General features: G+C 67.0%; 42 protein-coding genes and 2 tRNA genes. 27 read left to right on the top strand and 17 right to left on the bottom strand.

What is annotated here, in order from left to right:
• Positions 1-308 precede the first annotated feature (308 nt).
• Together DFQ59_RS11120 and DFQ59_RS11115 are read right to left on the bottom strand one after the other, a co-directional pair.
• Positions 309-1,961: an ABC transporter permease gene (locus tag DFQ59_RS11120; protein ID WP_114279767.1), complete on the bottom strand. Its 1,653-nt coding sequence runs from the start codon at positions 1,959-1,961 to the stop codon at positions 309-311.
• A gap of 4 nt (positions 1,962-1,965) precedes the next feature.
• Complete coding sequence (locus DFQ59_RS11115) at positions 1,966-2,964, bottom strand: extracellular solute-binding protein (RefSeq protein ID WP_114279766.1); 999 nt, start codon at positions 2,962-2,964, stop codon at positions 1,966-1,968.
• 238 nt (positions 2,965-3,202) lie between these two features.
• Here DFQ59_RS11115 and DFQ59_RS11110 point away from each other — a divergent pair, with 238 nt between their 5' ends.
• The 5 genes from DFQ59_RS11110 (at position 3,203) to DFQ59_RS11090 (ending at position 6,654) form a co-directional block, all read left to right on the top strand.
• Positions 3,203-3,394, top strand: a complete 192-nt coding sequence (locus DFQ59_RS11110) for a hypothetical protein (RefSeq protein ID WP_114279765.1) — start codon at positions 3,203-3,205, stop codon at positions 3,392-3,394.
• Between the two features lie 291 nt (positions 3,395-3,685).
• The gene (locus DFQ59_RS11105; RefSeq protein WP_245937256.1) at positions 3,686-4,207 is read left to right on the top strand and encodes an Hsp20/alpha crystallin family protein; all 522 of its coding nucleotides are present in this window, start codon (positions 3,686-3,688) and stop codon (positions 4,205-4,207) included.
• A gap of 151 nt (positions 4,208-4,358) precedes the next feature.
• Positions 4,359-5,408: a class I fructose-bisphosphate aldolase gene (locus tag DFQ59_RS11100; RefSeq protein ID WP_114279764.1), complete on the top strand. Its 1,050-nt coding sequence runs from the start codon at positions 4,359-4,361 to the stop codon at positions 5,406-5,408.
• Positions 5,409-5,493: 85 nt separating this feature from the next.
• Positions 5,494-5,937, top strand: coding sequence for a YkgJ family cysteine cluster protein (locus DFQ59_RS11095; RefSeq protein WP_114279763.1), 444 nt, complete (start codon positions 5,494-5,496; stop codon positions 5,935-5,937).
• Between the two features lie 126 nt (positions 5,938-6,063).
• Entirely contained in the window at positions 6,064-6,654 is a 591-nt protein-coding gene (locus DFQ59_RS11090) for a CoA pyrophosphatase (protein WP_114279762.1), read from the top strand.
• A 273-nt stretch (positions 6,655-6,927) separates the two neighbouring features.
• On the opposite strand, the gene DFQ59_RS11085 is transcribed toward DFQ59_RS11090, so the two are convergent.
• Positions 6,928-8,061 carry a GNAT family N-acetyltransferase gene (locus tag DFQ59_RS11085; RefSeq protein WP_114279761.1) on the bottom strand — a complete coding sequence of 378 codons (1,134 nt, stop codon included), beginning with the start codon at positions 8,059-8,061 and terminating at the stop codon, positions 6,928-6,930.
• Between the two features lie 405 nt (positions 8,062-8,466).
• Between DFQ59_RS11085 and DFQ59_RS11075 the strand changes: the two genes are divergently transcribed.
• Positions 8,467-8,820, top strand: coding sequence for a hypothetical protein (locus tag DFQ59_RS11075; RefSeq protein ID WP_114279759.1), 354 nt, complete (start codon positions 8,467-8,469; stop codon positions 8,818-8,820).
• 53 nt (positions 8,821-8,873) lie between these two features.
• On the opposite strand, the gene DFQ59_RS11070 is transcribed toward DFQ59_RS11075, so the two are convergent.
• Both DFQ59_RS11070 and DFQ59_RS19865 read right to left on the bottom strand, forming a co-directional pair.
• Positions 8,874-9,893, bottom strand: coding sequence for a ribonuclease Z (locus DFQ59_RS11070; protein WP_114279758.1), 1,020 nt, complete (start codon positions 9,891-9,893; stop codon positions 8,874-8,876).
• Positions 9,890-10,231: a hypothetical protein gene (locus tag DFQ59_RS19865; RefSeq protein WP_170142133.1), complete on the bottom strand. Its 342-nt coding sequence runs from the start codon at positions 10,229-10,231 to the stop codon at positions 9,890-9,892. Before DFQ59_RS19865 ends, DFQ59_RS11070 begins: the two co-directional genes overlap by 4 nt.
• Positions 10,232-10,403: 172 nt before the next feature.
• On the opposite strand from DFQ59_RS19865, the gene DFQ59_RS19860 reads away from it, so the two are divergent.
• The gene (locus DFQ59_RS19860) at positions 10,404-10,934 is read left to right on the top strand and encodes a hypothetical protein (RefSeq protein ID WP_170142132.1); all 531 of its coding nucleotides are present in this window, start codon (positions 10,404-10,406) and stop codon (positions 10,932-10,934) included.
• Positions 10,935-11,525: 591 nt separating this feature from the next.
• Here the strand turns inward: DFQ59_RS19860 and mobB are convergent.
• Both mobB and mobA read right to left on the bottom strand, forming a co-directional pair.
• The gene (mobB, locus tag DFQ59_RS11060; RefSeq protein WP_114279756.1) at positions 11,526-12,062 is read right to left on the bottom strand and encodes a molybdopterin-guanine dinucleotide biosynthesis protein B; all 537 of its coding nucleotides are present in this window, start codon (positions 12,060-12,062) and stop codon (positions 11,526-11,528) included.
• Positions 12,059-12,670 carry a molybdenum cofactor guanylyltransferase MobA gene (gene mobA, locus DFQ59_RS11055; protein ID WP_114279755.1) on the bottom strand — a complete coding sequence of 204 codons (612 nt, stop codon included), beginning with the start codon at positions 12,668-12,670 and terminating at the stop codon, positions 12,059-12,061. Before mobA ends, mobB begins: the two co-directional genes overlap by 4 nt.
• Before the next feature lie 154 nt (positions 12,671-12,824).
• On the opposite strand from mobA, the gene DFQ59_RS11050 reads away from it, so the two are divergent.
• The 8 genes from DFQ59_RS11050 (at position 12,825) to DFQ59_RS11015 (ending at position 21,362) form a co-directional block, all read left to right on the top strand.
• On the top strand, positions 12,825-14,261 hold the full coding sequence (locus DFQ59_RS11050) for a glutamate-cysteine ligase family protein (RefSeq protein WP_114279754.1): 1,437 nt from the start codon (positions 12,825-12,827) through the stop codon (positions 14,259-14,261).
• Positions 14,255-15,274, top strand: coding sequence for a M14 family metallopeptidase (locus DFQ59_RS11045; RefSeq protein ID WP_114279753.1), 1,020 nt, complete (start codon positions 14,255-14,257; stop codon positions 15,272-15,274). The genes DFQ59_RS11050 and DFQ59_RS11045 overlap by 7 nt, the downstream gene beginning before the upstream one ends.
• Before the next feature lie 316 nt (positions 15,275-15,590).
• The gene (gene gltX, locus DFQ59_RS11040; protein ID WP_114279752.1) at positions 15,591-17,012 is read left to right on the top strand and encodes a glutamate--tRNA ligase; all 1,422 of its coding nucleotides are present in this window, start codon (positions 15,591-15,593) and stop codon (positions 17,010-17,012) included.
• Between the two features lie 183 nt (positions 17,013-17,195).
• On the top strand, positions 17,196-18,881 hold the full coding sequence (locus DFQ59_RS11035) for a glutamine--tRNA ligase/YqeY domain fusion protein (RefSeq protein WP_114279751.1): 1,686 nt from the start codon (positions 17,196-17,198) through the stop codon (positions 18,879-18,881).
• Between the two features lie 263 nt (positions 18,882-19,144).
• Positions 19,145-19,369, top strand: coding sequence for a GNAT family N-acetyltransferase (locus DFQ59_RS11030; RefSeq protein ID WP_147275231.1), 225 nt, complete (start codon positions 19,145-19,147; stop codon positions 19,367-19,369).
• A gap of 5 nt (positions 19,370-19,374) precedes the next feature.
• A complete protein-coding gene (locus DFQ59_RS11025) occupies positions 19,375-19,707 on the top strand; it encodes a glucosamine--fructose-6-phosphate aminotransferase (RefSeq protein WP_114279749.1) in 333 nt (110 codons plus the stop codon).
• Positions 19,704-20,333, top strand: coding sequence for a hypothetical protein (locus DFQ59_RS11020; protein WP_114279748.1), 630 nt, complete (start codon positions 19,704-19,706; stop codon positions 20,331-20,333). The genes DFQ59_RS11025 and DFQ59_RS11020 overlap by 4 nt, the downstream gene beginning before the upstream one ends.
• A 63-nt stretch (positions 20,334-20,396) precedes the next feature.
• Positions 20,397-21,362 (top strand): extracellular catalytic domain type 1 short-chain-length polyhydroxyalkanoate depolymerase, encoded by a 966-nt coding sequence (locus tag DFQ59_RS11015; protein WP_114279747.1) that lies wholly within the window; start codon positions 20,397-20,399, stop codon positions 21,360-21,362.
• Between the two features lie 92 nt (positions 21,363-21,454).
• Here the strand turns inward: DFQ59_RS11015 and DFQ59_RS11010 are convergent, their stop codons facing one another.
• On the bottom strand, positions 21,455-22,489 hold the full coding sequence (locus DFQ59_RS11010) for a class 1 fructose-bisphosphatase (protein WP_114279746.1): 1,035 nt from the start codon (positions 22,487-22,489) through the stop codon (positions 21,455-21,457).
• Between the two features lie 188 nt (positions 22,490-22,677).
• Here DFQ59_RS11010 and DFQ59_RS11005 point away from each other — a divergent pair, with 188 nt between their 5' ends.
• The 3 genes from DFQ59_RS11005 (at position 22,678) to DFQ59_RS10995 (ending at position 23,487) form a co-directional block, all read left to right on the top strand.
• Positions 22,678-23,094 (top strand): GNAT family N-acetyltransferase, encoded by a 417-nt coding sequence (locus DFQ59_RS11005; protein ID WP_114279745.1) that lies wholly within the window; start codon positions 22,678-22,680, stop codon positions 23,092-23,094.
• A 190-nt stretch (positions 23,095-23,284) separates the two neighbouring features.
• Positions 23,285-23,360: transfer RNA gene (locus DFQ59_RS11000), tRNA-Ala, on the top strand.
• A 51-nt stretch (positions 23,361-23,411) separates the two neighbouring features.
• Positions 23,412-23,487: transfer RNA gene (locus tag DFQ59_RS10995), tRNA-Glu, on the top strand.
• A gap of 199 nt (positions 23,488-23,686) precedes the next feature.
• Here DFQ59_RS10995 and DFQ59_RS10990 read toward each other — a convergent pair.
• Together DFQ59_RS10990 and DFQ59_RS10985 are read right to left on the bottom strand one after the other, a co-directional pair.
• Positions 23,687-24,163 (bottom strand): GNAT family N-acetyltransferase, encoded by a 477-nt coding sequence (locus DFQ59_RS10990; RefSeq protein WP_114279744.1) that lies wholly within the window; start codon positions 24,161-24,163, stop codon positions 23,687-23,689.
• A gap of 91 nt (positions 24,164-24,254) precedes the next feature.
• Positions 24,255-24,905 carry a peroxiredoxin gene (locus DFQ59_RS10985; RefSeq protein WP_114279743.1) on the bottom strand — a complete coding sequence of 217 codons (651 nt, stop codon included), beginning with the start codon at positions 24,903-24,905 and terminating at the stop codon, positions 24,255-24,257.
• Positions 24,906-25,988: 1,083 nt separating this feature from the next.
• Between DFQ59_RS10985 and DFQ59_RS10980 the strand changes: the two genes are divergently transcribed.
• Positions 25,989-27,344, top strand: a complete 1,356-nt coding sequence (locus DFQ59_RS10980) for an FAD-dependent oxidoreductase (RefSeq protein WP_114279742.1) — start codon at positions 25,989-25,991, stop codon at positions 27,342-27,344.
• A gap of 81 nt (positions 27,345-27,425) precedes the next feature.
• Here the strand turns inward: DFQ59_RS10980 and dsrE2 are convergent, their stop codons facing one another.
• The 3 genes from dsrE2 to DFQ59_RS10965 all read right to left on the bottom strand — a co-directional run bounded on the left by dsrE2 (position 27,426) and on the right by DFQ59_RS10965 (position 28,985).
• Entirely contained in the window at positions 27,426-27,953 is a 528-nt protein-coding gene (dsrE2, locus tag DFQ59_RS10975) for a sulfur carrier protein DsrE2 (protein WP_114279787.1), read from the bottom strand.
• A gap of 139 nt (positions 27,954-28,092) precedes the next feature.
• Complete coding sequence (locus DFQ59_RS10970) at positions 28,093-28,323, bottom strand: sulfurtransferase TusA family protein (RefSeq protein WP_114279741.1); 231 nt, start codon at positions 28,321-28,323, stop codon at positions 28,093-28,095.
• A 56-nt stretch (positions 28,324-28,379) separates the two neighbouring features.
• Complete coding sequence (locus DFQ59_RS10965; RefSeq protein WP_114279740.1) at positions 28,380-28,985, bottom strand: TetR/AcrR family transcriptional regulator; 606 nt, start codon at positions 28,983-28,985, stop codon at positions 28,380-28,382.
• Positions 28,986-29,104: 119 nt separating this feature from the next.
• On the opposite strand from DFQ59_RS10965, the gene mtgA reads away from it, so the two are divergent.
• From mtgA to DFQ59_RS10940, 5 genes are all read left to right on the top strand, one after another.
• On the top strand, positions 29,105-29,800 hold the full coding sequence (gene mtgA, locus DFQ59_RS10960) for a monofunctional biosynthetic peptidoglycan transglycosylase (RefSeq protein WP_114279739.1): 696 nt from the start codon (positions 29,105-29,107) through the stop codon (positions 29,798-29,800).
• Positions 29,801-29,954: 154 nt separating this feature from the next.
• Positions 29,955-30,353, top strand: a complete 399-nt coding sequence (locus DFQ59_RS10955) for a TraR/DksA family transcriptional regulator (protein WP_114279738.1) — start codon at positions 29,955-29,957, stop codon at positions 30,351-30,353.
• A 211-nt stretch (positions 30,354-30,564) separates the two neighbouring features.
• On the top strand, positions 30,565-31,134 hold the full coding sequence (locus tag DFQ59_RS10950) for an HPF/RaiA family ribosome-associated protein (protein WP_114279737.1): 570 nt from the start codon (positions 30,565-30,567) through the stop codon (positions 31,132-31,134).
• Positions 31,135-31,140: 6 nt separating this feature from the next.
• The gene (locus DFQ59_RS10945; RefSeq protein ID WP_114279736.1) at positions 31,141-31,578 is read left to right on the top strand and encodes an NUDIX domain-containing protein; all 438 of its coding nucleotides are present in this window, start codon (positions 31,141-31,143) and stop codon (positions 31,576-31,578) included.
• Entirely contained in the window at positions 31,571-32,461 is an 891-nt protein-coding gene (locus DFQ59_RS10940) for an eIF2B alpha/beta/delta subunit family protein (protein ID WP_114279735.1), read from the top strand. Before DFQ59_RS10945 ends, DFQ59_RS10940 begins: the two co-directional genes overlap by 8 nt.
• Here DFQ59_RS10940 and DFQ59_RS10935 read toward each other — a convergent pair.
• From DFQ59_RS10935 to DFQ59_RS10925, 4 genes are all read right to left on the bottom strand, one after another.
• On the bottom strand, positions 32,455-36,150 hold the full coding sequence (locus DFQ59_RS10935) for a PAS domain S-box protein (RefSeq protein ID WP_114279734.1): 3,696 nt from the start codon (positions 36,148-36,150) through the stop codon (positions 32,455-32,457). The genes DFQ59_RS10940 and DFQ59_RS10935 overlap by 7 nt on opposite strands.
• Positions 36,151-36,363: 213 nt before the next feature.
• The gene (locus DFQ59_RS10930) at positions 36,364-37,593 is read right to left on the bottom strand and encodes an NnrS family protein (RefSeq protein ID WP_170142131.1); all 1,230 of its coding nucleotides are present in this window, start codon (positions 37,591-37,593) and stop codon (positions 36,364-36,366) included.
• The gene (locus tag DFQ59_RS19555; RefSeq protein WP_147275230.1) at positions 37,590-38,087 is read right to left on the bottom strand and encodes a hypothetical protein; all 498 of its coding nucleotides are present in this window, start codon (positions 38,085-38,087) and stop codon (positions 37,590-37,592) included. The genes DFQ59_RS10930 and DFQ59_RS19555 overlap by 4 nt, the downstream gene beginning before the upstream one ends.
• 8 nt (positions 38,088-38,095) lie before the next feature.
• Positions 38,096-38,797, bottom strand: a complete 702-nt coding sequence (locus tag DFQ59_RS10925; RefSeq protein ID WP_114279732.1) for a c-type cytochrome — start codon at positions 38,795-38,797, stop codon at positions 38,096-38,098.
• 505 nt (positions 38,798-39,302) lie between these two features.
• Between DFQ59_RS10925 and nosZ the strand changes: the two genes are divergently transcribed.
• The 3 genes from nosZ to DFQ59_RS10910 all read left to right on the top strand — a co-directional run.
• Complete coding sequence (nosZ, locus tag DFQ59_RS10920) at positions 39,303-41,612, top strand: Sec-dependent nitrous-oxide reductase (protein ID WP_114279731.1); 2,310 nt, start codon at positions 39,303-39,305, stop codon at positions 41,610-41,612.
• A 119-nt stretch (positions 41,613-41,731) separates the two neighbouring features.
• Positions 41,732-42,055, top strand: a complete 324-nt coding sequence (locus DFQ59_RS10915; RefSeq protein ID WP_114279786.1) for a c-type cytochrome — start codon at positions 41,732-41,734, stop codon at positions 42,053-42,055.
• 259 nt (positions 42,056-42,314) lie between these two features.
• On the top strand, positions 42,315-42,790 hold a 476-nt coding region (locus DFQ59_RS10910; protein ID WP_147275235.1), incomplete at its 3' end, for a c-type cytochrome.

The following is a 42,790-nucleotide window of genomic DNA, read 5'->3' as shown; positions in this document are numbered from 1 at the left end:
GAACAACCGCCCCCGCAAATGCCTTGGAATGAAAACGCCGAACCAGGTATTTTTCGGGATCAACCCACCGGTTGCACTAGTGAGTTGAATCCGCGGGAATTACAGGATGAAAAACGAAACCTGTTCTCCGCAGGTTACACGGATCGCACCGATGGTTGAGCCCGAAAGACAGGCTGCTGTGAGTTTTTGTGATGCAGGGTGTGGCCATATGTAAAGCTCCCATTGCCAGTCGCCCATCATGCAGTTGAAAAATCCTGAACCACTCTCAATCCTGTCCATCCTGTTAATCCTGTCTATTCAATTCGATATCAATTTCCCGCCGAGCGGCGCACCAGCAGGACCACCGGCAGCAGGCCGGCGAGGACCAGGGTGACGGCGGGCAGGGCGGCGCGCTCCCACAGGCCCTCGGAGGTCAGCTCGTAGATGCGCACGGCGAGGGTGTCCCAGCCGAAGGGACGCAGGAGCAGGGTGGCGGGCATCTCCTTCATCACCTCAACGGCCACCAGCAGGGCCGCGGTGAGCAGCCCGGGGCGCAGCAGGGGCAGGTGGATCCGGCGCAGCACCTCCAGCGGCCCGGCGCCGAGGCAGCGCGCCGCCTCCGGCAGGCTGGGGCGCAGCCGCTCCAGGGCGCTGCCCACCGGCCCGTAGGCCACGGCCATGAACCGGACCAGGTAGGCCAGCAGCAGTCCGGCAAGGGAGCCGGCCAGGAGGGGGCCGTGGGCCTCGCCGGTGACCAGGCGGGAGAGGGTATTGAGGCCGTTGTCCAGCGCGGTGAAGGCGAGCATCACCCCCACCGCCAGCACCGAGCCGGGCAGGGCGTAGCCGAGGGTCGCCAGCCCGGCGGCGCCGCGGGTGAGCGGATCACCGTCGACCCGGCGGGCATGGGCCAGCACCAGGGCCGCGGAAACCGTCACCAGCGCCGCGCTGCCGCCGAGTCCCAGCGTGTGCCAGAGGAGGTTCAGGTAGCGGCGGTCGAGATCGCCCATGGCGTCGACGGCCCAGATCAGCAACTGGACCATGGGTACGACGAAGGCCAGTCCGAACACCAGTGCCGCCGCGGTCACGGCCAGGGTGGCGCGCCCGCCCCGCAGCCGGACGCGGGGCGCGGGCGCCCCGCGTCCGCCCTCGTGGTAGCGGGCGCCGCCGCGCAGGCGTCGCTCGGCATAGAGGGCCAGCGCCACGAACAGCAGCAGGAAGGTGGCGAGCTGGGCGGCCGCCTGCAGGTTGAACAGGCCGAACCAGGCCTTGTAGATGGCGGTGGTGAAGGTGTCGAAGTTGAACACCGCCACGGTGCCGAAGTCGGCCAGGGTCTCCATCAGGGCCAATGCCAGGCCGGCGACGATGGCGGGGCGGGCCGTGGGCAGGGCGACCCGGAAGAAGGTGGCCCAGGGGCCGAGCCCGAGCAGGCGCGCGGCCTCCAGGGTGCCGCGCCCCAGCCCCAGGAAGGCGGCGCGGGTGAGCATGTAGACGTAGGGATAGAAGGCGAGAGTCATCACCGCGATGACTCCGCCGGCGGAGCGCACCTCGGGCAGCCGCAGATCCTGGCCCAGCATCCCCCGCAGCCCGGTCTGCACCGGGCCGCTGAAATCGAGCAGCCCGAGGACCACGAAGGCGAGCACGTAGGCGGGCACCGCCAGCGGCAGCATCAGGGCCCAGTCGAAGAAGCGGCGCCCGGGAAACTCGCAGCGGGCGGTCAGCCAGGCGAGCCCCACTCCCAGCACCAGCACGCCCGCGCCCACCCCGGCGATGAGCGCCAGGGTGTTGTTCACCAGGCCGCCCAGCACCGTGCGGGCCAGGTGGCGCCAGATCTCGGTCTCCGGTGTCAGCCAGGCGGCGAACACCACCAGCAGCGGCACCGCGGTCACGCCGGCCAGGCCCAGGGCGGCCAGGCGCCAGGCCGGGACACGGCGCAGCCCGCGCCGGGCAGCGCGGGCTGCGTTCACGGCGGTTGCGGCGGTCATGGAATCAGCGGTAACCGGCCCGGTCCATGAGCATCACCGCCTGCGCCTGCAGGCGGCCGGCCTCGGCCACGTTGGCCGGATCGGCCCTGAATCCGCCCCAGGCGGCCACCGCCGGGTCGGGCGCCACCTCCGGGTTGACCGGGTACTCCATGTTCAGGCTGGTGAACAGTCCCTGGGCCTCGGCGGAGGCGAGCCACTCCAGCAGTTTTCCCGCCGCCTCGCGGTGCTTGGCATGGCGGGTGATGCCGGCGCCGGAGACGTTCACGTGCACGCCGCTCTCGGCCTGGTTGGGCCAGAACAGGGCCAGCTGGATGCCGGGCTCCTTCTTCTGCAGCCGGCCGAAGTAGTAGGTGTTGACGATGCCCACGTCGCACTGGCCGGCGGCGATGGCCTCCATCACCTGGGTGTCGTTGGAAAAGGGCGCGGTGGCCAGGTTCGCCACCCAGCCACGCACGACGGCCTCGGTGCGCTCCTCCCCCAGGCGGGCGATCATCATGGCCACCAGGGACTGGTTGTAGACCTTCTTCGAGGTACGCAGGCACAGCCGTCCCTTCCAGGCCGGATCGGCCAGCGCCTCGTAGGTGGAAAGACTGGCGGGATCCACCCGCTCGGTGCTGTAGACGAGGGTGCGGGCCCGGACCGAGAGACCGTACCAGCGATTCTCCGGGTCGCGCAGGTGGGCGGGCACATGGGTCTCCAGCGTCCCGGAGGCGTAGGGCGCCAGCACCCCGCGCTCGGCTGCCTGCCAGAGATTGCCGGCATCCACCGTGATCAGCATGTCGGCCGGGGTATTCTCGCCCTCGGCCTGCAGCCGGGCCAGGAGCGGCCCCTCCTTGTCGGTGATGTACCGGATCTCGACTCCGGTCTTCCCGGTGTAGGCATCGAACAGAGGCTTGATCAGTTCTTCGGTGCGGGCGGAGTAGACGATCACCTCGTCGGCGGCGGATGCAGGCAGCGCGGACAGGGCCAGGCAGGCCAGCAGCAGGGTGCGGACGGTTTTCACTAAGGCTTCCTCCAGCAGTGTTGTAACTGACAATGCAAACGATAACGATTCTCGTTAATTATGGCAACAGTTAAATTCGGTGCCCATCCGCTTGCCGGGTGTTGGAGAGACGGGCCGGGGTTTGCTATACAAAACCGATTGCGTCCGGGAGGGGCGCGGTATCACAAACAACAACAGCACAAACAACAACAGCCGCCGGCCGGACCGGCGCACAACCAGAGCATGAGGAGGGGGCGGAATGGACGCGCGCGAGGGGGTCCTGGAGCTTCCCGGATCGGGCCTTGAACCGACACCGGCGGAACTGCGCCGGGAAATCGACGAACTGGAACGACGCATACAGTCCGGCAACGCCGTCAGCGACGACTATACTCGCCTCGAGCACCGGCGCCTGCTGCTCGATGCCCTGCGCGAGCTGAGCGGTGATCCCTGACCCGGACCGCATTCTTCAATTCCCTTCCCGATCTTCCTCCTGCCACAACCCGGGCGACGTTCGGCGGCCGCAGTCGCTACGTCGATTGTGGGTGCGGGCCTGTTTCGCGGCACGGGCGAGGTGAAGCCAAGGGCGGCCGTCGCGGCCTCCCGTTGCAGGCTGATGACGGTTGTCTATGCTTCATTTGTGCAGAGGACAACAATCGTCATTACCGCCCTGTGCTCCTCTGACAGGATCTGCACGGAGACACCCAGAGGGGGTGGAGGGGGCGGTTCACGGGGGGACTGTGACATGGCCGAAAAACGCAAGGAGAAGGAGTTGAAAGTATCGAAGGCGCCGGAACAGGAACTCCAGCTGGCCGGCCGGCGCGGTGGCCTGATGGAGCCTTTCGACGAGTTCGATCGCCTGTTCGACAGCTTCTTCCGCCGCGGACTGATGCGGTCGTCGCTGTTCGACTGGCCCGAGATGCCGCGCCTGGCGACGCTGGAGGAGCGGATGCCTCGGGTCGACATCGTCGACCGCGACAAGGAACTGGTGGTGCATGCCGAGTTGCCCGGGGTCACGAAGGACGGCCTGGAAGTCACCCTTGGCGAGGATACCCTCACCATCCGCGGCAGCCGGAAGCACGAGCAGAAGGAGTCGGGCGAGAACTACTACCGCAGCGAGATACATCGCGGCGGGTTCTGCCGCACACTGCGCCTGCCCGCCGCGGTGGATGGCGACAAGGCCAAGGCGAAATTCACCGACGGCGTGCTGGAGCTTACCCTGCCGAAGGTGGAGAGTGCCCGGCGGCGGACGGTGAAGGTCGAGTAGGCGTCCGGAAGCCGCTGGTCGGCCACGGAGGTTTCAGGGAAGACAGGGAGCGGCGTCGCGTCAGCCCGGGGCTGTGCGGGGATTCCCGCTGCCGCTGCGGCCGGCGGTTCGCCCGGTCAGGATGGATGTTACCCACGCGCGGAGAGTACCCATGACGGATATTGTTGGTTTGCTCGGTAACGAGGCTGAAAACCTGCTCAAGCACCGCTGTTCAGGCATACCCGCGGAGCAGATTCATGCCCCGGGACCCGACTACGTGGAACGGGTGGTTTCCGCCAAGGCCCTCAAGCCAACGGTGCTCCGCAATCTGCAGTTGCTGTTCAACACCGGCCGCCTGGCGGGAACCGGCTACCTCTCCATCCTGCCGGTCGACCAGGGCGTGGAGCACTCCGGCGGCGCCTCCTTTGCGCCCAATCCGGCCTTTTTCGACCCGGAAACCATCTGCCGGCTGGCCATCGAGGGTGGCTGCAATGCCGTGGCCTCGACCCTGGGGGTGCTGCACTCGGTGGCACGCGGTTACGCCCACCGCATCCCGTTCCTGGTGAAGATCAACCACAACGAGCTGCTCACTCATCCCGCCATGCACGACCAGACCCTGTTCGCCAGCGTGCAGCAGGCCTTCGACCTGGGCGCCGTGGCGGTGGGCGCCACCATCTACTTCGGCTCGCAGGAGTCGCGGCGGCAGATCCAGGAGGTGAGCGAGGCCTTCGAACTGGCCCACGACCTGGGGATGGTGACTGTCCTCTGGGCCTACCTGCGCAATCCCAACTTCAAGCTGGGCGGGGTGGACTACCACACCGCGGCCGATCTCACCGGCCAGGCCAACCACCTGGCCTCCACCATCGGGGCGGACATCGTCAAGCAGAAGCAGGCCGACTGCAACGGCGGCTATACCCACCTGCAGTTCGGCAAGACCCACCCCTGGGTGTACGAGAAACTCACCTCCGAGCATCCCGTCGACCTGGTCCGCTACCAGGTGGCCAACTGCTACATGGGCCGGGTGGGGATGATCAACTCTGGCGGCGCCTCCGGCAAGGACGACCTGCACCAGGCCGTGCGGACCGCGGTCATCAACAAGCGTGCCGGCGGCATGGGGCTCATCTCCGGGCGCAAGGCCTTCCAGAAGCCGATGGACGAGGGGGTGAAGCTCCTCAATGCCATCCAGGACGTCTATCTCGACGGTTCCATCACCCTGGCCTGAGTGCCGGCGCGGGGCGATACCCGCGGCGGTGCGCAGTGGGTATCCTGTCGCTCTCTCCCTAGCGGCACGTATCCGGTAGCGCCCCATGGCGAAACGAACCAGTTCCCTCTACACCCAGCCGTTCCATCGGCGCGAAACGCTGCGTTTCGAGTGCACCGGCTGCGGTGCCTGCTGCACCGGCACCGAGGAGAGCCATGTCTTCCTGGAACCGGGTGAGGCCGAAGCCATCCGCCACCATCTCGGTCTCTCCACGGCCTGGTTCCGGCGCCGCTACCTCGCGCGGACCGGTGAGGAGGAAACGGTTCTGGCCTGGGGTGCCGAGCCGGGGCGCTGCGTGTTTCTCGGCGCCGACGGGCGCTGCCGCATCTACCCGGTCCGCCCCCTGCAGTGCCGGACCTATCCCTTCTGGCCCGAAGTGGTGGCCACCCGCAAGGCCTGGGAGCAGGAGGCACGGCGCTGCGAGGGCATCGGGCGCGGGGCGCCGGTACCGCTCGCCCGCATCGAGGCCGAACTCGAGCGTCAGCGCTGAAACGCCCCTGGCAGCCTCAAGTCCGACAGGTTGCTAGTAATCCCTTTCCGCCAGGCCGTCCTGGAACCCGCATCAGGTTATGATGTCAGGATAGGCATTCCGTTGAGGTGGCGAGCGGTCACGAACATGCGTCTGCAGATCATCCAGCTACTACAGCAGGCCGCCGAACCCGGCATCGAGGGTGATGTGCCGTTGCGCGAGAGGCCCCCGGCCAGCGCCCCGCTGGTCCAGGCCGCGGTGCTCGTGCCGCTGGTGGATCATCCCGCCGGAATGACCGTGCTGCTCACCCAGCGCACCCGGCATCTGCGCGATCATGCCGGGCAGGTGAGTTTCCCCGGCGGGCGGGTGGAGGCCCACGATGCCGACCCCGTGGCGACGGCACTGCGCGAAACCTGGGAGGAGGTGGGGCTCGCCCCGACCCAGGTGGAAGTGGTGGGTGAGCTCGAACCCTATGCCACCATCACCGGCTTCCTCGTCCATCCCGTGGTGGGCATCGTCACCCCCGGCTTCATACCGGCACCGGATCCCTTCGAAGTGGAGGCGGTCTTCGAGGTGCCGCTCCACCATGTCCTGAAACCCGGCAACTACCGCAGGGAACAGCGTCGCCACCGTGGCGAGCTGCGCGAGTACTTCGTACTCGACTACCCCGACTTTCACATCTGGGGCGCCACCGCCGCCATCCTCGTCAACCTGCGCCGCCGCCTGGCGGGGGCATGAAGAGCATGCTTACCGCAGATTGACGTTGATTCGCGCTGATTGTTTGCAAGACGGCGATCAGTGTGTTGCCGGGATGGGGGGTTCGAAAGGAAGCGCACATCCGGGGGCGGCAGATCCCCGACGGTGCCGACGCCACCCAGGGACCGGGTTCACTGCATTTGCGGTTCGCGACAGGTCGACCTCATACGACGCTCCACGCCAGGCGTAACGACAAAGGTTCGTCCAGTGGCGGAGAATCAACGTCAATTCACGCCAATCTGCGGTTCAAGAGATTCAGATGATGTTTTTATAGGGCGCGGAGGCGTTCATCTCGGCCATGTAGGCCTCGACGTAGGCCTGTTCCTGGCGGGTGTGGCGCTCGATGGCGGCGCGGAAGGCGGGATCGCGGATCCAGTGGGCGGACCAGGTCGCGGTGGGGACGAAGCCGCGGCTGACCTTGTACTCGCCCTGGGCGCCCGGTTCGAAACTCCGCAGCCCCGCGCGGATGCAGTACTCGATGCCCTGGTAGTAGCAGACCTCGAAGTGGAGGCTGTGGTAGTCGCCGGTGGTGCCCCAGTGGCGGCCGTAGAGGGTATCGCCGCTCATGAAGTTGAGCGCGCCGGCGACGGTGCGTCCCTCGTGCCGGGCGAAAACCAGCAGGGCCTGCTCGCCCATCCGCTCGGCCACCTCGAGGAAGAAACCGAGGTTGAGGGTCGGAACGCCGTACTTGTCGTCGAAGGTGCGGCGGTAGAAGGCGTCCATCTGCGCCCACTGGGACTCGTCGGCCCGGTCGCCGCGCACCACCTCGATCTCCACCCGCTGATCCCGGACCCGCCGCCGTTCCCGGTTCACCTTCTTGCGCTTGGCCGCGCTGAAGGTGTCGAGGAAATCCTCGAAGTCGCGGTAGCCGGGATTGTTCCAGTGGAACTGGCAGCCGAGCCGCGGGATGAGTCCCGCGCCGGTGAACAGCGCCATCGCCTCGGGGCGGGGGAAGAGCCAGTGCGCACCGGAGATCCCGTGCCGTTCGCAGGCTTCGATGATTCCGTGCACCAGGGCCTCGGCCACGGAACGATCGGCGCCTGCGGCCAGCAGCAGCCGGGGCCCGGTGGCGGGGGTGTAGGGCACGGCGTTCACCAGCTTGGGGTAGTAGTCCAGGCCGTGGCGCCGGTAGGCGTCGGCCCAGGCATGGTCGAACACCAGTTCGCCATAGGAGTTGGACTTCAGGTAGAAGGGTGCGGCGGCCAGTGCCTCGCCGTCGCGGTAGAGCACCGCGTGATGGGGGCGCCAGCCGAACTCCGGGCCGGCGCAGCCGTGTCGCTCCAGCGCCGCGAGAAACTCGTGGCGGGTGAAGGGGTGGTCGATCCCGGCCAGGGCGTTCCAGGTCGTGGCGGGGATCTCCTCCAGGCTGTCGAGAAAGCGCAGCTCCATGACCTAGTGTACTACTTCACTCTTGGAGGCACATTCAGCGAGTCGCCGGCCGGTCAGATGCAAGGCGCGCTTGCGCAGGAATGGCAGGCCCCCTTTCAAGCAAGCGCAACGCCGCAGATGGCCGGCCGGCGGCTCGCCCGCAGGGAGCCCCCCGAAAGCACCATGACGGCGTTGCAGCGCTTGACAAGGGAACAACCATTGCCTGCGCACTGCGCCTTGTCCTGGCACTTTCGGGGGGCTCTGAAAGTACCTCCAAGAGTGAAGCAGTACACTAAATTGTAGCGGCTCGGTGCCCGTGGATAGAGGGAGACTTCGTGGGGTTTTGCCAGGGCCCGGGCCGGTGGCAGCCGGTGGCCCGGCTGTGTTTCAATCCACGCAGAGTGAACCTGCCTGGAGAGACTGAGGATGGACGCACCCCGCATCGGCACGGCAATTCCCAAGCGACGCTACCAGCTCGGCGAGTACGGGCTGGTGGTGCTCGGCGAGGTGGCCAGCCTCGACGGCCACGACTACACCTGGATCATGGCCCTGACCCGGGATGGCGAGGCGCAGCCGGACCTGTTCGTCACCAGCGAGGCGAACCCGCCGGGCGAGCGGGAACAGGGTTCCCACCGCCTGCGGGTAATCGCCGCCAGCGGCGAGAAGGTGCTCGGCAACAGCGATGGACTGAGCGATATCGACAACTTCGTCACCGTGGCCATAGGCATCACCAAGCAGCTGTTCAAGCTCGAGGACGAGCAGGAGATGCAGCTGCTCTGAGTACGGCGCCGGTATCCTCTTGCCATCGCCGCGCGCCACGGGCGGAGATGTCCTTACCCCTCGGCCGCCCCCAGGAACGCCGCGTAGAGCTCCGCCTCCAGGGCCTCCGGGCGCGCCTCGTACTTGGGTGAGAAGTGGAAGGGAATGATCCGTTTCACGCCCGCCTCACGGGCCAGCCGTCCGGCATCGGCGGCGGTGAGGTGAAACTTGCGTGCGGCGTGATCCCGATCCTCCTCCAGGAACGTGCACTCGATGCACAGCCAGTCGGCGCTGCGGGCGAGCGCCACGATACGCCCGGCATTGGCGTCGGTGGCCGCGCAGTCGGCCACGTAGACCAGCGTCTGTCCGGGAGCCTCGCGCAGCAGGGTGTCATGCAGCCAGCCGAGCGTGTGGCGGACCTCGCGCGGTACCCCGGCCTCGTGCCAGCGAATGGTGATGGGCGTCTCCGGCGGCGCGCCGGCGCGTACCGCCGCTTTCAGATCGCGCAGCCAGCCGCCGGTGGGCAGCCCCAGCGCCTGTAGCCGGTCCTTCCAGACATTGAGGTGACTGGTCTCGGCGAGCCTGAAGGCGAGGCTCGGCGTGCCGTGATCCAGCAGCGTGCAGCTCACCTCGATGGCGTCCTCCGCCAGCAGCATGCCGCCGCTCAGCTCCAACTCGGCGTCCGCCGCCCGGCGAAAGCCGCTGCGGCAGGCGAATCGCGCCCGTCTGGCCGTGGTTGAATCCAGTATCTCGGTGACCTCGAAAGCCAGTTCCCCGGTGTAGTTGCCCACCAGGTTCCAGGTGTAGCCGCCGAGGTGGTGCTCCACCTGGGCAATGAAGCCCCGCGGTCCGTAGAGACGGACGTTCCGCTCGCGTCCGAGCAGGATTCGCAGCAGGTGATCGAAGCCGATGAAATGATCCATGTGGGTGTGGGAAACGAACACGTCGCTGACGCGCAGCAACTGGCGCGGAGCGAGCGCACGGATGTCGCCGAGATCGAAGAGCAGGGCGCGGTGCTCGAACAGCAGCTCCACGTAGAGACCCGGATCACCGAAAGGATCGTTGACCAGCCGTGGATGGATGAGCGGCTTCATGGCTGTGCCGGGGATGGCGCAAGAGTGCGCGCGAAGGGCTGGCGACCTCGTCGCAGGGCCTTGTACTGACGCACCATGATCACGGTCTTGAACAGGGTCGGCCCATCGATGACGGCCACCGGGAGCCCTATATGCAGGGTGCGGAGACCGTCATGGGAGTCACCCACCTCCAGGTAAGCGGGTTCCGGGGCACCGGGATCGGGGGTGCCGAGCGCCTCGATCCACGCCGACCAGCGCACGCGCCTGCCCTCGAACGTTCCGCTGAACAGTGCCCGTGCCGACGGTGCCGGCAACGGGTCGAGCAGTTCGCATTCATCGGGCAGCATCGGGTTGCGCATGGACGCGGTCGGTAATGGAGTTCGGGATTCATGGTAGCACCAACCTCGCCGGTGAAGGTGTCTATGTAGGGCGCAGATGCCGGGAAAACAGGGGGTTTTTCGCTCAGCCTGGATCTTTGTGCTTAACTCATTACAGATTTGCACAGGGTTCCCGCGAACGAGGAGTGTCGGAATGGCGAAGAGAGAACGTACGAATACAGTGACCTCGGCAGCTGCCGGGGCTGCGAGTCGGAATCCCGCGCCGAAGAAGGCGGCACCGAAGAAGACAGCACCGAAGAAGGCAGCACCGAAGAAGGCAGCACCGAAGAAGACGGCTCCGAAGAAGACGGCTCCGAAGAAGACGGCTCCGAAGAAGACCGCGACCGGGGAACGGCTCCGCGCCTCCCTGCAGCGCGCCGCGGCGCGTGAGCGGGCCGCGAAGGAGCGGATGAAGGAGATCCGACGCGCGGCCACCGAGAAGGAGCGGGCGCTCAGGCAGAAGATTCGCGACCTGACCACGGAGTTCCGCAACCAGCTCAAGTCCGCGGAGCAGGCTGCCTATCAGAAAGCCCGCGAGGCGCTGGAGCGGGAGACGGCCCGCAAGAACGCCTCCCGGCAGAGGATGCTGGCCCAGGCCGAGGCGGCCTTCGAACGTCAATACGCGCGCAAGCAGAAGAAGCCGGCGACGACCCGATCAACCCGCCGACGCAGGGCGAAGACCTGACCCCCGGGTGAGTCGCCGATCAAGGCCCGGCCGGAGGCGGGACCGGCAAGCGCCGTTCCGGCCGGGGCGGCGCCGGGACTGTCCATGAATCCGTGTTTTCCACTCCCGCGATCCCCGTTCCCCGGTCCGGATGCCGCCGTAGCCCCGCTTTTTCCCCTGTCTGCCCAGACACCTCGGCGTTGCGGTTCCGTATCCGCACGAATCACCATCCGCTGGTTGACATGTGGCAGCTTTTTGCACATCCCGCCCCGAACCGTCATGGAACGGTCACGCATCGGAATCCGGCCCCCGGGGTTTGATGATAATGCGAGTGTAACTTGTTGATTTCTGTCTGAACCATTCGGTCGGTCAAATTTTGACCAATTTGTTGCGGCCGACCGGCTGACGGGCAGTTGCGTCATGTTTCCGCAAGGCATCCACAAAGTTATCCACAGGATTTGTGGACAACAGCGATGTGTGTGGTGAAAGGCGTTGCCGGCAGTGGCCTGCCGCGCATCCGGGGGTGCTGCCGGCGTACCCGGAAAGTGTGCGACCCCGACATTCCGGCGCCGGCGCAAACGGCAGCCGGGCAGCGGGCGAGCCGCGATCCGGTCAGCGGTTCCATTCCCTGACGTAGCGAATGATGAGCTCTGCCACCGCCTCCGGTTCGTTGATGGAGAGGCTGGGGATGGAGGGGGGCGGATCGATCACCCCGTCGTGGGCGATGGCGATGATGGAGTCGTCGTCGGGGTAGAGCAGTGGCTTGCCCAGCACGGGGCGGTGCAGTTCGATCTTGGGGAAGCGCAGGTGGCGGAATCCTTCCACCAGCACCAGGTCGAGCCGGCCGAGATCCAGTTGCCCGATGAGCGCATCGAGCGCCGGGTCGCTGCCGCACTCGGGAGTCTCCCGGATGAGCGCCCAGCGGTGGCGCGAGGCCACCAGCACCTGGCCGGCGCCCGCCTGGCGCAACTCGTAGCTGTCCTTGCCCGGATGGTCGATGTCGAAGTGGTGATGGGCGTGCTTCACCAGACCCACCCGCAGTCCCGCCGCGCGCAGGCGGGGCAGCACGGCGCACAGCAGCGTGGTCTTGCCCGTGCCGCTCCAGGCGGCGAAGCCCAGCAGCGGCACGGGGGCGTCGAGATCACTCATGTGGTAGCCGTTTCCTCGGTCGTGTGGTGAGCCGCCAGGCGATCGTCGTCGGCGGGTGCATTGAGATTCCCGAAGGCGGCCGGGCAGTCGGAGAAATCGGCCTGCGCGGGCTGCTGCGAATCCAGCCAGCGGTAGACGGCCCGTCCGCCGCCGGCGAGAAAGGCGTCAAGGTCGACCAGCAACTCCCGCCGAAGCAGGAGGAACAGTGGCTGCAGGCGCGCACCGTCGTGGGCGACGGCAAGGGGGCGGTGCTGTGCCGCGCAGGCCGCCAGGAGGCGCTCCGCCAGGTCGGTGGGCAGGTGTGGCGTGTCGCAGGGGGTGACCAGCAGCCACCGGGTCCCCGCCATGGCGCCCGCGCTGGCGATGCCTGCCAGCGGGCCGGGGAAATCGGGCGTGGCATCGGCGACGACCGGGTAGCCCAGGCCGGCATAGCGCTCACGGTTGCGGTTGGCGCTGATGACGATGGTCTCCACCTGGGGCCGCAGGCGGTCCACCACGTGCGCCACCAGTGGGCGCTCCGCCAGCGCCACCAGCCCCTTGTCGCGGCCGCCCATGCGGGTGCCGCGCCCGCCGGCGAGGATGATGCCCGTGATGTCGCATGTAGCCATGGTGTTGATTTTACATTGCCCTGCAGGGTGTAGAGAGGCAACATTCTAACCAGAGCGGACCGCTGTAGCGACGTTGCCGACGGTCACCCGGTGAAGCGCCGATGGCGGGTGACCACGGCGGCATTACAACAATACAACACGAAGCGGGGCGGGCATGGGCCAGGAGATCAGTACGAGCCGGTTCCGGCGCCAGGATTTCGAGCAGTTCGGGACCCGGCTCGCCGAGGAGACCGCACTGCTCGAGACATGGTTCCGGGAGGCGCGTTTCGACACCACCGGTTGCGTGGCGGGATTCGAGCTGGAGGCGTGGCTGGTGAGCGCCGACGGACGGCCCGCGGCCATGAATGCCGAGTACCTCGATGCGCTCGGCAGCCCGCTGGTGGTTCCCGAACTCTCCGTCTACAACGTCGAAATCAATACCCGTCAGCGGCCGCTGGAGGGCGCGGCGCTGGGGCGGATGCGCGATTCCCTCGACGCCATCTGGGCCCGGTGCAACGAGGTCGCGTCCCGCTTCGGCTCCAGGCTGGCCATGATTGGCACCCTGCCCAGCCTGCGCGAGGAGGATCTCGGGCTCCACAGCATGTCACCCCTGCAGCGCTACCGCGCCCTCAACGAGCAGGTGCTGCGGCTGCGCCAGGGACGGCCCCTGGAGCTGGAGGTGCGCGGCGCGGAACTGCTCCGCATCCGCCAGCCCGATGTGATGCTGGAAGCGGCCACCACCTCTTTCCAGCTCCATCTGCAGACCCCGGAAGCGTCCGCCGCGCGCCTGTTCAACGCCTCGGTGGTGGCCGCCGCGCCCACCGTGGCGGTGGCCGCCAACTCGCCGTTCCTGTTCGGCCGCAAACTGTGGCAGGAAACCCGCGTACCGGTATTCGAGCAGGCGGTGGCGGTGGGCGGGGAGGAGGCCGGCGGCGGTCCCAACCCGCGGGTCACCTTCGGCAGCGGCTATGTGCGCGAGAGCCTGTTCGAGTTGTTCGCCGAGAACCGGGACTGCTACCCTGTGCTCCTGCCCATGTGCGAGTCCGAGCCGCCCGAGCGGCTCTACCACCTGCGGCTCCACAATGGCACCATCTGGCGCTGGATCCGGCCGCTCATCGGCTTCGACGGGGACGGCACGCCGCACCTGCGCATCGAGCACCGGGTCATCCCCGCCGGTCCGAGCGTTCCGGACGCCATCGCCAACGCCGCCTTCTACTACGGCCTGGCGCAGGCGCTCGCCGCCGCGCCCGAACCGCCCGAGGCGCGCATCGATTTCCAGACGGCGCGGGAGAACTTCTACGCCGCCGCCCGCTACGGTCTGGCCGCCCAGGTGCGCTGGCTCGACGGGCGCGAGGTGCCGCTGCGCGCCCTGGTGCTGGAAACGCTTCTGCCGCTCGCCCGCAAGGGCCTGCAGCGGCTCGACATCGACCCCGGTGACACGGACGAGTGCCTGGATATCATCGAGGCCCGCACCCGCACCGGGCGCACGGGCGCCCAGTGGCAGCTCGACTATGTCGCCCGCCATGGACGCGACATGGAGGCCCTCACTCTGGCCTACCTCGAGCACCAGCAGCAGGGACTGCCCGTGCATGAATGGGGAGTTTTATGCTGAACGTCATCGACCAGCTGCCGCCGGGGCTGCTGGATGTGGATCCGCTCGATCTGCATCGCGTGCTCGACGGCCCGACCCTGATCCATCTTCCCGGGCGCCGGGAACAGCCGCTGTTCATCTCCACCCTGCTGCACGGCAACGAGGTCAGCGGCCTGCTGGCCCTGCAGGCGCTGCTGCGCCGCTACGTGGGGGTGGAATTGCCGCGGGCGCTGTCGGTTTTCATCGGCAACGTGGCCGCCGCCCGCGACGGGCTCCGTCATCTGCCCGGACAGCCCGACTTCAACCGCATCTGGAAGCCCGGTCCCACCCCGGAGCACGCCATGGCCCGCCGGGTCATCGAGGAGATGCGTCCGCGCCGCCCTTTTGTCAGCGTCGACGTGCACAACAACACCGGGGTCAATCCCCACTACGGCTGCGTCAACCACCTGGACCACCGGTTCCTGCACCTGGCGGCGCTGTTCGGCCGTACCGTGGTCTATTTCACCCAGCCGGACACGGTACAGTCGCGGGCCTTCGCCGAATTGTGCCCGGCGGTGACCCTGGAGTGCGGCAAGTCCCGCGACCCCCTGGGGGTGGAGCGGGCCACCGACTTTCTCGATGCCTGCCTGCACCTGGCGGCCCTGCCCGAGCACCCGGTGGCGGCCCACGACCTCGACCTGTTCCACACCGTGGCCCGGGTGGAGGTGGAACAGGGGCTGCGCTTCGGTTTCGGCGAGTGCGGGGAGTCCCTCTGCTTCCCGGGGGACATGGACCACCTGAATTTCCGTGAACTGCCGGCCGACACGGTACTCGCCACCCGGCCCGAAGGGACCCGGGGAACGGGCCTCGTCGCCGTGGACGAGGCGGGGCGCAATGTGACCGCCCGCTACTTCGGCCTGGCCCAGGGCCAGGTCCGGCTGCTGCGGCCGCTCATGCCCTCGATGCTGACCCTCGACGCCACCGTGATCCGCCAGGACTGCCTCTGCTACGTCATGGAGCGCATCGACCCGGTCCAGGCCGCCGCCTCGGCCTGAGCCGCCCGGGACGTCCGTTCACCCTGGAGCCCCAGAGGACACAGCGGCCACGGAGCGGGGGACACGGCCATGCCCGCGCCCCGGTGAACCGCTGCGGGGACGTTGCCGGGGTGCAGGCGGGTATGCCCGGGAGACGGCCTCCGGTTGTCCGTTGCGGAAGCCGCGCCGGCCCTGCCATGACCCGCACATCTCTCTGCGCCCTCTGTGTCCTCTGCGGCAGCCCGTAGAGTTCCGGAAATCGGTCAGGTGGCGGCCCCGGGGCGTCGCGGTTAAAATGATCCGCTTTCCTCTCCGCTTGCGACGACCCGATACCATCATGACCACTGTCACCCGCTTCGCGCCCAGTCCTACCGGCTACCTCCATGTCGGCGGCGCGAGAACCGCCCTCTTTTCCTGGCTCCATGCCCGCAAGCACGGCGGCCGATTCGTCCTGCGCATCGAGGACACCGACCTGGAGCGCTCCACCATCGAGTCGGTGAACGCCATCCTCGAGGGGATGACCTGGCTGGGGCTCGACTACGACGAGGGCCCCTTCTACCAGACCCATCGCTTCGGCGAGTACCGGGCGGTGGTGGACAAGCTGCTGGCGGAGGACAAGGCCTACAGGTGCTACTGCTCCAGGGAGCGTCTCGAGGCGCTGCGCGAGGAGCAGATGGCCAACAAGCTCAAGCCGCGCTACGACGGCCACTGCCGCCATCGCACCGACCACCCCGAGGGCCAGCCCTACGTGGTGCGCCTGAGGAACCCCCAGGACGGGGTGGTGGAGTTCGACGATCTCATCCGCGGTCGCATCACCATCAGCAACGACGAGCTGGACGACCTGATCCTGCTGCGCAGCGACGGCAGCCCCACCTACAACCTGACGGTGGTGGTGGACGACGCCGACATGGGCATCACCCACGTCATCCGCGGTGACGACCACATCAACAACACCCCGCGCCAGATCAACATCCTGCGCGCCATGGGCCGGGACACGCCCAGCTACGCCCACGTGCCCATGATCCTGGGTCCGGATGGCTCGCGCCTGTCCAAGCGCCACGGCGCGGTCAGCGTCATGCAGTTCCGCGACGACGGCTACCTGCCGGAGGCGCTCATCAACTACCTGGCCCGGCTCGGCTGGTCCCATGGGGACCAGGAGATCTTCTCCCTCGACGAGCTGATCCAGAAGTTCGACGTCACCGATGTCAACAAGGCCGCCTCCAGCTTCAACATGGAGAAGCTGCAGTGGCTCAACCAGCACTACATCAAGAACGACGACCCGGCGCGCATCGCCCACCTGCTGAGCCCCCACATCGGGGCGCTGGGCATCGATCCCTGCGAGGGCCCGGCGCTCATCGAGGTGGTCAAGGCCATGCAGGAGCGGGCCAAGACCCTGGTGGAGATGGCCGAGCTGAGCTCCTTCTTCTACCGTGACTTCGAGGACTACGACGAGACCTCGGCGAAGAAGCACCTGCGCCCCGTGGCCCTGGAGCCGCTGGAGCGGGTCCGCGCCGCCCTCGCGGCCCTGCCCGAGTGGACCCCCGAGGCCATCCATGGCTGCGTGGCGGAGGTCTCCGCAGCCCTGGAACTCGGCATGGGGAAGGTGGCCCAGCCGCTGCGGGTCGCCGTCGTGGGCCGCGCCGCCTCGCCCGGCATCGACGTTACCCTCCACCTGGTGGGCCGCGAGGCGACCCTGCGCCGCGTCGACCGCGCCATCGGCTTCGTCAAGGGCCGTGCCGCCGAGGCCGGCAATTACTAAAGACAATCAGCGACCGCAGATTGACATGGATTGACGTTGATTGATTGGAGACGCAGGGTGTCTGAGGTAAGGGTGAGGTTTTCCGCGTCAGTGGTATTACTCCGGCGCCCGGTTGACCCCTGACGAATTCACGCCAATCAACGTCAATCTGCGGTTTAAAAACAAATCGGAACCCCGGTCACCATGGCTGCCAACGAATCCGAAAAGAAGAGCAACTTCATCCGCCAGATCATCGACGCCGACCTGGCCGCGGGCCGGGTGCCGGGGGGCGTGGTGCACACCCGTTTCCCGCCGGAGCCCAACGGCTATCTCCACATCGGCCACGCCAAGTCCATCGTGCTCAACTTCGGCATCGCGCGGGACTACGGCGGCAAGTGCAACCTGCGCTTCGACGACACCAATCCCCACAAGGAGAACATGGAGTTCGTCGAGTCCATCAAGGAGGACGTGCGCTGGCTGGGCTATGACTGGGAGGAGCGCCTCTACTATGCCTCCGACTACTTCGAGAAGCTCTACGACTTCGCCGTGGAACTGATCGGGAAGGGGCTGGCCTACGTCTGCGATCTCGACGCCGAGTCGATGCGCGCCCACCGCGGGACCCTCACCGAGCCGGGGAAGGAGAGTCCCTACCGCAACCGCGGCGTGGAGGAGAACCTGGATCTCTTCCGGCGCATGCGGGCCGGCGAGTTCCCGGACGGCAGCCGCACCCTGCGGGCGAAGATCGACATGGCCTCGCCCAACCTGAACCTGCGCGACCCGGTGCTCTACCGGATCCGCCACGGGGTGATTCACCACCAGACCGGCGCCGAGTGGTGCATCTACCCCATGTACGACTACACCCATCCGCTGTCCGACGCCATCGAGGGGATTACCCACTCCATCTGCACCCTGGAGTTCGAGGATCACCGCCCCCTCTACGACTGGGCGGTGGAGCACGTCAGCGCCCCGGCGCGCCCGCGCCAGTACGAGTTCGCCCGCCTCAACCTCCAGTACACGGTGATGAGCAAGCGCAAGCTCACCCGTCTGGTGCAGGAGGGCTTCGTCAGCGGCTGGGACGACCCGCGCATGCCCACCATCGCCGGCCTGCGCCGGCGCGGCTACACGCCGGCTGCGGTGCGCGATTTCTGCGAGCGCATCGGCGTCACCAAGTCCGACAGCACCACCGAGATGGGCGTGCTGGAGAACAGCGTGCGCGAGGACCTCGACCGCAGCGCCCCCCGGCGCATGGCCGTGCTGCGCCCGCTCAAGGTGGTCCTCACCAACTACCTGGCCCTGGCCGAGGAGTGGCTGGAAGCCGCCAACCACCCCAAGGATCCTGCCTTCGGCAGCCGCAGGATCCCCTTCTCCGCCGAGATCTGGATCGACCGTGACGACTTCCGCGAGGAGGCGCCCAGGAGCTACAAGCGTCTGGTGAAGGGGGAGGCGGTCCGTCTGCGCAACGCCTACGTCATCCGCTGCGACGAGGTGGTGAGGGAGCACAACGGCGAGCTCTCCGAGCTGCGCTGCACCTGCTTCCCCGAGAGCCTGGAGGGCAACCCCGAGGGCATCAAGCCCCGCGGCGTCATCCACTGGGTCTCCGCCCGGCACGCCGTCGATGCCGAGGTGCGCCTCTACGACCGGCTCTTCAGTCAACCCATCCCGGGCAAGGGGGCGGAGGACTTCATCGAGCACCTCAACCCGGTCTCACTCCAGGTCCTCACCGGTTGCAAGCTCGAGCCCGTGCTCGCCGGCGCCGGGGCCGGCGACCGCTTCCAGTTCGAGCGCGAAGGCTACTTCTGCGTCGACAGCCGGGACAGCAATGAGGGTGGCCTGGTCTTCAACCGGACCGTCACGCTGCGGGACTCCTGGGCGAAGCAGGAGGGACGCTAGGGTAGTTGCCAGTTGCCAGTTGCCAGTTGCCAGTTGCCGGGTGACAGCTGCGCACTTGCCGCGGCCTGCACCGGGATTCGTGGCGGCCGGACCCGCGCCCGGCGACTGGATACCGGCAACCGGCAACTGAATCATTGCAAACCATTGTCACCGGCGTTTGCCGCCGCAGCCCCTGTCTGCCATATAGGGAGCGTACCGGTCCCGGTCGCGGGGGTGAGCGGATGGCCGGGCGGTTCCCGAAGATTCCAGGCGGGTGGACGACCATGCATATCCGGAAGGCGACCAGGGCGGACTGCCGTGCGCTCGCGGAGCTGGCGCAAGCGGCGGGCTGCTCCCTGGCGAGCATCGAGGTGTTCGAGCAGAACCAGGGCGCCCTCCGGCTCTACGAACGCCTCGGCTACCGCGTCGTCGAGCGGCGCGCCGTCGTGCCCCACCCGTGCCATCCCTATACGGGCGACCTCGTCCTGCTGACCCGGGCCGTGGCCTGACGCCGATGCCCAGATTCCCTGAATCCCGCGACGCCTGGCGTACGGAAGCCTTCGCGCAGACGCTGTGCCGGGAAATTGCGTGCCTCGGCCCCGCCGGTCTGCCGCTTGCGGAGCTGAGTCCCCGTGGCGGTTATGCCGATTTCGGCGCTGTCACGGCGACGGTCCTGGGCGCTGTGGAGGAGGGGGACTCCATCCGGGTCAACGTCGGCCTGTTCTACACCGAAACCGTGGGGAACTGCGGCTGCGGGGACGAGCCGATGGTGGAGAACGGCTACTGCGAGCTGCGGCTCCGTATTCGCAAGGCGACCGCCGAGGCGGCGTTCGAGGCCATGCCATGAGACGACTGCTGCTGCTGGTCCTGCTGGGGCTTGCCCTCTACCTGTCCTACGCTCTCTACCGGACCTGGGAGTGGGCCGGTGATGCCCATGGCCTGGTGACGCTCGCGGGAAGTGATGACTCCGGATTCACCCGCAACCCCCTGGACACCGGACGGACCCTCAGCCTGCTGACGCCGGGGAATGCCGTCTGGCTGCTGGAGAACACGGAGCTCTTCTACGGACGCTGCACGGGCTTCCGCAGGGAGATGGCCGTCTGCGACATGCCGATGATCCTGTGGGCGGGGAGGGGGCTGGGCGGCTCGGTGGCGGGCGACGAGCGCCTGCATGAGCTGATCGGCCACTTCATCGCCCGTGGCGAGGCGGTCGATGCCTACTTCGAAGGCATGACGGCGCTGCACGAGGCAATCCTGTTCAACGACCGGGTTTACCTGGAGCGGGTCCTGGACGGCGGTGCCGATGCCGCGCTGCCCATCCGCCGCCCGGATTCCGCTGCCGATGGCCTGGATGCGGCCGGTTTCCTGGAACTGCTGGAGCAGAGACAGCCCTGCGAGCGGGCCTACATGTACCCGATTCTCGGCATCGAGGAGCCGGAGGACCGCTGCGCCGCGGTGCGGGCGATCGATTGAGTGGCTGAGTGCGGCGGGCGGGCTCGTGCGCCGGGTCCGCCCGGAACCCGGGAGGCGCTGGTGATGAAGGGAATCAATCCGCGTGTCAGCCGCTGGGCGGCCGCCCTGGCCACGCTCCTTTGCCTGGCGCCGGTGTGCGCCACCGCGGCGCGCGACGCCGGGCTCTCGCTCCACACCCTCGTCCACGACGGCAGGGAGCGAAGCTACTATCTCCATCTGCCCGCCGGCGCGGCCCGGCCGGAACGGCGGCCGGTGGTCATTGTGCTCCATGGCGGCGGCCGGACGGCCGGCGACGACCTGGCGCGGCGCACCAGCTACAACCGGATCGCGGATCGGGAGGGATTCATCGCCGTCTACCCCAACGGTGTCGGGGCGCGCTGGAACGACGGGCGGGGGCCGACCTTCCGGCAGGGGCGGGAGAGCGCGGCGGTGGACGACGTGGGCTTCATCGCCGGCCTCATCGACACGGTGCTCCGGCGCTACCGGGGGGATCCGCGCCGGGTCTATGTCACCGGGCTCTCCAACGGCGGCATGATGACCCTGCGGCTCGGCTGCGAACTCGGCCGGCGCCTGGCCGCCATTGCGCCGGTGATCGCCGCCATGCCGCTCGAGGTGCTGCGGAGCTGCCGGCCGGATGCCCCGCTGCCGGTGCTGGTGATGAACGGCACCGGGGATCCCCTGGTGCCGTGGGCGGGCGGAGCGGTGACCATCCTCCGCCAGAGCCGCGGCGAGGTGGCCTCCACCCCGGACACGGTCCGGTTCTGGGTGGCGCACAACCACTGTCGGCCGGTACCCACGCTCACCCGCCTGCCCGACCGGGACGCCCGCGACGGGAGCCGGGTGGAGGTGATCCGCTACACCAATCCGGACAACGGCTGCGAGGTGATCCTGTACCGGGTGGATGGGGGCGGGCACCACTTCCCCGGCAGCGACACGCCGGAGCTGCCCCGGCTGCTGGGGCGCAAGAACAACGACTTCGACGGGGCGGAGGCGATCTGGGCCTTTTTCCGGCGTCACGAGCGGCCGTAGGGCGCGGCGCCCGGTTCGGCCGCGGTCCTGGCGCCGGATTGCGGATGAGCCGCGACCGGGGGGCGCGCGGCCGCCGCCGGTCGCGGCAGGGCTCAGGCCGCCTGCCCGCGGTCGTGCTCCGCGTGGTAGGCGGCCAGCCGCTCCACCTCCTCCTTCGAACCCAGGATCACCGGTACACGCTGGTGCAGGCTGGAGGGCTGGATGTCGAGGATGCGGTGGCGACCGGTGGAGGCGGCACCGCCGGCCTGCTCCACGATGAAGGCCATGGGGTTGGCCTCGTACATGAGCCGCAGTTTCCCCTCCAGCCCCCTGGCCTGCATCTTGGCGTCGTAGGGGTAGGTGAACAGGCCGCCGCGGGTGAGGATGCGGTGCACTTCCGCCACCATGGAGGCGATCCAGCGCATGTTGAAGTCCTCCCCGCGCGGACCCTCCCTGCCGGCCAGGCACTCCTCCACGTAGCGGCGCACCGGCGGCTCCCAGAAGCGCATGTTGGAGGCGTTGACGGCGAACTCCCGGGTGGCGGCGGGGATGGTCATCCTCGGGTGGGTGAGGATGAACTCGCCGATGTTCTGGTCCAGGGTGAAGCCGTTCACCCCGTTGCCCGTGGTGATTACCATCATGGTGGAAGGGCCGTAGAGGGCGTAGCCGGCGCACACCTGCTCGGTGCCGCGCTGGAGGAAGTCCTCGGCGGTGGGGTTCACGCAGTTTCCCTTGCAGCGCAGGATGGAGAAGATGGTGCCCACGGAGACGTTCACGTCGATGTTGGAGGACCCGTCCAGGGGATCGAAGGTGAGCAGGTACTTGCCCTTCGGGTAGTGGGACGGGATCGGATAGACCGCCTCCATCTCCTCGGAGGCCATCGCGGCCAGGTGGCCGGCCCACTCGTTGGTCTTCAGGAACACCTCGTTGGAGATGACGTCCAGCTTCTTCTGGTCCTCGCCCTGCACGTTCTCGCTGCCGGCCTGACCCAGCACCCCCATCAGCTCGCCGTGGTTCACCATGCTGGAGATGACCTTGCACGCGGTGACGATGTCGTTGAGCAGGGAAGTGAAGTCGCCGGTGGCCCCGGCGATGTGGCGCTGCTCCTCGATGAGGAACTGGGTGAGGGTGGTGCGGTTGTCGTGCATGGGGAACCTCGAATCTCTCGGCTGTGTAACGGACACGCTCTGGAGGCGCGCTGAAAATTGAGGGCGGCAATCTATCACAAAATCATGAAAAACTGATAAATGCCGGTTCCGCCGCCGGCGGCGCGGGCAGGCGTCGCGACGGGCGGTTACACTGGCGCGGAGTCTGTTTTCACCGGGAGAGGAGGCTGATGGGCAACGGGAAAATCGTCTACCGCGAGTCGGCGGAGCCGGACGCGGCGGCGCTGGTGGCCCTCTACCGCGCTGTCGGCTGGTCGGCGGCGGAGAAGCCCGAGCGGCTGCGGCTGGGCCTGCTCAACTCCGACGCCCTGGTGACCGCCTGGGACGGGGAGCGGCTGGTGGGGCTGGGCAATGCCCTGTCCGACGGCCACCTGGTGGTCTACTACCCCCACCTGCTGGTGCACCCCGACTACCAGGGGCGGGGCATCGGTCGGCGGCTGGTGGAGCGGCTCATGGCCCGTTACCGCGGCTTCCACCAGCAGCTGCTGGTGGCCGACGGCGGGGCGGTGGAGTTCTACCGCCGCTGCGGCTTCGAGCGCGCCGGCGGCACCACGCCCCTGTGGATCTACGCTGGCACGGACCACTGATCCCGGCGTCTGCGGAGAAGTCCGGGGACGGGATGCGGCGCCGTCCGCACAGGGCTGCAATCCGCACCGCGCGGTCCCTTGGCGCCGCGGAGACCCGTCCGCGGCGGGCGATCGGAAACGGTCGCCGGGCGGTCATGGAGAGGGTTGACAGCCCTAAAAAGCTGGACCATAATGCGCGCCTCAACGCTACGGGGCTATAGCTCAGCTGGGAGAGCGCTTGCATGGCATGCAAGAGGTCGACGGTTCGATCCCGTCTAGCTCCACCAAGTTTCAGGGGGCCGGCCTAGCCGGCCCCCGTCGTGTTGAAGCGGTACAACGTCCCCTTCGTCTAGAGGCCTAGGACACCGCCCTTTCACGGCGGCGACAGGGGTTCGACTCCCCTAGGGGACGCCATTTTCCGCGCCCGCGGATGCCAACACCTCCTTCCTGCTCCACTGTTGCACCCCGCGGCATCCCCGCGCGCACTGTGAGCGGTTCTCCGCCAGGATACCCTCGTTCAGGCGCCTGCAGAGCGGCGCTCCAGGTACGCACGGCGCATCCTTCGGTGTCCGCCTGCGGGCCGGCCGGCGCGGGTTTCCCGCACATCGGAGCATCACACCCGCTTCCAGTACCTCCGGGCATAGTCCCGTCGGGGGTTCTCCACCGCCAGCCGCACCATGCCCCGGGCCGCGAAGAAGCCTGCGGCCTCCGCCTGCGCCTTCACCAGCAGGCCGTCGAAGCCGCCTTCCCGTGCCCTGCGCTCGGCGGCGACCAGAAGCCGGGATCCAAGCCCGCTGCCCTGGCATGGGGGCAGGACATAGAGGCCGTGCAGGAGCAGCGCCTGCATGCCCGCGGGCGCGTCAACGGGCCCGGCCGGCTCCCAGGCGGCGACCGCCACGATGCCCCGTTCCGCCGCCTCGCCTACCACCAGGTTCTCCAGGTCATGGACCGCGTAGCGGTAGGCCGGCAGTGACAGGCGCTTCACCCGCTCGGGCAGCTGCCAGCCCATGATGGCGGCCTCGATCACCCGGTTGATGGCGGCGAGGTCATCGGCCGAGGCCCTGCGCAACGTGATCTCACCAATGTTCATGGAGGGTGGGGCCTTCGAGTGACGTTTTCGTTGGACAGAACGGGCGCGGGGCTCGCGCCCCGCGCCCGTGGATCGGCTCACTGCCGGTGCTTCAGACAGCCTTCTTGCAGAAGTACCAGTCGGTGCACTCGTAGCCCTCGGCCTCGCGGGCCGCGGCCTGCGCGGCGGTGGCCGGCGGCGGCACGATGACCTTGTCGCCGGGCTGCCAGCCCTCGGGGGTGGCCACGCCGTGCTCGTCGGAGGTCTGCAGCGCCATGACCAGGCGCAGGAACTCCGGAATCGAGCGGCCGTTGGACATGGGGTAGTAGACCATGGCCCGCAGCACCCCCTTGGGGTCGATGATGAAGGTGGCGCGCACCGCGGAGGTGTCGCTGGCCCCGGGCTGGATCATGCCGTAGGCCCTGGCCACCTGCATGGAGAGGTCGGCGATGATGGGGAAGCGGATCTCCTCGCCGAACTTCTCCTTGATGTTCCGCTCCCAGGCGATGTGGGAGAAGGTGCTGTCGATGGACAGCCCCAGCAGTTCGCAATTGAGCGCCTGGAACTGTTCATGGGCCCGGGAGAAGGCGACGAACTCGGTGGTGCAAACCGGGGTGAAGTCCGCCGGGTGGGAGAAGAGCACCAGCCACTTGCCTTCGTAGTCGGAGAGCTTCCTGATGCCGTGGGTGGTGGGGGCCTCGAACTCCGGAGCGCGCTCGTTGAGACGGGGCATGGACGGTGCGGCGTTGTTGAGCTCTTGCATGATGGTGTCCTCTCTGGTTACTGGTTACTGGTTACTGGTTACTGGTTACTGGTTACTGGTTACTGGTTACTGGCTTGGGATGTACTTTATCGAGTGCTGATAGATAGATGAAATCGTTCTTTGTTATCTGAGCGATAGTTGTTGACAATCATTTCTCCGCACCTCGGAGGTTTGTCCCTGTCAGGATTCCCGACCAGACGGGGAGTGGCTATGCTGCATCCCGCCGTGGGTCATTCGGGTCTATTCAACTGTCCACATTGTTTTCCCTGGCCGCCCAAGGCTCATTCTGATCGATCAATGGGCCCATTGCGGATTGTCATCGCCAACGGAATGACGGCCGCTGTAGCATCGTTTCCAGACCATCACGGTCTATCCTCCATCTGGCAGTCCTTTTGAACCCGCGCGTCCCATGCGCGGGTTTTTTTATTCCTGATCGATATCGTTATGGCCGGTGGATGGGCCTCCGGCTGCCGCTGTCGCACGGTCTGCAGCCGACAAGGTGAAACATGAATAAATGATTAATTAATAAAATCGTATCACTTGAGGCAGGTCAATTCGCTCGCGTGTCACCAGGGTTAATCTGCCGTCGTTTCATTCTTCCGATGTTGTGATCTGATTCGGTCCGCCATGGGCGGGCCGTTTTTTTTGCATTGCATTAATATTGCGGTATTATTCGTGCTGCGCTGCAGCAGGCGCCGTGGGAGAGACACGCCGGCATCCCGTCGCCCCCCATTCCGAGGTTGCCTCGTCCGACCTCCTGGGGCGATGCTGACGCACGGTGATCCCGTCAAACGGTGTGGTCTCGTGACAACTCCCCTCAAGCTCCTGCTCGCCTGCCTTCTCTGCCTGGCCGTGGCGACCCTGGCCATCGGTCTGCTGCAGTGGCTCTTCGGCTGATCGCCGGGGGCTGATTCCGGCGGGCATCCCGGCACAACCGGGCGGCCGGCATGCCTCGGTTTTCCCGCATGGAACAGCGGAAATCGCGAAGGAATCCTGCGCTTCCATCGCGGTCAAAGCTGAGCGGAACAGTAGGAAATAAAGAGGCGAACCTTCGTCCACAACCGTTGCCGAGTGGAGGTCCGTATGAGCAGGCAGACTTATGAGGTGATCATCGTCGGCGGTGGCATATCCGGCACCGCGCTGATGTACACGCTGGCTCGCTACACCGATGTGAAGTCCATCGCGCTCATCGAGAAGTACGACGGGATCGCGGCGCTCAATTCCAATTCCCGCGCCAACAGCCAGACGCTCCATTGCGGCGACATCGAGACCAACTACACCCTGGAGAAGGCGGCCAGGGTCAAGCAGATCGCCCACATGATTCTCCGCTACGGCGAGCTTGTCCCCGAGGCGCGCCGGCACATGAGCGTCTACCCCAAGATGGTGCTCGGGGTGGGGGAGGCGGAGGTGGATCAGATCGCCCGCCGCCATGCCGAATTCTCGGCGGTCTTCCCCTACATGGAGCTGTGGGACGAGCGGCGCATCGCCACCGTGGAGCCCGACGTGGCCCTGGTGGACGGGCGCCCGCGCCGGGAGCCGATTCTCGCCAGCGGGACCCTGAACGAGGTGTGCGCCATCGACTACGGCGGCCTGTCGGCCTCCTTCGTGGAGCAGGCCCGGCGCCGGCCGGAGGTCCGCACCGACCTGTTCCTGAACAACCGGGTGCTTGGAATCACCGCCGCCGATGACGGCTATGGGGTGCGCACCGACAACGGTATCTTCCATGCCCGCAGCGTCGCGGTCTGCGCGGGCGCCCACAGCCTGCTGCTGGCCCACGGGATGGGCCATGGACTCGACTACGGGCTGCTGCCGGTGGCCGGCAGCTTCTACTACATCCCCCGCGAGATGCGCGGCAAGGTCTACACGGTGCAGAATCCGAAGCTGCCCTTCGCTGCCCTCCACGCCGACCCCGACCTGGCGGTGCCCGGCCGGACGCGGCTCGGTCCCACCGCCCTGGTGCTGCCGAAGCTGGAGCGCTACCGCAAGGGCACCTACCTCGACTTCCTGCGCGTGCTGAAGCCCGACCGGGCCGTGGCCGCGGCCCTGTGGGATCTGTTCCGCGACGGTGACATCCGCAACTACATCATTCGCAACATGCTGTTCGAGGTGCCGGGTCTGCGCCGGCGTCTGTTCGCCGAGGATGCCCGCAAGATCATCCCGTCACTGCGTGAGGGCGAGCTGGAGTACGCCCACGGCATCGGCGGCCTGCGCCCGCAGGTCATCGACCGTACCCGCCGCAGGTTGATGCTGGGCGAGGCGGTGATCAATCCCGGCAACGGGGTGCTGTTCAGCATCACGCCCTCGCCGGGCGCCACCACCTGCCTCGGCAATGCGCGCCAGAACGCCGAGGCGCTGGTGCGGCATCTCGGGCGCCGGTTCGACGAGGACCGCCATAACCGCGAGTTGCTGGGCGGCCGCGAGCTGTCCGCGGCGGCCTGATCCGGCGCAGCCACTGCCCCCTCCCGCACGAAGGGGAGGGGGCGCCCCGGGCGGGCGCGGTTCCGGGGCGCTGGCGCCGGTTCAGACGAAGAGGTTGACGTCGGCCTTCAGGGCGGTGGGCAGGAAGCTGGCAGCGCCCACCCAGTCGCTCACGCCGGGAATGAAGTCCTCCTTCTCCCAGCCGAACAGATCCACGGTCATCTGGCAGGCCACCAGCTTCACGTCGGCCTCCACGCAGAGCTCGCGTAGCTCCTCGATGGCCGCCACCCCCTTGTTGCTGAGGGTCTTCTTCATCATCGCGGTGGCCAGTCCCTCGAAGCCGGGAACCGCCGCCATCAGGGCGGTGGGGATGTTGAGCTCGTGGTCGCGCAGCCACGCCGGGCCGCTCGGGAGCTTCATGGGCATGGCGGGATTGCCCAGCGGGGTGACCTTCAGGTCCAGATCCTTCTTCAGCAGCGCCAAACCGTAGAAGGTGAAGAAGATGGAGACCTCCCAGCCGAGGGCGGCGGCGGTGGAGGCGAGGATGAAGGGCGGGTAGGCCATGTCCAGGGTGCCCTTGGTGGCAATCAGGGTCATGGACGGCACGTGGCCGGCCTCGCGCGCGGCCATCTTCTCCTCGAAGCGGCGGTCGAACCAGGCGTCCAGCGCCGCGGGGTCGGAAACGGGAATGTGGGGGTTCGCACTCATGGCGGCTCTCCTTCGGGTGGGGGTCGGGGCGGACGCGAAGCGTCCGCCCCTGGGATCGCGCTCAGGCCTTGCGGATCAGGAAGACGAACTGGCCGTCCTCCTGGCCGGAGGAGACCAGCTCGTTGCCGGTCTGGGCGCAGAAGGACTCCATGTCCTTGACCGAGCCGGGATCGGTGGCGAGCACCTGCAGGGTCTCCCCGGCGTCCATGGCGCCGAGCGACTTGCGGGTCCGGAGGATGGGCAGGGGGCAGTTGAGTCCGCGGGCGTCGAGGGTCTGTTGGGTTGCATCCATGGTTTTTCTCCTTTCGATTAAATAGACCGGTTGGTCTAGTCCCGGGGTAAAAAAAATCACCCCGACTTGAGCACCCGGATCGTCTTCACCACCGGTCCCAGCCGGCGGAGCATCTCCGGGTCGTTGCGGGCCTTGGCCAGCAGCTGAATTCCTTCCAGGTAGCCCATCATCGCCTCGGCGGTGGCGGCCGGGTCCACGTCGGCTTCAATATCTCCCCGCTCCACCGCCTCGGCCACCAGGGTCTCGAAGTGTCCGGCCAGGGCGCGCAGGATGCCGTCCACCTTGCGGCGCAGGATCTCGTCCTGGGTGCCCTGCTCCATGGCCAGGTTGCCGAACGGGCAGCCGGGCATGTGGCCGGCCGTCTCGGCCCGGGACTTCTGGAAGGCATGGAGAACCTCCACGAAGCGATCGAGGCGCTCCAGGGGCGGGAGGCGCGGGTCGAGGGCGCGGGCGAAGATCTCCTCGGAGAACTGCTCCCGGTAGCGATCCATGACGGCCAGCGCCAGGTCCCGCTTGCTGGGGAAGAAGTGGAAGAAACTTCCCTTGGTCACCCCCGCATGCGCGCAGATGGCCGCCACGCCCACCTCGCCGTAGCTGCGGGCGTGGAACAGGTCGGCCGCGCTGTCGATGATGCGCCGACGGGTATCCGATTCCGGTTTCATATCCACTAATCTAATAGACCGATCGGTACAGTTCAACCTTTCAACAATCGGACCGATTGCCCAGCCTGCCGCCGGCAAGGGACAATGCGGCTCCGACGGCACCCGTTCCGGCTACTCCCATGCGCCGTAAAAGCAAAGCAAACCGGCTGCGCCGACTGATCCTGCGCCTGCTCCTGGCCCTGCTGCTCCTGAGCCTGCTGCCGGTGGCGCTATGGCGCTTCGCAGACCCGCCGCTGACCCTGTTGATGATCCAGCGCTGGTTCGAGGCGCCGTCCGGCGCGCGGCTCCACTACCGGTGGGTGGACCTCGCGGAGGTGTCGCCCCGCTTCCTGCTCGCGGTGGTGGCCGCCGAGGACCAGAAATTCCCCGTGCATTTCGGCTTCGACCTGGATTCCATCGCCGACGCGGTGGAGGATGCCGCTCGCGGCGGGCGGCTGCGGGGCGCCAGCACCCTGTCCCAGCAGGTGGCGAAGAACGTCTTCCTGTGGCCGGGCAGGAGCTGGCTGCGCAAGGCCCTGGAGGCCTACTACACGGTCCTCATCGAGCTGGCCTGGGGCAAGCGCCGGATCCTGGAGATGTATGTGAACGTGGCGGAGCTCGGCCCCCTCACCTTCGGCGTGGGGGCGGCCAGCCGGCGCTTCCTGGGCGTGGAGCCGTCCCGGCTCGACGAGGCGCAGGCGGCGCTGCTGGCGGCGGTGCTTCCCAACCCGCTGCAGCGCTCGGTGAGCGCCCCCGGTGCCGTGGAGCGCGAACGCCAGGCCTGGATCCTGGCCCAGATGCGGCAACTCGGCCCCGGCTACCTCGACGGGCTGTGACGGCGCCCCGGGGCGCGGGCGGCGTCCGTCGGGCGCCGGCACTGCAGGGAGACGAAACCCGGACCATAATAGGAGTGAGGGCGGGTGCAATGGCCCACCCCGCCACAGAGCCGGGCCAGCCACCCGGACATCCATCCGGCAGCAGGAGCAGGTCATGGCAGAACGACTCACCGCCCCCCAGCTCAAGAGCCTCAAGCAGCAAATCCGGACGCGCCTGGAGGACAAGCGTGCCGAGGTGCGCGAAATTCTCCTGCGCGCGGACGAGGAGCACTACGGGGAACTGGCCGGGCAGGTGCACGACCTGGAGGACCAGTCCCTGGCCGACCTGCTGGTGGATGTCACGCTGGCCGACATCGATCGCCATGTGCACGAGATCCGGGCACTGGAGACCGCCCTGGGGCGCATGGCCCAGGATCTCTACGGTATCTGCCGGGAGTGCCAGACGGATATCGGCCACGAGCGTCTGCAGGCCTATCCAACGGCCGAGCGCTGCGTGGACTGCCAGGCCGAGTATGAGCGTACCCACGCCCAGCCCGGGCGGCCGACCCTCTAGGAGCCTGTCGGACTTGAGCGATCGTAGCGAGCCGAGTGGGAGAGCGAGGACAGATGGGGCCGATTTTGAGGCGCATAGTGGGTCTATGTAACGAAAAATCGGCCTCATATGGGCCGCTGTCCCGCCGGCGCAGTAGATCAGCCTCAAGTCCGACAGGCTTCTTGTCCCCGTCACCGGGGCGAACAACCCGCTACGCAGGGGGGAGAACCCTATGAAACTGCCCTTGCAGATCACCTTCCGCGACATGGAACCCTCGCCCGCCGTGGAGGCACGCATCCAGGAAAAGGCGGAAAAGCTCGAGCGCTTCTTCGGCGACATCATGAGTTGCCGCGTGGTGGTGGAATCACCTCACGGCCGTCACCACAAGGGCAAGCGCTTCCACGTGCGCATCGATGCCACCGTCCCCGAGGGGGAGCTGGTGGTCAGCGGTGGACGTCACCACGATGACCGCTCCCACGAGGATGTCTACGTGGCGCTGCGCGATGCCTTCGCCGCGCTCCAGCGGCAACTGGAAGACCGCGTGCGCAAGTCGCGCGGCTTCGTCAAGGCGCACGAGGAACCGGCCTACGGCCGCGTCCTCGGACTTTTGCCGACGGAGGATTACGGCAAGATCGAGACGCCCGACGGACGGGTGATCTACTTCCACCGCAACAGCGTGCTCGACGGCAGCTTCGAGCAGCTCGCGGTGGGCACCGAGGTGTTCTTCCACGAGGAGCAGGGGGAGCAGGGGCCCCAGGCCAGCACGGTGCGCGTGGCCGGCAAGCACCACGTGGTCGGGTAGGGCGGGGTGGCTGCCGGCTCCCCCGAGCGGCGCCACGTCGTGACCGCCTTCCTGCGTCACGGTGACAGGGTGCTGCTGGTCAGGCGCAGCGGGCGGGTCGGCACCTACCAGGGGCTCTGGTCGGGGATCAGCGGCTACCTGGAGGATGCCGACCCCCTGGATCAGGCCCGGCGCGAGGTGGAGGAGGAGACGGGGATCCCGTCTGCCGTCCCGCGCCTGGTGAGCGCCGCGCCCCCGCTGGAAATCGAGGATGCGGCAGTGGGGCGTTGCTGGGTGGTGCATCCCTTCCTGTTCGAGGTGGACGATCCCGACGCGGTGAGGCTGGACTGGGAGAACCTGGAGTTGCGCTGGGTCCGGCCAGCGGACCTCGGCGAATACGCCACCGTGCCGGCCCTGGCCGAGGCCCTGGCCGCCTGCCTGGAACGGGAGGCGGCGGGTGGCTGATCCCGTCGCCGAATTCCGCGCCCGGCTCGCGGCGGATCGCCTCCACGGCGCCAGTGAACTGGCCCGGCAGTCCCTGGAGTTCCTCTCCGAACTGGCCCGTCGCACCGCCGCTCCGGACCCGGCGACACTGGTGGCGGACTTGTGCGCGGCCGCGGATTTCCTCGTCGCCACCCGGCCGAGCATGGCGCCGCTGTACAACCTGCTCGGGCGCTGGAAGGGCGAACTGGCCCGTTGTGGGCATCTACCCCTCGCCGAGGCCCGCGCCACCGCGGCCGGGGCCGCGGAGTCCGTGGCGGCGGAGTCGAAACGGGCGGTGGACAGGGCCGCCGGACATGCCGCCACCCGCCTCGGGGCGGGATGCACCATCGCCACCCTGAGCCTGAGCTCGACCGTGGCCGCGGTATTCGAAAAGCTGCGGGAGGCGGGAGTGCGGGCCATCGTGGCCGAATCGCGTCCCCTGAACGAGGGTCACCGCCTGGCCGCCGCTCTCTCGGCATGGCACATACCCACCACGCTGGTCACCGACGCGGCGCTGGGCCGTTACGCGGCCGGTGCCGATGCGATACTGGTGGGCGCCGACGCCCTGACGGCCGATGGCGCAGTGGTGAACAAGACCGGTACCTACCTGTTGGCGCTGACTGCCCGGGACAACGGCATCCCCTTCTATGTCTGCTGCGAGAGCTTCAAGCGCCTGTCGCCCTCATCGGAGGGGCCCGAACTGGAGGAGATGGATCCGGCCGAGCTGGGTGCGCCGGAGCTGCCCGGCGTACGGGTGATGAATCCCTACTTCGAGGTGACGCCGGCCCGCCTGGTGAGCGCCTGGATCACCGAGGCGGGCGTGGAACGGGGACCCCGTGCCGGCGCGACAGGCTGCCATCAGTAACTCCCCGGCCCCGTCTCGTCGGGCCACTGGAAGCGGGCCTCCTCGAACAGCCGCACGCAGGTGTCCACGATGTCGGCGTCGTAGCGCCCGCCGCGACCGCTGCGGATCTCCGCCAGCGCCTTCTCCGGACCCAGCGCGGGGCGGTAGGGCCGGTGGGCGCTGATAGCCTCCACCACGTCGGCCACCGCCAGGATGCGGGCCTCCTCCACGATGGCGTCCCCGGCCAGGCCGTTGGGGTAGCCGCTGCCGTCGAGGCGCTCGTGGTGCTGCAGGATCATCTCCGCCACCGGCCACGGGAAGGAGATGCCCCGTACGATGTCGTGGCCCACCTGGGGATGCTGCTGGATGATGCCGAACTCCTGCGGTGTCAGGCGGCCCGGGCGGTTGAGAATCTCGGCCGGCACGTAGATCTTGCCGATGTCGTGGATGATGGCGCCGAGGCGCAGCCCCTCGATGCGATCCTCGCTCCAGCCCAACTCGCGGGCGATGGCCTCGGCCAGCAGGGCCACCCGGCGCTGGTGGCCGGCGGTGTAGGGATCGCGGATCTCCACGGTGCGGGAGATGGCCTCGATGGTCTGGAACAGCACCTTCCCCAGCGCTTCGCGGGCGCGGTCGCGTTCGTCTGAGGTGCGGTGGCTGCGGATGCCGAAGGCGAGGTCGTTGGCGAGTTCCTCCAGCAGCGCCACCTCCTCGGTGGTGAACTCCTGCTGCGGCGCCGCGCAGACGCCGAGCACGCCGAATACATGCCCCGCCTCGAGCAGGGGCAGAACGACGCAGGAGCTGTCGCCGTTGCCCGTGCTCAGCGCCAGGTCGGCGGATGCACCGGTATTGATCGCTCCCGCGCAACTCAGTAACTCCTCCCACGTGGAGAGGGTGCCGGCCACGGCCCGGATCTGCATGCCGGCGGCCGGCCTGTCGCCGCGATGGGCGACCCAGACCAGGGGATAGCCGCCCTGCCGGGCCATGACATCGCACAGGGACTGGTTGAGCTCCACCTCGCTGCCGGCGCGGACCAGGGCCGTATTGCTCTGGCTGAGGGTGCGCAGGGTGCGGTTGAGGCGGTGCAGGCTCTCGGCATGGCGGCGCTGGGCGATGAGCTGCCCCAGCTGCACGCCCACCGACTCGATGAGCGCCATCTCCTCGTCCAGGAAGGGGCCGTGATCCGCCTCCGGCAGCGGCTCCAGGTAGCACAGTTCCACCTCGCCGTCGGGCGGATCGGGCAGCGGGATGGGCGCCCGCAGGGTCCACTCGGTGGGGCGGTAATCGCGGCTGGTGAGGTTGCTCTCCCCGAGCCTGACCCGGGCGGCGGCCTTGTCCGGGTATTGCCAACCCCCGGGCAGCGTATCGGCAATCCGCTGCAGCACCTGCTCCAGGGGCTGTTCGGTGTCGGTGGCCAGGCGCGTCACCTGGTAGAGGCAGTCGATCTCCTTCACCCGCTCGCGCAGCGCCTCCAGGAGCGCGTGCTCCCGGATCTGGAATTCCCGGCGGGCGGTGATGTCGGTGTGGGCGCCCACCATGCGCACGGGCCTGCCTGTACTGTCGCGGAATACGCGGCCGCGGCTCTGGATCCAGACATCGTGACCATCGCGATGGCGCATCCTGAACTCCAGGTCGATACGCTCGGCATCGCCCTGCAGGACACGCTCCACCTCCGCCAGGGTGGTTTCACGGTCCTTGGGGTGGATGCGCCTTTGCCACTCGTCGGCACTGTTGCCGATTTCCGCCACAGCGTAGCCGATGATCGCCTTCCAGCGGGGTGAGAAGTAGACGCTGTCATTCACCAGGTCCCAGTCCCACAGGCCGTCCTCGGTGCCCTCGAGCATCAGCGAGAGCCGCTCCTCGCTGGTGCGCAGGGCGGCTTCGGCGGCGCGCTGCCCGGTGACATCCTGGCCCGAGGAGAGGGTGCCGATGGGCCGGCCCGCCTGATCGTGCAGCAGCGTGTTGTGCCAGCTGATGAAGCGCACCTGTCCGTCCCGGGTCAGGACCGGGCCCTCCGCGTGCTCGACGGGCATGCTGTCCAAGTGCTGCTGGAACAGGGCGCGGACCTCCTCCCGCTGCGGCTCCGGGATGCATTGCTCGACCCAGTCGCAGCCGATCAGTTCCTCCTCCGGGTAGCCCAGTATCTCGCAGCCGCGGCGGTTGATCAGGGTGATGTGCCCCTCGGGATCCAGGGCGAGGATCATGACGTTGACCACGTCCAGGTAGCGCTGGGCCCGGCGGTGGGCCTCCAGCATCTCCTGTTGCGCACTGCGGCGGGCGGTGATGTCCTGGAGGATGTGGATGCCGGATCGCGGCCGGATTTCGCCATTGTGGAGCCTGAAGCTACGGGCAGCGTAGTGTCGCCCTGCCAGGGTCATTTCGTACGGCTCTTCCGAGTATTCATCATGGAGACTGCAGCCGGGGAACGGTCCGTCGCCGCGCGGGAACACCTCCCAGTAGGGACGGCCGAGCATCTCCTTGAAGGGCAGGCCCGCAGCCTCGGCGTAGGCGCGGTTGGCACGCACCAGCCTGCCTTCGGAATCGTGCACGAAAATGGGATCCGGTACCGCGTCGAAGGCCTCGACCCATTCCCGGTGGGCCTGCTCGATCCGATCCCGGGACTCGGCCAGGGCCCGGTTCATGGCCCCGAGGGTGGCGGAGCGGCGCCGCATGGTGTCCAGATAGGCGGTGAAGGAAAAGGTGAACACCAGTCCGAAGACGAGCAGGAGCAGGGGCCATTGATGGTAGTGGCCGGCACCGAATGCGGGGCCGGGCGCGATGGACAGCACCCAGGAGCTGCCGGGCAGCTCGATGTCGAAGCGCAGGTCATCCGCGCCGGGCAGGTAGTCCGTGCCGTTGACGTAGAGACTCGCGGGCATCTCGTTCCCGTGCCCGGAATCGTCGAGGCGGAGGTTCAGCTCGTCCGCCGGAAACAGCCGCAGTGCTGCGTCGATCATCTCCCTGATCCGGATGATGGCGACGAGGAAGCCATAGGGGGGGGTGCTGGTGAGGGGCCCATCCAGTTCCTGCCCGGACCGGCTGGTCCGGTATACGGGCAGTACGATCAGGAGCCTTCCATCCCGGGCGGTGCCCACCGCATGCCGGGGTACCGCAGCCACGGTGCCGCCCCGTTCCCTGGCCTGTTCGATGACGGGCCGTTGCCGGGGATCGCTTCCCAGGTCGAGGCCATAGGGGCTTTCAGCGTCCGCGTCCGGGAATCGATAAAATACGGGAAAGTATTCAGAACGGTCGCCGGCCGGTTGCAAGCCGCCGTCCGGGGCCCGCTCGACAATCCGGAATTTCTCCAGTCCCTCGGCGCGGGCGGCGGTCTCATAGTTGGCACGGTAGGCCGCCGGCACCCGCGGTGCCCATTCCAGGGCCTGCAGCTCGCCGTGGTGGGCGAGGGCGTAGCGGCCGTAAGCCTCGAACTCGGTGCGGCTCACCTCGCGGGAGGCATCGAACAGAGCCCCCACACCCTCCAGTATCTCCAGGTTCATGTCGAGGGTGTGCTGGATCTCCGTGGCATATTCCGCTGCGCGCCGCTCGAGCTCGGCGGACTCCAGGTGTGCCATCTGCCGGTGTGCCTGGAGGTAGGCACCGAGGGTCAACAGGGTGCCCAGAAGCGCCAGGAGCAGCACCGGAAGCCGCTGCCGGAGTGCTGCCCGGCCCGCCTTGCCGTCTGCTGCGATCCGATTGGGCGTTCCGGCCATGGGCGCGTCCCTGCTGGGTATGGGAGGTTGCTACATCACTCCAGGGTCATGTCGGCCAAGATCTAAAAAACCTTTGATTATTGTAGACAATCAAATCGATATCAGACAGTTGCAGACCCAAGCCCATGCAAGGTCTCATGCAGAGCCCCGACAGGGGTGCGGAAAGGCGCGGCGGTGGGGGACTGCCCCGGTCCGTTCAGGTGCCCGGCGTGCTCAGCCGGGTCGGCCGTCGATCCGGGGACGCAGGTAGATGGGCAGGAAGCGGGCCACCCAGGCGCCCACGAAACCGAGCCAGGCGAAGCCGGCGAGCAGGTTCGGATGGATGCCGAGGGCGGGCCACAGGGGCGGCCACTCGCCGGCGATGCGCAGCAGCGCGGCGAGGGAGACGCCGAGGAAGCAGAGCCAGGTGAAGGTGTCCGCCTCCAGCGGGCGGCCGGAGTGGCCCAGGCTCACCCGGGAGGCCATGCCGATGAGCATGGAGGTGACGAAGCCGATGCCGAAGGCGTGGAGCGGCGCCTTGTCCAGCCACAGGGTGCCGGTGACGGCCAGCGCCAGGCTCTGGAGTCCGTAGAGCAGCAGGGCGATGCCGAACCAGAGATAGGCGATGTGCAGCACCGCCAGCAGGCGCACGGTGAGGCCGGCGCGGAAGCGCCAGGCGCGGCTGTGCCAGAAGGCCAGTGCCGCGAGCGGCAGGTCCACCGCGAACAGCCACGGCCGCAGGTCCAGCACCGCCAGCAGGCCATGCAGGGCCAGCCCCCCGTTCAGCAGCCACAGGCTCCAGCGCGGCCGCACCTCGCGGTAGTCGGGCACCACCACGCCGGTGAAGAAGGGGATCATGCGGTGGGCGACGGTACTCAGCACCGGCGCCAGGAACAGCCACAGGCCCAGGTTCAGGCTCAGCTGCAGCCAGACCGGCCGCGGGTCCAACAGCCAGGCCGCGAAGGCTGCCAGCCCCAGCCAGCCGGCGCAGAAGGCGCCGTTGAGCCAGGTTTCATAGAACCGGTCGTCGGTGGGGGCGGTGCGGTAGACCCGCCACAGGGCCGCCATGCCCGAGGCCAGTCCCGCCAGCCACAGCACAACGCCCGCGAGCAGTACCGGTATCGCGGTGAACAGGCCGGGGTAGAAGAGCAGGGTGCCGGCGGCCAGCAGCAGGAAGGTGCGGACATAGGCCGGGCGGGGAATTTCCTTTCCGCGCATCCAGCGCGGGTAGGTGGTCATCAGGAAGCCGAAGAAGAAGAAGCTGAACAGCCCGTAGAGCATCAGCGCCATGTGGGCCCAGAGGGCGGGGATGACGGTCGCCGGCGGTGACCACGCACCGGTGTAGCGGCCGGCCAGCTCGGTGCTCCAGTAGAGCATCACCGCCACCAGCTGCACGGCCCCGCCGAAGAACATCATCCGGTGCGGTGCGGCGGTGAACACCAGCCAGGGACGTGAGATGGTCATGGCTTCTCGTAGGCGTGGGCCTTGAGGGTGGAGAAGCGGAAGGGCGCGGCGATTAGCCCCGCGCTGGTGCGCAGCAGGATGGTGGCCTCCCAGTCCATGCGGTTGCGCACGCATACGGGAATGGTGAGCGTGCCGCGGTAAAGGTTGGGCCCGGCCTGGGACAGCACCGGACGGTTGTAGCCCATGTTCATGTTCAGTCCCACCAGGTCGATCTCCGCCCCCGAGGTCTCCCGGCCCTCCACCCGCACCTCCACCTGCAGGGGCTTGAGCGGCGGGATGTAGCGGGGCTCGATGCTCAGCTCCACCCGGGTGCCGTCGTCGAATACCACGCTGCAGGGATGATCACGCAGGTTGCAGGAGACGTCCACGGGGGCCCGGGCCACCACCTTGGGATTGAGCAGGGGCTGCACCTTGTAGATGGCGTAGCCGGCGATTGCCGCCAGCAGCAGGGCGATGAGACCCCAGAGAAGCAGGCGTGCGGTACGAGGGGACATCCTTCTTCCTATTGGTCATCCACGGTGGACAGATAGGCGAAGATATCGCGAATCTCGGTCTCGGAAAACTCGGCCAGCAGCCTGTACTCAGGATCGGAGGGGTCGTGGATGCGTGTTCCCTTGAGATACTTGTCCACCGAGCGCCACAGATACTGGGTGTACTGGCCCGCCAGCATCGGCACCGCTTCCGACTCGTCGCCCCAGCCCTCCGGACCATGGCAGGAGGCGCACTCGCGCTTGTAGATCTTCTGCCCGGCGTCCGGATCACCCTCCACCCTGGGGACGTTGAATACCTTCTCGGCGGCCCTCAGCTTTTCCAGCGAAGTGGCGTCCTCGGGCAGGTCGGGCATGCGAATGGGCAGCTCGATGGCGGCGAGGTAGGCGGCGATGTCGCGGATGTCTGGATCGGGCATCTGCCGCTCGTCCACGTACTCGATCATGGCCAGGTTGGGCCGTTCGCGGTCCCGGTAGAGATGCAGCTGCCGCGCGAGATAGGCCGCGGGCAGTCCCGCCAGGCGCGGATACTCGCCGTCCTTGCCGCCTTCCCCGTTCACGCCGTGGCAGCCGGCGCAGGTCTCGTTGATGTCGAAGCCGTTCTCCAGGTCCACCTCCTCGCCACGGGACGGCGCGGCGGCCGCGAGCAGCAGGCAGGCCAGTAGCAGGGACGCGAGTCCCCGCCGGGGGGAGGTTCCGGGCTGGAGCAGAGTCATGGCAGCAGGTCATGTGGCGGATGACGGCGCGATATTGGACCACAGCAACGGCTCCGCATGACTTGATGTAAATCAAACCTCCGGTGCGGCGTCCGCGCATCATGGTTCATGCCGACCGGCTCGCGTGGGCATGCCGGATTCCAGCCGCGTACCCGATCCGATAGAGTGGCGGCGAGAGCGTCGGGTCCTGTGTCGACACATATATTTACAAAAATGTGTGTCTGATTCGGAGATCCGCTTCGGTTCCGTCGCCTCTTTTCAGAACATTCGAATCCATGGAATTGCTGTCCGTCGTGAATTGTTAATCCAGATGTGTCATGTACATATATGCCTTAGGACAGGCATCTATTTGACATTTCTCAATTATCGATAAAGCTGAGTATCTATCAGGAATATTCTTTGACCTACATCAAGGTTGAACGACCCGCAGTAGGTTGCAATGCGTCTCGACCGATCCGGACGAGGCTCGGTGTATCCGTTTGAACGGGGATAAAAAGGGGGAAACATGAAACCTGTCACAAAACGCACGCTGTCCCTGCTGGTAGGGCTCGGGCTGGGCGTCGCCGTAACCGGCACGGCCTGGTCCCAGGACACCCTGCAGGACATCATGAAGGCGCGCGGTCTGACCCAGAAGGACATTCTTGCTGCGGCGAAGACCTACACGCCTTCCGGCGGCCGTGACGAGTACATCGCGCTCAGCTCCGGGGGGCAGAGCGGCCAGATGATCGTCTACGGCATTCCGTCCATGCGCATCCTGAAGTACATCGGCGTCTTCACGCCGGAGCCGTGGCAGGGCTATGGCTTCGACGAGGAGTCGAAGGCCGTGCTGCGCCAGGGCAACATTCTCGGCAAGGAGATCAACTACGGTGACACCCACCATCCGGCCTTCTCCGAGACCGACGGTGACTACGACGGCAAGTACGTCTTCATCAACGACAAGGCCAACCCGCGCGTGGCGGTGATCGATCTGCACGATTTCGAGACCAAGCAGATCGTGGTCAACCCGCTGTTCAAGTCCGAGCACGGCGGCGCCTTCGCCACACCCAACACCGAGTATGTCATCGAGGCGACCCAGTACGCCGCCCCCTACGACAAGAAGTACCACCCCCTCGAGAAGTTCAACGACGAGTATCGCGGTGGCGTGACCTACTGGAAGTTCAACAAGGAGAAGGGGCGCCTCGAGCCCGAGAACTCCTTCACCCTCGAGCTTCCGCCCTACAGCCAGGATCTCTCCGACGCCGGCAAGGGGCCGAGCTACGGCTGGTCGTTCACCAACTCCTTCTGCACCGAGCGTTATGTCGGCGGCATCGAGAAGGGCCGTCCGCCCTACGAGGCCGGCTGCTCCGCGAAGGATACCGACTTCCTCCACGTGGTTAACTGGAAGAAGGCCGCAGAACTGGTGAAGGCGGGCAAGGGGACCGAGATCAACGGGATGCAGGTTCTCCCGATGGATGTGTCCATCGCCGAGGGTATCCTGTTCCTGATTCCCGAGCCGAAGAGCCCCCATGGTGTGGACGTGACGCCCGACGGTACCAAGATCATCGTCAACGGCAAGCTCGACACCCACATGTCCGTGTATGACTTCGCCAAGATCCAGAAGGCGATCAAGGACAAGAACTTCGAGGGCAAGGACCCCTACGGGATTCCGATCATTCCCATCCAGGACGTCCTCCACCTGCAGCTCGAGGTGGGTCTGGGTCCGCTGCATACCCAGTTCGACTCCAAGAAGTGCGTCGCCTACACCTCGCTCTACGTTGACTCCCAGATCGTCAAGTGGGACTTCTGCGAAGGCAAGGTGCTGGACAAGATCTCCATCCACTACAACGTCGGCCACCTGATGACCATGGAAGGCGACACCGTCGATCCTGACGGCAAGTACCTGGTGTCGCTGAACAAGCTGGCCATCGACCGCTTCAACCCGGTGGGTCCGCTGCATCCGCAGAACCATCAGCTCATCGATATCAGCGGTGACAAGATGGAGCTGCTCTACGACATGCCGCTGCCCCTGGGCGAGCCCCACTACGTGGCCGCCATCAAGGCCGACAAGCTGCAGCCTGAGGTCCGCTACAAGTCCGGCTGGAACAGCCGCACCGACAGCAAATCCGAGTACGCCGTCCGCGCCGGCCGCGAGAAGACCGAGCGGACCTGCGACGATTCGGGCAAGTGCAAGGTGGAGGTGTTCGGCTCCCTCATCCGCTCCCACATCACCCCCGAAACCATCGAGGCCGAAGTGGGCGACGAGGTGCTGATTCACCTGACCAACCTCGAGCGCGCGGAGGACGAGGTGCACGGCTTCGCGATGTACGGCCACAACGTGCAGCTCTCCGTGGAGCCCGGCAAGACCTCCACGGCGCGGCTCATGGCCACCGAGGAAGGCGTGTTCCCCTACTACTGCACCGAGTTCTGCTCGGCGCTGCACCTGGAGATGCAGGGTTACCTGCTGGTCAAGCCGAAAGGCTACAAGGCGACCGTCGGCGAGGGTGAGGTCGGTACCAGCTACACCAAGGCCGACTACGAGAAGCAGGTGAAGGAGAACATCGCGACCCAGGCGGTGATCGACGAGGTGGTGGGCTTCATCACCAGCCACAACTACAAGGACTTCCCGACGGTTGTGGGCCTGGTGGAGGATGCTACCGACCAGCTGAACTTCGCTGCCGATGCCAAGGCCAAGTCCGAGGCCGCCGCGGCGAAGGAAGACTGGCAGAACGCCATGCTCTGGGCCAACCAGTGGTGGCAGTACCAGGTTAAGACCGCCGACCTCGGTCTGCGTGCCAAGACCTATCTTGAGCAGAACAACGCCAAGAAGATCAAGTAACGGTTTTCCCAACGTCGCTTGAATAACAATAAATGCAGTATGGATAGGTGAAGTTGAGGGGGGGCAATGATGCCCCCCCTTTTTATAAACCGGTAACAGTGAAGACCGAGGTGAATGCAATGCGCAAGTCGACGATGATGCTGCTGGGCGCCGCCGTGGCGGGCCTGGCCCTGACCACCAGCGTGCAGGCCCAGGACGGCGCGGCACTCTACGCCCAGAAGACCTGTATCGCCTGCCATGGCGCGGACGGCAAGAAGCCGATCCTGCCCACCTACCCCAAGCTCGCCGGGCAGAACGAGCAGTACATCTTGAACCAGATGACGGATATCAAGAGTGGCGCCCGCAACAACGGCCAGACCGCCGCCATGAAAGGGGTGATGCATCTGGTGAACGAGGATGAGATGAAGACCATCGCCGCCTGGCTGGCCGGTCTGCAGCCCTGATTTATCTAAAGACGTATATTTAGTGAGGTATCTGTAAATATTCCCGGGTATAAAAAAATCGCCCATATTGATAACCGTCAAGGCAATATCTGCGGGGGATTGGAAAATACACGGTAATGGGACGATGTTCATTTTCGACTGTTTGGAATATACCAAGCGGATGATTCATCGTCAGTTTGCATAACCACAGTGGGGGCTGCCTGGGTTGTCCCGGTAGTCTGGATTCAGAGATAGAGTGAAGTGTTCGGAGGCAGTAATCATGCGTAAACCGATGATCAAGATTCTGGCCGTGGCTTTGGGCGTCGTCTTTGCCGGTGCCGCCGGGGCCGCGGAAGGGGAGAAGGTCAAGTGGAGCGTTCACAGCGGTGAAATCGACGAGGCCATCGCGCTGGATGGTGACAAGGTGAACGGCCGCGACGTGTTCGAGGTCTGCTCCGCCTGCCACCTGCCCGAGGGCTGGGGCACCGAGGACGGCACCTTCCCGCAGCTGGCCGGCCAGCACGCGGACGTGCTGATCAAGCAGCTGTCGGACATCCGCGCCAAGAACCGCGACAACCCCACCATGTATCCCTTCGCCCTGCCGGAGTCCATCGGTGACGCCCAGGCGCTGGCCGACGTGGTGGCCTACATCGAGACCATTCCCATGAACCCGAAGCCGGGTTATGGTCCGTGGGAGCCGGGCACCCCCGAGTATGAGAAGGGGGCGCAGCTCTACAAGGACAACTGTACCCGCTG

This window comes from Thioalbus denitrificans (genome assembly GCF_003337735.1).
GTDB classification, from domain to species: Bacteria; Pseudomonadota; Gammaproteobacteria; order DSM-26407; family DSM-26407; genus Thioalbus; species Thioalbus denitrificans.
The sequence above is the reverse complement of the archived record's forward strand: the minus strand, read 5'-3'. Positions and strand labels throughout refer to the sequence as shown.

What these genes read in the sequence shown, in the direction of transcription:
- DFQ59_RS11120 (WP_114279767.1), bottom strand. Translation starts at nt 1,961, where the DNA reads ATGACCGCCGCAACCGCCGTGAACGCAGCCCGCGCTGCCCGGCGCGGG.
- DFQ59_RS11110 (WP_114279765.1), top strand. Translation starts at nt 3,203, where the DNA reads ATGGACGCGCGCGAGGGGGTCCTGGAGCTTCCCGGATCGGGCCTTGAA.
- DFQ59_RS11105 (WP_245937256.1), top strand. Translation starts at nt 3,686, where the DNA reads ATGGCCGAAAAACGCAAGGAGAAGGAGTTGAAAGTATCGAAGGCGCCG.
- DFQ59_RS11100 (WP_114279764.1), top strand. Translation starts at nt 4,359, where the DNA reads ATGACGGATATTGTTGGTTTGCTCGGTAACGAGGCTGAAAACCTGCTC.
- DFQ59_RS11095 (WP_114279763.1), top strand. Translation starts at nt 5,494, where the DNA reads ATGGCGAAACGAACCAGTTCCCTCTACACCCAGCCGTTCCATCGGCGC.
- DFQ59_RS11090 (WP_114279762.1), top strand. Translation starts at nt 6,064, where the DNA reads ATGCGTCTGCAGATCATCCAGCTACTACAGCAGGCCGCCGAACCCGGC.
- DFQ59_RS11085 (WP_114279761.1), bottom strand. Translation starts at nt 8,061, where the DNA reads ATGGAGCTGCGCTTTCTCGACAGCCTGGAGGAGATCCCCGCCACGACC.
- DFQ59_RS11075 (WP_114279759.1), top strand. Translation starts at nt 8,467, where the DNA reads ATGGACGCACCCCGCATCGGCACGGCAATTCCCAAGCGACGCTACCAG.
- DFQ59_RS11070 (WP_114279758.1), bottom strand. Translation starts at nt 9,893, where the DNA reads ATGAAGCCGCTCATCCATCCACGGCTGGTCAACGATCCTTTCGGTGAT.
- DFQ59_RS19865 (WP_170142133.1), bottom strand. Translation starts at nt 10,231, where the DNA reads ATGCGCAACCCGATGCTGCCCGATGAATGCGAACTGCTCGACCCGTTG.
- DFQ59_RS19860 (WP_170142132.1), top strand. Translation starts at nt 10,404, where the DNA reads ATGGCGAAGAGAGAACGTACGAATACAGTGACCTCGGCAGCTGCCGGG.
- mobB (WP_114279756.1), bottom strand. Translation starts at nt 12,062, where the DNA reads ATGAGTGATCTCGACGCCCCCGTGCCGCTGCTGGGCTTCGCCGCCTGG.
- mobA (WP_114279755.1), bottom strand. Translation starts at nt 12,670, where the DNA reads ATGGCTACATGCGACATCACGGGCATCATCCTCGCCGGCGGGCGCGGC.
- DFQ59_RS11050 (WP_114279754.1), top strand. Translation starts at nt 12,825, where the DNA reads ATGGGCCAGGAGATCAGTACGAGCCGGTTCCGGCGCCAGGATTTCGAG.
- DFQ59_RS11045 (WP_114279753.1), top strand. Translation starts at nt 14,255, where the DNA reads ATGCTGAACGTCATCGACCAGCTGCCGCCGGGGCTGCTGGATGTGGAT.
- gltX (WP_114279752.1), top strand. Translation starts at nt 15,591, where the DNA reads ATGACCACTGTCACCCGCTTCGCGCCCAGTCCTACCGGCTACCTCCAT.
- DFQ59_RS11035 (WP_114279751.1), top strand. Translation starts at nt 17,196, where the DNA reads ATGGCTGCCAACGAATCCGAAAAGAAGAGCAACTTCATCCGCCAGATC.
- DFQ59_RS11030 (WP_147275231.1), top strand. Translation starts at nt 19,145, where the DNA reads ATGCATATCCGGAAGGCGACCAGGGCGGACTGCCGTGCGCTCGCGGAG.
- DFQ59_RS11025 (WP_114279749.1), top strand. Translation starts at nt 19,375, where the DNA reads ATGCCCAGATTCCCTGAATCCCGCGACGCCTGGCGTACGGAAGCCTTC.
- DFQ59_RS11020 (WP_114279748.1), top strand. Translation starts at nt 19,704, where the DNA reads ATGAGACGACTGCTGCTGCTGGTCCTGCTGGGGCTTGCCCTCTACCTG.
- DFQ59_RS11015 (WP_114279747.1), top strand. Translation starts at nt 20,397, where the DNA reads ATGAAGGGAATCAATCCGCGTGTCAGCCGCTGGGCGGCCGCCCTGGCC.
- DFQ59_RS11010 (WP_114279746.1), bottom strand. Translation starts at nt 22,489, where the DNA reads ATGCACGACAACCGCACCACCCTCACCCAGTTCCTCATCGAGGAGCAG.
- DFQ59_RS11005 (WP_114279745.1), top strand. Translation starts at nt 22,678, where the DNA reads ATGGGCAACGGGAAAATCGTCTACCGCGAGTCGGCGGAGCCGGACGCG.
- DFQ59_RS10990 (WP_114279744.1), bottom strand. Translation starts at nt 24,163, where the DNA reads ATGAACATTGGTGAGATCACGTTGCGCAGGGCCTCGGCCGATGACCTC.
- DFQ59_RS10985 (WP_114279743.1), bottom strand. Translation starts at nt 24,905, where the DNA reads ATGCAAGAGCTCAACAACGCCGCACCGTCCATGCCCCGTCTCAACGAG.
- DFQ59_RS10980 (WP_114279742.1), top strand. Translation starts at nt 25,989, where the DNA reads ATGAGCAGGCAGACTTATGAGGTGATCATCGTCGGCGGTGGCATATCC.
- dsrE2 (WP_114279787.1), bottom strand. Translation starts at nt 27,953, where the DNA reads ATGGCCGCGCGCGAGGCCGGCCACGTGCCGTCCATGACCCTGATTGCC.
- DFQ59_RS10970 (WP_114279741.1), bottom strand. Translation starts at nt 28,323, where the DNA reads ATGGATGCAACCCAACAGACCCTCGACGCCCGCGGACTCAACTGCCCC.
- DFQ59_RS10965 (WP_114279740.1), bottom strand. Translation starts at nt 28,985, where the DNA reads ATGAAACCGGAATCGGATACCCGTCGGCGCATCATCGACAGCGCGGCC.
- mtgA (WP_114279739.1), top strand. Translation starts at nt 29,105, where the DNA reads ATGCGCCGTAAAAGCAAAGCAAACCGGCTGCGCCGACTGATCCTGCGC.
- DFQ59_RS10955 (WP_114279738.1), top strand. Translation starts at nt 29,955, where the DNA reads ATGGCAGAACGACTCACCGCCCCCCAGCTCAAGAGCCTCAAGCAGCAA.
- DFQ59_RS10950 (WP_114279737.1), top strand. Translation starts at nt 30,565, where the DNA reads ATGAAACTGCCCTTGCAGATCACCTTCCGCGACATGGAACCCTCGCCC.
- DFQ59_RS10935 (WP_114279734.1), bottom strand. Translation starts at nt 36,150, where the DNA reads ATGGCCGGAACGCCCAATCGGATCGCAGCAGACGGCAAGGCGGGCCGG.
- DFQ59_RS10930 (WP_170142131.1), bottom strand. Translation starts at nt 37,593, where the DNA reads ATGACCATCTCACGTCCCTGGCTGGTGTTCACCGCCGCACCGCACCGG.
- DFQ59_RS19555 (WP_147275230.1), bottom strand. Translation starts at nt 38,087, where the DNA reads ATGTCCCCTCGTACCGCACGCCTGCTTCTCTGGGGTCTCATCGCCCTG.
- DFQ59_RS10925 (WP_114279732.1), bottom strand. Translation starts at nt 38,797, where the DNA reads ATGACTCTGCTCCAGCCCGGAACCTCCCCCCGGCGGGGACTCGCGTCC.
- nosZ (WP_114279731.1), top strand. Translation starts at nt 39,303, where the DNA reads ATGAAACCTGTCACAAAACGCACGCTGTCCCTGCTGGTAGGGCTCGGG.
- DFQ59_RS10915 (WP_114279786.1), top strand. Translation starts at nt 41,732, where the DNA reads ATGCGCAAGTCGACGATGATGCTGCTGGGCGCCGCCGTGGCGGGCCTG.